Here is a 57,671-nt window from a genome sequence, read left to right as displayed (position 1 = left end):
GCCGCCCTCGGCACGCACGCGCTGGCCCGCCGGGACGCCGAGGCCGTCACCGTGATCGGCGCCGGCGCCCAGTCCGAGCTCGTCATGCGCGGCCTGTCGGAGCTGCGCGGGCTGCGCTCGCTCACCGTGACCGACCTGGACGCCGGCCGCGCGGGCGACTTCGCTCGGCGGCACGGCGAACGGCTCGACGTCCCCGCGTCGGTGGCGCCCGACCTGCGCACCGCCGTGCACGGCGCGGAGATCGTGGTGGTGGCGACCTGGTCGCGGCGGCCGCTGCTGCACGCCGCCGACATCGCGCCCGGCACCCAGGTCACCTCGCTGGGCGCCGACGAGCACGGCAAGACCGAGCTGTCGCCGGACCTGCTGGAGAGCGCCCGGGTCGTCGTCGACGACATCCCGCTGGCCGTGGAGATGGGCGCGCTCGCCGACGCCGGGCTCGGCGTCCGGCACGCCGCCGGGACGCTGCGCGACCTGCTGTGCGGCGAGGTCCCGGGACGGGTGAAGGACAGCGAGATCACCGTGTACGCGCCGGTCGGCCTGCCCTGGCAGGACCTCTCGCTCGCCTGGACGGCCTACCGCGCCGCGGTCGAGGCGGGCGCCGGGCGGCCCTACGACTTCCTCGCCTAGCGGAATTATTGAAACACGTTCTAGATTCTGGTTAGGCTGGCCGCCGGAGGTGAACGCCGGTGATCATGGACCGCTTCCGGCTGGACGGCCGCGCCGCGATCGTGACCGGCGCGGGCCGCGGGATCGGCGCCGCCTGCGCCGTCGCGCTCGCCGAGGCGGGCGCCGACGTGCTCGTCTCCGCCCGCACCGAGGACCAGCTGCGCAAGGTCGCCCAGCAGATCGAGGCGGCCGGCGCGCGGGCCCTGGTCGTCCCCGCCGACCTCGCCGACCCCGACGCCGCCGCGGAACTGGCCGCGCGCGCCGCCGACGCCTTCGGGCGCCTCGACATCGTGGTGAACAACATGGGCGGCGCCCTGCCGCGCGCGTTCATGGACACCGAGCCGCGGCACCTCGATAACGCGTTCCAGTTCAATGTGAGCACCGCGCACGCGCTCACCCGCGCCGCCGTCCCGCACCTGCCCGGCCACGGCGGCTCCGTCGTCAACATCTCCTCGGTCATGGGACGCGTCGCCGGCCGCGGCTACCTCGCCTACGGCAGCGCCAAGGCCGCCCTCGCCCACTACACCCGGCTGGCCGCCCTCGACCTGGCCCCCAGGATCCGCGTCAACGCCATCGCCGTCGGCTCGGTCGCCACCTCCGCCCTCGACATCGTCATGAACGACGACGCGATGCGCGCCCAGATGGAGTCCGGCACGCCCCTCCGCCGCATCGGCGACCCCGACGACGTCGCCGCCGCCGTCCTCTACCTGGCCTCCCCGGCCGCCGCGTACGTCACCGGCAGCGTCCTGCGCGTGGACGGCGGCATCGACACGCCCAACCTCGACCTCGGCCTGCCCGACCTCTAGGAGACCCCGATGACCTACCGCGTCGTCCAATGGAGCACGGGCAACGTTGGCCGCAACGCGCTGGTCGGCATCGACGCCCACCCCGATCTCGAACTCGCGGGCGTGTGGGTCTCCAACCCCGCCAAGGCCGGCCGCGACGCCGGCGACCTCGCCGGGCTCGACCGCCCCCTCAACGTGGCCGCCACCACCGACGCCGAGGCCGTCCTGGCACTGCGCCCCGACTGCGTCGTCTACACGGCCATGGCCGACGTCCGCATCATGGAGGCGATCGACGACCTGTGCCGCATCCTGCGGTCCGGCGCCAACGTCGTCTCCAGCAGCCCCGTCTTCCTCCAGTTCCCGGACGGCGTCGTACCGCCGGAGATGTCCGAGCCCGTCCGCCGGGCCGCCGCCGAGGGGAACGCCTCCATCTTCGTCAACGGCATCGACCCCGGCTTCGCCAACGACGTCCTCCCCCTCGCCCTGACCGGCATCAGCGAACGCATCGACGAGATCCGCTGCATCGAGATCCTGAACTACGCCACCTACGACCAGAAGACCGTCCTCTTCGACATCATGGGCTTCGGCCGCCCCCTGGACGAGGTGCCCATGCTGCTCCAGCCGGGCGTGCTCACCATGGCGTGGGGCAGCGTCGTACGCCAGATCGCCGCCGCACTGGCCGTCGAACTCGACGAGGTCGGCGAATGGCACCACCGCTACCCCGCCCCGGAGACCTTCGAGGTCACCTCCGGCACCATCGAGAAGGGCACCACCGCCGCCCTCCGCTTCGAGGTCCGCGGCCTGCGCGCGGGCAAGCCCGTCATCGTCCTGGAGCACGTCACCCGCCTCCGCGACGACCTCGCCCCCGCCTGGCCCCAGCCCGCGGGCGCGGGCTGCTACCGCGTCGAGGTGCGAGGCGAACCCAACTACACCCTCGACCTCCAGCTATTGGGCTCCGACGGCGACCACAACACCGCAGGCTTGAAGGCCACCGCGATGCGCCTCGTCAACGCCATCCCCGCCGTCGTCGAGGCGCCGCCCGGCCTGCTCACCGCAAAGGATCTTCCGCTGATTCCGGGGCGCGGCCTCCTGTAGTTTCGGTCGATGGCCATCCCCGAACGCCTCCGCTGGGCTGTGGAGACCCTGGACGTCCGCCCGGACGACCGCGTCCTCGAACTGGGCTGCGGAACCGGTGTCGCCGCCGAACTCGTCTGCGACGCCCTCACCACCGGCACGATCACCGCCGTAGACCGCTCCGCCAAGGCGATCGCGCAAGCCGAACGCCGCAACGCCGCGAACATCACCGCAGGCAGAGCCACCTTCCAGGTGCAGTCCCTGGAAGACCTGCCCCCCGGCGGCGAGCCCTACGACAAGATCTTCGCCGTCAACGTCAACCTTTTCTGGACCAAGGACCCAGCCGCCGAACTAACCCTACTCAAAACCCTCCTGGCCCCCACCGGAACGCTCCACCTTTTCTACGAACCCCCCAGCCAAGAAAAGGCTGAATCCCTCTCCCGCACCGTGACCGAAAACCTGAAACACAACGCCTTCACGGTCGAGCTCACGACCGCCCGAACCCCCAAATCCACCCTCCTCTCCCTGAAAGCCACCGTTTAAGCGACTTCGTGTCCCTAACCTTGGGGCATGCGGCGTGACCCTGCCCTGACATACCAAGGTGCCCTGCAAATCCTCGGCCACCATGACCGGCCTCGGCTGGAGAAGCTCAACAAGCTGCTGGGCGGGATCATCCTCGGCAGCGGCGCGGTCGCCGGAGCGGCCGCGCTCACCGGCGCCACCGCCCTGGCACCAGTGGCGGGGATCGCGGCGCTCTGGGGCTGGGTAGACCAGAAGAACGAGGCCGTCTCCCTGGTCCGCAAGCTCCTGGACGGCGCCTCCGACCGACTGCTCAAGACCGGCGGCCACGAACGCCACCGCCTCGTCGCCGCCGCCCACACCACGATCGTCGTCGCAGCCTTCTTCGAGACGCTCAACGAGCAGCTCGGCGCCGACGCGGGACTTGGGGAAGCTCGGCGCAGGGCGTTGGCGTCGGGGGAAGAGGGGAGCGGCCGATTTGAGGACGCCATCACCGCGTTGTACCGGGCGCCGGTCCCCGTTCCGTCGGCCATCAGGGGGTTCGAGGAGAATACGCGGCATCTCCGCCAGTGGTTCGTCGAGCTGACCGGGCCCACCCGGGAGTATTTCGACCAGATCGGCGAGCCCCTTTCCGATCGGCGCTTGCCAGACATATCGACCGTTGACGCAGCGGAGGAGCGATACCGGTCGCACTACCTGCGGCTGGCGGCGACCGTTCCAGAGTTCATGGTCTGGGCGATGCTGGGCGAGCACGCCGCAACGAGGGCGCAGGTCGACGACGTGCGCGGCGACGTCATGACCGCGCTGGATGGGCAGTCCAGGGCGCTGGCACGGGTGGAGGCACTGCTGGGCTTGATCGCGGGGGAGGGGCTGCGCCCGGACCGTGACCTGCGCGCCGTCGTGTACCGCGCCAACCGCGGAGGCTTGGACCGGCCCGTCATCTCGGCGGATACCATGCGGGTCGGTGAGGAGTTGCTGCTGCCCACGGTGGGCGCGGCCTTCATCAACCCCAGGTACCGGGCCGACGTGGTGAACGCGGTGTCCCGTCCGGCGGACGAGACGTGGTGGGACGAGTGCGAGGTCGGCGACGACTTCGATCTCTTCTTGGCCGCGCATGTCACGGCGCCCGACGCGGTGTGCGCTCCGCTGCTGCTGCTCGGGCATCCCGGCGCGGGCAAGAGTCTGCTGACCAAGGTGCTGGCCGCGCGGTTGCCGCCGTCGGCGTACACGGTTGTGCGAGTGCCTCTTAGGAGCGTGGATGCGGACGCTCCCGTGTACGACCAGGTGCAGCAGGCCCTCAACGACGCCACGCACCGCCGGGTCGACTGGTGGGAACTCGCAGACCAGAGCACCTCCACGATCCGCGTCGTCCTGCTGGACGGCCTGGACGAACTGCTCCAGGCAGCCGGTGATCGCAGCGCCTACCTGCAGGAGGTAGTCGACTTCCAGCGCCGGGAAGCCGAGCAGGACCGTCCCGTGGTGGTCGTCGTGACCTCCCGCACGGTCGTCGCCGACCGCGTCCGGATCCCGCCGGGGACGGCCCTGGTCAAGCTGGAGGACTTCGACGAGAACCAGATCGCCGCCTGGCTCGACATCTGGAACAGCACGAACGCGACCGGGATCCAGGCGGGAAGCGTCAGGCCGCTGCCGCTGGAGTCCGCACTGGCCCAGCGCGAACTGGCGCAGCAGCCGCTCCTGCTGCTCATGCTCGCCCTCTACTCGGCCGATCCCACCCTGCCCGAGTTGGAGGCCGATGCTTCCAAGGCCAGTCTGTACCAGCGACTGCTGGAGAACTTCACTCGCCGCGAGGTCGACAAGACCGAACAGAAGAAGGATGTGGACGAGGCAGTCCGGGAGGAGTTGTGGCAACTCGGTGTGGCCGCCTTCGCTATGTTCAATCGCGGCCGCCAGGATGTCTCGGACGTTGAGCTGGGTGCAGACCTGGCAGCGCTGGCGGGCGACGGCCCGGGTACCGCGGTGCGTGTCGCCGATCTGGGGCAGCAGGTCATCGGACGCTTCTTCTTCGTGCACGCGTCCGAGGCGCAAACTCACGGCGTTGAGGGCGCCCGGCAGAACTACGAGTTCTTGCACGCGACCTTCGGCGAGTACCTTCTGGCGTCCCAGGTCGTGGAGCTGCTGGCCGAGACCGCGGAGGCCGCGTTCGGGGGGCGGCGCGGACCGCGCGAGCCCGACGATGACCTGCTGTTCGCGCTGCTCTCGCATCAGCCGCTCTCGACCCGTCGCCCCACGCTCGAGTTCGCCGCAGAGCTTTCCGCCGAATTTGGCACCGCAGAGCGGAACCGGATCCTGCGGCTACTGGAGACCCTCGTCGAGGGGCACCGTAGGAGACATGGCTCGAATCGCTACGCGGGCTACCGCCCCATGAGCGTTGACCGCGTCAGGGGGGCGGCGGCGTACTCTGCGAACCTCGTCCTGCTGCGCGTCCTCCTGGACTCTGCCACGCCTGTATCGCTCGACCGCCTATGGCCGGACGAGCCCGACCCGTCGACCGTGTGGCGATCCACTGTCGACCTCTGGAAGGCAGGTCTCGACACCGACTGTTGGCATTCGCTCCTCTCCACCCTGACGTGGAGGGAAGAGAAGGTCAGGTCTGAGAGGCAGCGGATGAGACGTGAGCTGGTGGACGTCTTCCACGCCCGGCTGGTCGGTGACTCCGACCGCGAGGCTCGCCTGCGGCTCGGCCTGGCCATTCATGATCGCCACGTTTATGAGATAATCGGCAGCCGTTGGCATGACGTAATGCTGAGCTGGCTCATTCCCCTACTCGCGGCCACCGAAGGTGACATCCCAGAAATATACTTGTGGTTTCCCAGGGACGTGCCGGAAGAGGAACTCAGAGATGTGGCCTCGAAATTGGCCATGCTGCTAAAGACCAAGGCCCACATGTTTGATCACGTCCTGCTCGCCGAGCTTGTGGGGTTCTCGCTCGATCTTCCGCCCCGCAACTGGGACAGCGATGCGTTGGCGGCGGCGATTGCGAGTCATCCTGGTTTGCTTGACCAGTTCACTGGCCGCCTCTGGGATCCCGCGCTCTACGACAACGCGCCCGGTGCCGCGCTCATCCTACGTGCGGCTTCACCGGAAGATCCCAAGGACAGGGAGGCCCTAGAACTGCTGTGTTCGCGGATCGAGGAACGCCAGGGGACGCGGTGGTCCGACACCTTCGACGAGAAGTCGGACGAGGCGATCCGCGCCTTGATCTGTGCGCACCGGTGGTGATCGGCGGGTCAGCCGGTGAGAAGGCCGTCGGCGTGACCTTTGGCGGCTGCCTGGGTTCGGCTGGTGACGTCTAGTTTGGCGAGGATGTTGGAGACGTGGACGCTGGCTGGTTTCGGGCTGATGAAGAGGGCCGCGGCTATCTGCTTGTTGTTGCGGCCTTCGGCTACGAGTTTGAAGGCTTCGCGTTCGCGGGCGGTCAGACGGTCAGGACCCGGACGAGAGGGGTCGCGCCCAGGGACTCGGCCTCCTCCACGGCTGGTCCTGGAACCTCTGACCATGCTGCCCGTGACCGCGGTTCCGGTGCTCGGCTCGGACGGGGATCTCGCCGCTCCGGCGTGTGCGGTGGCCCGCGAGATCCCCGCCGTCAATCGGTTCGCCGACTGCGTGCGGCGTCAGGCATAGGCCGATTTGCTGTCCGAACTCGCCAGTCGCTTGTCGCCTTCGTACAGGGCGGCGAAGAAGTAGATCCGATGCCTTTCGGGCCAGCTGAAGTTACATTCCCTCACCGTGCCCGCGCCTTTCGTGTTCTTGCACTCGTATGTGGCGGGAGTGCCTTCGACACTCTCGGACCAGGCGAATCCGCGGACATGGTGCCCGTCGGCCTCGTTGTCCTCGACGTACAGGATCTCACCGTCCGGCTGGAAGCACACCCGGCCCCAGGTGTGCGGGTCGGTGCAATACCGAATGGACGCCTGCGCCGGCGGCGCCAGGATGACGGGAAGGGCGGCGACCGGCACGGCCAGCATCGCCAGGACGTGTTGACGGATTTTGCTAGGCATAGGCTGACTTCCAGCGTGACTCGTCCAGGCGGAAATCACCTTCGTGCAGGCGGGCCTGGAAGTGGATGAGGTGACCTTCGGGGAAACTGAAGTTGCATTCTTGGACCGTGCCTGCCCCCTTGGTGTTCGCGCAGGTGTACAGGGGTGTGTTGTCGGGCACGCTCCCGTCGAATGCCACGCCGCGGACGTGGTGGCCATCGGCGTCGTCGTCATAGACGTACATGATCTCGCCGGCCGGCTGGAAGCACGCGCGGCCCCAGGTGTGCGGATCCGTGCAATACCGCACGTACGCATGTGCCGGCGGCGTCAGGGTGAGCGGAAGTGCGAAGGCCGACGCCGCGAGCACGGCCAGGATTCCCTTGCGACGGCTCGCTGGATTTTGTCGCATTGGCGCCTCTCGTGATCGGAGCCGTGCCGGCCGCCACGGCGAAGGCGACGCTCGCCGTGCCCGCCTCGACCACACGGCGACCGGGTCTGCTCATCGTTGACGCCACCTTCGCAAGGGCTGTGAGCCGGCCTCCCGCTCCGCGGCGCGGGCGGGACTACTCGGAGGCAATCGCAGCGGCCCGCGACCACGCCATAGGAGGACGCCTGATTTGAAGCTTTTCTAACATCTCGCTCTCGCCCGCGACCGGCTCATCACGGAGAGCGTCCACGGCCGCCCGCCTTGAAGCGATGTCAAGAAAAGCCGGTAACTGGATCTTCCTGAGAAACCACTCGATGGGGTTACCGCCAGACCGCCGAGCGGAAGCCAGAAATTGCGCGCCCAGGCCGGAGGGCGTGAGGCGCGGTTGAGTTCCGCCGCGAACGCCGTCATCACGGATACTGCGGCCACCTACCGGGGCGCGGTGGTCCCGGAGGGCGGCGGGAAATGGCGCCTGCGAGTGCACGTCGGCCGACGAGCTGCCCAAGAAGGTGGACGCCGCATGAAACGGGCTGGGCTCGGCTACGCGAGTGTGGACGCCTCTGCGCGACAAGCGGTGGTAGGCCGACGAGACGCCGTTGCCGGCCGAGATCGCGACTGCCACCGCCGACGCGTGCTGCCGCGTCCGCGTCGACCACGCGGGCGCCGATGACCTCCCCGTCCCGGCCTACGGCTCGGCGATGATGAGCGGGCGCGGCGCCAGAGCCGGATCACGGCCGCGACGGCCGGCCGGTTGCCGGTCAGCGCGTCGTCAGCGCAGGCGTATCCAGGTCGCCGCTCCGGTTCGAGGAGATCGTTCTGTGGCCGTCCACCCCGGCGGCGCATCACCGGCTCCGTCCGCGTCTCACCGGTTCTCCGCCGTGGCGTCGACGGCGCCCGGCCCGCTGCCCGGAGGGGACGGCGCGCCGGTCGCCCGCAACCGGTAGCCGACCGCGTGGACGGACTCCAGCACGGCGGCGGGACGTATCTTCGTGCGCAGCGTCGAGATGTGCACGTCGAGGGTGCGGGACTTGCCCTCCCAAGAGGTCTGCCAGACCTCGCGGTGCAGCCGCTCGCGGGGCACGACCGTTCCGTGCTCGCGGGCGAGCGCGGCGAGCAGGGTGAACTCCTTCGGAGTCAGCCGGATCGCGACGTCGTTCACGTAGGCGATGCGCCCGTCCAGATCCACCCGGAGCCCGCCGATCGTTCGCGCCCCGGCGGCCCGGGGCCGGATCCGGCGCAGCACCGCGTCCAGCCTGGCCTGCAACTCGGCGATGCCGAACGGTCTGACCAGGTAGTCGTCGGCGCCCTCGCGCAGCCCCGTCACGCGGTCGCGCTCGGTGCCGCGCTCGGACAGGATGATGATCGCGACCTCGCTGCGGGCGCGCAACCGCCGGCACGCCTCCAGCCCGTCGCCGGCGGGCAGCGGCAGCCCCAGCAGGACGGCCTCGCCCGGCGAGGCGTCCAGGGCGGCCGCGGCCGTGCGGACGTGCTCCACCTCGTACCCGCACCGGTGGAGCGCCCTCGTCAGCGCCGCGGCGAAACGAGGATCGTCCTCCACGAGCAGAACCCTCATCCGTTCTCGCCGTTCCCCTCTTTCCTCGTCCGCCGCGATGGAGAGCCTTTGCTGACGACCGTTCGGACACCGCTCCAGAGGCAACGTTTCGCCGGTCACGAATCGATCACTGATTCGCGCGCTGCCACCATCACGGCGACGGGGCAGGTGGGCGGTCTCAGCCGGTGAGGAGGCCGTCGGCGTGAGCCTTGGCGGCGGCTTGGGTTCGGCTGGTGACGTCTAGCTTCGCGAGGATGTTGGAGACGTGGACGCTGGCCGTCTTGGGGCTGATGAAGAGGGCTGCGGCTATCTCCTTGTTGTTGCGGCCTTCGGCTACGAGCTTGAGGACTTCGCGTTCGCGGGCGGTCAGACCACCGGCTGCGGGCTCGGGCTGCTGCGCGGTGAGGCGGGCGCGGGCGCCTAGGTCGGTCAGGGCCCGGACGAGAGGGGCGGCGCCCAGGGACTCGGCCTCCTGCGCGGCCGTGCGCCATTCGTTCAGGGCCTCCTCGCGGGAGCCCTGGGCGGCCAGGGATTCGGCCAGGCGCCAGCGGGTGCGGGCCAACTCGTAGGTGAAGCCGTAGGAGAAGGCTTCGAGGGTCTTGCGCCACAGGGCGGGGTCGTTGGCGCCGTGCGCGCGGGCGTGTTCGGCTTCGGCGCGGGCCAGCCAGGCGTGGCCTTCCAGGCCGAGCCAGGCGCGGGTGCGGCCGTCGGGGGTGGTGGCCACGGTGGCGCGGGCGCGTTCGAGAAGGTTGTCGGCGGCCTCGACGGCCGACGCGGCGGTGCCGTTGTCGCCGGAGGCGCGGGCCTGGACGGCGCGGTCGGCGTGCGCCCACAGGGCGGTGGCGATGACCCGGACGGCCGCGACGTCCTGCGCGGGCAGGACGGCCTGGGCGGCCGTGGCGTGGTCGAGGGCCGCCGCGGTGTCGCCCTGCCAGAGGGCGTGCTCGGCGGCCAGGCCGCGGGCGACGTAGGCGATGAAGTCGTCCTCAGGCCAGACCGGTTCGAGCCAGCGGAAGCGTTCGGTGATGTCCTCGCCGCGGGCGACCTCTAGGAAGAGGGCGTAGGAGGAGACCTGCGCCTCGGCGGGGCGGACGACCTGCATCGGGAAGTCGGCGGCGAGCCGTCCGGCTTCCTCCCAGTCGCCGGAGGTGTAGTGGATGAGGAACTGCAGGCAGCGCAGGGTGCTGCCGTAGGGGCTCCAGCCGAGGCCGTTGGCGAGGGAGAAGGCCACACCGTCGTCGGCGGCGCGGACGGCGGCGGGCAGGTCGCCGCGGTCGAAGATGGAGCGGGCGAGGTGGAACGCGGCGCGCTGCCCGACCTGGTAGTTGCCCGCGCCGACGGCGAGGTCGCGGGCGCGGGCGAACAGCGCGCCGACCTCGGGGTCGGGTTCCCGGGTCTCCCGGTAGATGCCGAGGCTGACCAGGGCGCTGGCCTCGGCGTCGGCCGCTCCGGCGGCGCGGGCGGCGGCGACGGCCTCCTCGGCGACGGCGCGCAGGCTCGGGTCCACCTCCTCGAACAGCATGGTGCGGACGTAGGTGGCGAGGGCGGAGGCGCGCTCGGCCGTGGGCGGGTCGGCGGGGAGCATGGCGATGGCCTCGCGGGACACCGCCATCGACTCGTCGTGCTGCTTGACGTCGTCGAGGTAGTAGGCCAGGTGCTCGCGCAGCAGCACCCCCATCCGGACGTCGGCGGGGTCGGCCTCCTCCAGCAGGCGGCGCAGGCGGGAGATGGCGCGGCGCGGCTCGCCGGAGCGGCCGGAGGAGCGGACCGCGGCCAGTTCCAGTTGGACGCGGCCGGTCCCGGCGGCCTCCTCCGGGCCGGGCACGGCGTCCCAGAGGGACAGGGCGCGGTCGTAGTGCTCGTGGGCCTCGTCGGGGGCGCCCATCCGCTCGGCCTCGCGGCCGGCCTGGACGGACGCGGCGAACGCGGCGGGCAGGTCGTGGGCGGCCAGGCTGTGGTGGGCGAGTTCGGCGGCGACCCGGCCGGGGACGGCGGGCGCCCGCTTCAGGAGGTCGGCGTACGCGGCGTGCAGCCGGGTCCGCTCGCCCGGGAGCAGGTCGGCGTACACCGCCTCGCGGAGCAGCGCGTGCCGGAAGGTGTACCCCTGGGCGCCGTCGGGGATCAGCAGCCGGTGCGAGACGATCTCGCGCAGCGCCTCGCCGGCGGCGGCCTCGTCCAGCCCGCAGACCTGGCGGACCGGTTCGTCGTCGACCCGGTGCCCGGCGACCGACGCGGCCCGCACCACGCGGGCGGCGTTCTCGGAGAGGCGTTCGACGCGGGCGAGGAGGAGGTCGGCGAGCCCGGCGGGCAGCTCCTCGTCGGTGCGGGCGGCGGTGTAGAGCTCGGCCGCGTAGAACGGGTTGCCCTCCGAGCGGCGGTGCACCCGGTTGATCTCCTCGGCGGTGGGCGGGGCGCCGTCGCCGCCGAGGGAGGCCAGGTACTCGGCGGTCTCGCCGTGCCCGAACGGGCCCAGCTCGACCGCGCCGACCTCGGGGAGCCGCAGCAGCTCGGCGACGACCGGGCGGAGCGGGTGCCGCCGGTGCAGGTCGTCGGAGCGGTAGGTGCCGACCAGGCAGACCCGTTCGCGCTGCAGGACGCGGCTGAGGAAGGTCAGCAGGTGGCGGGTGGAGCGGTCGGCCCAGTGCAGGTCCTCCAGCACCAGCAGCACGGGGCGGTCGCGGCCCAGCTCGCCGAGCAGTCCCAGGACGGCGCCGAACAGCCGCTGCTGGCCGAGGTCCCCGGCCGGGACGCCGTCGCCGCCGCCGTCGGGCAGCAGCCGCCGCAGCACCGGCCGGTCGTCGAGGGCGGCGCGCAGCGCGGGGTCGGCGGAGCCGGTCCACAGGGCGTCGGCCAGCGGCAGGTACGGCATGCTCTCGCCGAGTTCGGCGCACTGGCCGGCCAGGACGGTGCAGCCGCGGTCGCGGGCGATCCGGGTGAGCGCGCCGACCAGGTGCGACTTGCCGACCCCGGCGTCGCCGCTGACCAGCACGACCCCGGCGGCGCCCGCGGCGGCCCGGTCCAGGGCGCCGGTGAGGGCGGCCAGCTCGGCGGCCCGGCCGATCAGCGTCCCGGAACGATCGCCTCCTCCCATGACGCCGAGTATGGCACCCGCGGGGGGATGCGCCTGCCCGTCCCCGGACACGCACGGACCCCCGGACCGAGGGATGGGGTCGGGAGGTCCGGGGGCCCGTACGCCGCTCTGGTCAGCCGACCAGGACGGGCTCTTCGACGCCCGCGCCGGTCTCGGCCGCGGCGGCCGCCTCGGGCTCGGGCTCGGGGGGCAGCACCTTGGTGTAGGCGCGCAGCGTCTCGGCGGCGATGCGGTCCCAGGAGAAGCGGGAGTGGGCCCGGTCGGCGGCGGCGATGGCGTACCCGTTGAGGGTGGTGTCCTCGGTCAGCAGGCGGCGGACGGCGCGGCCGATCTGCACGGGACGGCCGGCCGGGACGTGGATCCCGGTGATGCCGTCCAGCACGGTGTCGGCGTTCCCGCCTGCCCGGGTGGCGACCACGGGGACGCCGCAGGCCATGGCCTCCAGCGGCACCAGCGGGGACGGCTGGACGGGGGCCAGGCACAGCGCCAGCTTGGCGGTGCGCAGCAGCCGGGGGAGCGACTTGCGCGGCACCCGGCCCAGGAAGATCACCCGGTCCTCGACGTGCAGCTCCTTGGCCAGCAGCCGCAGCCGGTGCACGGCGGCGTCGTTCTCCAGCTCCTCGCGGGGCGGGCCGCCGGCGACGGCCAGCTCGGCGCCGGGCACGTGGACCAGGGCGCGGATGGCGGTGGCGACCCCGCCGCCCTCCAGGTCGTGGGCGACGGTGACGAGGCGGTCCCGGGCGCCGTGCGGCATGGCCGGGCCGATCTGGCTGAACTGGTCGCCGTCCACCCCGTAGGGCACCATCGTGATCGTGCGGCGGGGGACGCCCATCCGGACCAGCGTGGCGGCCTCGTCGGCGCAGGCGGTGACGACCGCGGCGGCCTCCCGGCCGATCGCCTTCTCCAGCCGTGCCCGGGCCGGGTGGACGCGGCGCCCGGCCTGGCGCTCGGCGGCGCCGAGGCCGTGCGGGCTCACCACGAACGGGATGCCGAGCTCGCGGGCCACCGCGCAGGCGGCCAGTCCGCCGATCCAGCCGTGCGCGTGGACGAGGTCGGGGCGCCCGGTGCCGCGCCAGCGGTCGCGCAGCCCCTCCGCGAAGTCGCGGACGTGCTGGAGCAGCTGGTCGTCGTCCAGCGGCCGGGCCGGGCCCGCGTCGATCTGCTGCACGGACGCGCCGGGCCCCAGCCTGACGCGCGCACGCGCCGCGGCGTCGTGGCGGCGCGTGTACAGCGTGACCTGGTGACCCGTGGAGTCGTCGGACGCCGGTCGGGCGAGGGCGCGGGCGAGCTCCCGGGTGTGGATCGCCTGGACGTGTTCGCCGTCGAGGTCGGAGGCGGACACCAGGGCGATGTTCAAAGGACGCTGCATGACGAGAACCTCCGGGTTTAGCACAGGAGAAACCTGGAGGTATCTGCGTCGTAGACACCCGCTCGATCTTTGTGTTTCCGGTCGAGCGCCGCTGAAACGTACGTCTCTCGAAAAAAGGACCGGACAAGGGGGAACGTGACCGGCGCCATACCGTCGGCCGCTGATCGGCGCTGTTCGTACACTGGGGCGCGATGAGCGGGGAAGCGGCGGTCTGGTACGTGGCCTATGGGTCCAACCTCTATCAGGAGCGTTTTTCCTGCTACCTGGCCGGAGGGCGGCCCGCGGGCGGAGCCCGGACCTACACCGGCTGCCGCGACACCAGGCCCGCCCGGGCCTCCCGGGCGGTCGAGCTGCCCGGCGGCATCTACTTCGCGCTGACCTCGCTGACGTGGGGCGGCGGCATGGCCTTCTACGACCGGGGGCTGCCCGGCCGTGCCGCGGCGCGCGCCTACCTCCTCACCCGGCAGCAGTTCTGCGACGTGGTGGCGCAGGAGATGCGCCGGGAGGTGGGCGAGGACCCCGACCTGTCGGAGGTGCTGCGGACCGGGCGGCAGACGCTCGGCCCGGGCCGGTACGAGACCCTCATCCGGGTCGGCGAGCGCGACGGGCACCCGATGCTCACCTTCACCTCGCCCGACGGCGCGGCCCGCGCCGAGCTGAACGCGCCGACCGCCCCGTACCTCACCATGCTCGGCAACGGGCTGCGGGAGGCGCACGGCTGGACGGCCGGGCGCGCCGCCGCCTATCTCTGCGCCCGTCCGGGCGCCGCGCGGGCGTGGACGGTGGCGGACATCACGGCGCTGTTGGGCTGAGGGCCCCCTGCCGCCGGGCGTGTCGCTGTTGTACGTTCAGTCCATGAACGTGGGCGACGTGGTCGACGACTTCGAACTGCCGGACGAGACGGGCCGCACCCGTACGCTCGGCGGCCTGCTGGAGGACGGCCCGGTCGTCCTCTTCTTCTATCCCGCCGCGATGACGCCGGGGTGCACCTCCGAGGCGTGCCACTTCCGCGACCTCAAGGGCGAGCTGGCCGAGGTCGGCGCGCACCCGGTGGGGATCAGCGGCGACGACGTGGCCAAGCAGAAGGAGTTCGCCGACAAGCACGACTTCGGCTACCCGCTGCTGGCCGACGCCGACGGCACGGTGCGCGCGCTCTTCGGGGTGAAGCGGGGGGTGGCGCTGGCGCCGACCAAGCGGCAGACGTTCGTCATTGACACCGACCGCCGCGTCCTGGAGATCGTGAAGAGCGAGATCCGGATGAACGTGCACGCCGACAAGGCCCTGGCCGCCCTGCGCGCCCGCTCCGCCAAGGGCTAGCCGGCCGGCATCTCGGGGAGCACGATCGCCGACGGCCTGCCCGGCTCGTGGAAGATCTCCTGGTCGGCGGTGAGCATCGTGGACGCGGTGCCGATCGGCTCGCCGGTGCCCGGATTGCGCGCCACCCGCGGGTAGGCGCCGCTGCACACCTGCACGCGGACGCGGTGCCCGGCCGGGAACCGGTGGCCGACGGGCCACAGCTCCACCGCGACGCGGCGCACGCCCTCCTCGTCGGCCTCCGGGGTGCCGGGGACGAGCCGTCGCATGCCCTCGCACAGGTTCAGCGACTTGCCGTCGGGGTCCACGTCGCACAGCCGCACCACGAAGTCGGTGTGCTCCCGGTCGGACCGGACGAACAGCTCGGCCGTGACCGGGCCGATGATCTCCAGGTCCTCTTCGAGCTCCTCCGAGGTGTAGGTGAGCACGTCGCGGCGGCGCTCCAGGCGGCGCTGGTCGGTGACCGGGTGGTTGTCGCCCAGCAGGGTGGGGCCGCCCAGGAACGGCGTGGGGTGGTCGGGGTCGTACCGGTAGCGGTCGGGTTCGGACTCGGGCGCGCGGTCGTGGCCGAGGCCGCCGTCGGGGAGCAGGTGCCAGCGCCGCTCCCGCATGCCCGGGACGGGCCAGTCCGGGAACTCGCGCCACTCCTCGGCTCCCGTGACGAACAGCCGGACGGGTTTCTCGCGCAGGCCGGCGGGGTCGTCCAGGAGGTGGGCGCGGAACCAGCTCAGCGACTCGCCGATCGAGCCGCGCATCATCCGCTGGTCGGCGTGGAACCAGGGGCCGATGGTGAGGTAGGGCCGGTGCCCGCCCGCGCGCAGCGCCGCGTAGTCCTTGAGCTGCCAGGGCAGGAAGATGTCGTACCAGCCGCCGGTCATGTTCACCGGCGCCTTGACCTCGGACACGGTCGGGCTGAAGTCGCGCCGGTCCCAGAAGGGCGTGTCGGGGCCGCTGACCAGCAGGTCCTGGAAGAAGCGGCGCTGCTCGCCGGTCGCCAGCACGTCGAGTTCGGCCAGTGGGCGGCCCGAGAGCGCGGCGCGGCGGGCCCGGCGCGGTGACATGAGGCCGGTGGTGATGCCCGACAGCGGGTGCTTCATCCGGGAGGTGAGGTCGACCCAGATCAGCGTGGACTCCAGCGCGAAGGTGCCGCCGACGTTGATGGCGTCGCGGAACTGCGACGCCGTCACCTGCATCGACAGGGCCTTGAGCTCGGGACCGGCCTCGGCCGCCACCGCCCACTGCACATATCCGAGGTAGCTGGGGCCGTGCATGGCGAACGTGCCGCCGAACCACGGCTGCTCCTTCAGCCACGCGATCGTGGCCAGGCCGTCCTCGCTCTCGTCCAGCGGCTCGAAGACCCCGCCGGAGCCGAAGCCGCCGCGCACGCTCTGCACCACGGCCTGGAAGCCGTGCGAGGCGAACGCCTGGCCGCACATGAGGCCGAACGGGCCGCGCCTGCCGTAGGGCGAGCGGACCAGCACGGTCGGCGGCCGGTCGACGTCCACCGGCGCGTAGTGATCGGCCAGCAGCGTGATCCCGTCGGCGGCCGGGACCTCAAGGTCGCGGCGCACCGACACCCGGTGGGGACCGTTCGGAAGCCCGAGCGCCGTGGTCCCCAGACGGCGCATGAGACCCAGACCTACCACTCGATCAACCCTAATCGGCGACCTCCGCCGTTCCGCCGCGGGGGAAGGGAGGTCCGCGCCACATTTTTCACGGCGCGTGCCCGTGACGTTTCACTTACTGCTCGTGACCTGCGTTTGCGTCACTTACCGTGTGGCCTTACCGACAGTGGGCAGGGTCTTCCGAGATCGTCCCCGGCGCCGAACATTTTCACTACGATCGGGCCAAATCGGGATCAGTACAGCAGAGCGAATTTATGCCGCGTACTGCCAGAAAACGGTGCGTGCGGCCGGAGCAGGCCGCCGCCCGGAGGGAGAGATTCACGTCATGCCTGAGTCGCTGGACTGGGGCCGGATCATCGCCGCCGCCGTGGTGTTCGCGGTGGCGCTGGCCGTCGCGGTCGTCCTGCGCATCCTGTCGGGACGGCTGAACAAGCGGGCGGTCGACAGCCGCTGGGCCTGGGACGACCTGGCCGCCAAGCTGCTGCACGACCTCGCGGTCCCGCTGGCCCTGCTCGGCGGCGCCTGGATCGCGGCGAACGTGCTGGACCTCAAGCCCGGCTCGCTCTCGGTCACCGCCCGGGTGCTCACCGCGCTGACGATCGTCATCGTCTCGCTGGCCTGCGCCCGGCTGATCGCCGGCATCGTCACCTCGATCGCGCTGGCCCGGCAGGGCGTGGCCGCCAACGTGACGATCTTCGCCAACATCACCCGGGTGGTCGTGCTCGGCATCGGCATGCTGGTGATGCTGCAGAGCCTCGGGGTCTCCATCACCCCGCTGCTGGGCGCCCTGGGCGTCGGCGGCCTGGCGGTCGCGCTGGCCCTCCAGGACACCCTGGCCAACCTGTTCGCGGGCGTGCACGTGCTGGCGTCCAAGACCATCGAGCCCGGCGACTACATCAGGCTCAGCAGCGGCCAGGAGGGGTACGTCGTCGACATCAACTGGCGCAACACCTCCATCCGGACCCTGTCCGACAACGTCGAGGTGATCCCCAACCAGCGGTTCTCCGACACGATCCTCACCAACTACCACCGCCCGGCGCAGGACATGTCCCTGCTGATCCAGGCGAAGGTGGCCTACGGCAGCGACCTGGAGCACGTGGAGAAGGTCGTCGTCGAGATCGGCACCGAGGTGATGAACGAGATCGAGGGCGCGGTGAAGGAGCACGAGACCCTGGTCCGCTTCCACACCTTCGCCGACTCGGCGATCAACTTCACCGTCATCCTGCGGATCACCGAGTTCGGCGAGCAGTTCCGCCTCAAGCACGAGTTCGTCAAGCGGCTGCACCGCCGCTTCCAGATCGAGGGCATCGAGATCCCGCTCCCGGCCCGCCGCGTCCTGCTCGCCGAGGGGTCGAACGGCCACACCCTGGACCTGGCCCCGGCCGACCACTGAACGGTCAGCAGGTCCGGCGGTAGGGGACCTCGGGGACGTACCGCCGCCACTCCGCCTCCGTCAGGCCGCCGCGGCCGCCGCACAGCGCGGCCGCGGCCCGCGCCGGGTCGAGGACGTGCTCCTTCATCCAAGAACCTCCGAGGAAACCCCGGCCTTCAGGCCGGGGAGGAATCGGACCCCTGCGGAGCAGGGCAGGGGAAGGAGATTCGCCCCCAGGGCGAATGTCCGCCGACCAGGCACCATCCTGCACGTTCTCGTCCCTGTGTTCGAGCGTGCACGCTACGCTCACACTTGTGTCGCGTTACCGTCTGGACCCCACGCCCGAGCAGGAGTACGTCCTGCTCTCGCATTGCGCGCACGCCCGGTTCGTATGGAACCTGGCTCTGGAGCAGCACGCCTTCTGGTCCCGGCACCGGGGCGGCGCACCCGGCTACCACGAGCAGTTTCGGCAGCTCACCGAGGCCCGCGCCGAGTTCGGGTGGCTACGGGCCGGGCCGCAGACCGTCCAGCAGCAGGCCTTGCGCGACTTCGCGCAGGCGATGGCCAACTTCTTCGCCGGTACCCACCGCCGCCCCACCTGGCGCAAGCAGGGCGTGCACGAGGGGTTCCGGCAGATCGGCGTCAAACCCCACCAGGTCAGGCGCCTGTCGCGCAAGTGGGGTGCGGTGCTGGTGCCCAAGTGCGGATGGGTGTGGTTCCGGCTGTCGCGGCCGGTACCGGCGGGTGTGAAGTCCTACCGGGTCACCCGTGACCGGGCCGGGCGCTGGCATGTGGCCTTCGCGCACGTCCCGCCCCCGGTCCCCGGGCCCGGTGACGGGAGCGTGGTCGGGGTGGACCGGGGCGTCACCGTCAGCGCCGCCCTCTCGACCGGGGACCTGCTGCACGTGCCCGGCCTCACCCCCGGAGAACAGCGGCGCCTGGAGCGGCTGGCCCGCAGGCTGGGACGCGCCCGGCGCGGCTCCCGCCGCCGCGCCGCTCTCAAGGCCGCGCTCGCCCGCCTCAACACCCGCGAAAGCGACCGGCGCAAGAACTGGGTGGAGCAGACCTCCACCGCCCTGGCCCGCCGGTTCGAGGTGATCGGCGTCGAGGACCTCAACGTCTCGGGCATGACCCGCTCGGCCAGAGGCACCCTCCAGCGGCCGGGACGCAACGTCGCCGCCAAGGCGGGACTGAACCGGGGCATCCTCGCCAACGGCTGGGCCAAGCTGGTGGAGCGGCTGGAGGACAAGGCCCCCGGCCGCGTGTACAAGATCAACCCCGCGTTCACCTCGCAGCGCTGCTCGGCGTGCAGGACCATCGACCCGCAGGCGCGTGAGAGCCAAGCGCGTTTCCGGTGTCGGTCCTGTGGTTTCGCCTGCAACGCCGATGTGAACGCGGCACGCAACATCGCCTACGAGGCGAGCCTCGTGTGCACGCTCGTGGGCACGGCGGCCGGACCGGCCGTTGCTGCGCGGGGACGCTCCGGGGTGCCGGGGCGGATGAACCGCGAACCTCAACCTGTTCTCTCCTGAGGGCACGGGTTGGAATCCCCCTCGTTCACGAGGGGGAGGAGGTCAAGACGCCGCTTCCGTCCACGGCCAGCAGGCTCCGGCCTTCCGGCGCGAACGCCAGCGCCAGCACGCTGGAGGAGTGGCCGGTGAACGCCCCGCCGATCGGCGCCCCGCTCGCGGCGTCCCACAGCCGTACCGCCCCGGCGTCGTCTCCGGTGGCGACGGTCCGCCCGTCCGGGGAGAACGCCACGGAGACGATCGCGGTGCGCTCCTGGCCGGTCCCGCCGAGCAGCCGCAGCGCCGTGCGGCGCTGCGTGCGGGCGTCCCAGAAGGCGACGTCCCGGCCCGAGTCGACGGCGGCGAGGGTCCGGCCGTCGGGGGCGGCGGCCCGGACGGGGCCCATGCCGGGGCCGGGCGGTGCGCTCCGCGCGCCGGACGGGAACGCGAAGGTGCCCGCGCCCCGGCCCACGGTCACCGACCGCCCGTCCGGCGCGAAGACCAGGCCGAGCCCCTCGAACGTCGTCGCCGCCTGCTCGGGGCCCGACGGTGACGGCAAGGGCTGCGAACGGATCAGCCCGGCGGGGGAGACCCGCCAGTACTCCAGGACGTTCTGCGAGCCCTCCTCGCCGATGGTGTCGAGGCTCCCTCCGTCCGGGGCGAACTCCAGCTCACGCACCCGCAGGCCCGGCCGTCCCGGCGCGGTGAGCGAGCCGGTCTTCCTCCGGGCGGGCACCTCCCAGACGTCGATGCCGGCGCCGTCCGCGGCGACCACGGCGAGCCTGCGGCCGTCGGCGCTCCAGGCGAAGCGCTCGTCCGCGGACCCGGGGACGGCCTCCGCCGCGGTCGGCATCTCCGTCACCGGGCGGCGCCCGCGCACGTCCCAGACCCGTACCCGGTCGCCCTCCAGCGTGGCCAGCATGCGGCCGTCACGGCTGAACGCGGCCTCGGCGGGCGTGGGCGCGCCGGGGAGGACGGGCGCGCGCGTGTAGGCGCTCACGTCGGTGGAGACGACCGCCCGCCCTTCACGGACGCAGCGCAGGGTGCGGGCCCCGGCCCCGAACCGCGAGGGCCCGCACTGTGCCTCCATGTCCCGGTTGCGCATCAGCAGGCCGCTCACCGCGGCTCCGGCGGCGGGGCGCCACAGCCGCCCCCCATCGGCCAGGAACGCGCCGTCGGGGCTGAACACGGGGACCAGGGGCTGCTCGTTCGCCGTGAACAGCCAGGCGGCGCGGCGCCCGGTCGCCAGTTCGGTGACGGTGATCCCGGTGTCCTCGGTACGGGCGAACAGCCGCCCGTCGGGGCTGAAGGCCACGTTGCCGGGCCGGTCCGCGGGCGCCAGCGGCGTCCCGTCGACCGGCAGCCGCCGGTGCGCGGCGATGTCCCACCACTCGAACTCCTCGGTCACCGCGAGGATGATCGTCCGGTCGTCGGGGCTGAAGGCGTGGGTCTTGGGCGGACCGTCCCGGCGGAGCGCGAGCCGCGGCGCCGCGCCGCCCGACCACAGCTGGAGGCGCTCACTGGTCGAGATGAGCACGTGGCCGCCGCGCGGGGAGAACTCGACCTGGACGGGGGAGGTGTTGCGCGGGTCGGGCTCGCCGAACTCCGTCCCGAGCGCGCGGCCGGTGCGCACGTCCCACAGCCGCGCCCGGCCGTCGCCGTACCCGACCGCGACGGTGGAGCCGTCGGGACTCAGCGCGACGCCCTCGGCGGCCGGGACCGAGATCGGGACGGAACGGGTCTGCCGGTGGGTGTCCAGGTCCCACAGCCGCGCGGTGCCCGCGTCGGCCGTGACCAGGGTGCGGCCGTCGGGCGCCAGCGCCATCGCGCCGCCCTCGGGCGAGTGCCCCGGCGGGGTGAAGACGTCCTCCTCCACCTGGCCGAGCGCGGCCAGCACCGCCGACCGCGTCTCGGGGACGGCGGCGAGGCGGGCGGCGGCGACCGCCAGGCGCCGCGCCGTGCGCGGATCGCTCCGGCGCAGCTCCGCCGCCTGCCCGGCCAGCCGCCGGGCGACCGCCTCGTCGCGCTGCCGGGTCACGGTGCGCTGCTGCGCGACGACGGTCACGGTCGTGACCGCCAGCAGCGCCAGCAGCGCCGACAGCACCCCGACGAGCAGCCGCCGCAGCCGCGCCCGGCGCCGCCCCAGCGCGGCGCAGGCGTCCAGGAAGGCGTTCTCGACCAGGTTGAGCGCGGCGTGGCGGCGGCCGGTGGCGGCCCAGCGCATCGCCCGCTCCAGCGGCGTCCCCTGGTACAGGTCGCTGCTCTTGCGCCCGTTGCGGTCCCAGAGCAGCGCGGCGTCGGCGAGGTCGTGGTGGACGGGCAGCCCGTCGCGCTCGGCGGCGACCCAGCCGCGCAGCCGGGGCCAGGCGCGCAGCAGCGCCGCGGACGCGATCGCCACGGTGCCGTCCTCGCGGACGAGCAGGCCCGCGGCGCCGAACTTCCCGAGGATCCGCTCCACCGCCGGCGGCTCGGCGAGGCCGTCGTCGAACTCGCTCTCGTCGGCCCTCCGCAATGGGCGGACACGCCCTAAGGGACGAAGCGGACGTCCGGATGGCGGGGCCAGGGCCGGTCAGGTGATCATGCCCGAACGGGCCCTTCCACCCCCGACCTTCGTCAGGAGGACGGGGCGGCCCGCTCGTCGAACCAGACCACGAACTCGGCCTGGCCGAACATCTGCGCGGTGTCGTACGCGGAGGGCGTCCCGGCCCTGGGGTCGGCGCCGGCGTCCAGCAGGGCCCGCACCACCGCCGGCTCCTTCTTGAAGACGGCGCCGGACAGCGGGCGCTGGCCGCGGTCGTTCTCCCGGTCCGGGTCGGCGCCGCGGGCCGCGAGGGCGCGCACGGTGTCGGCGTGGCCGTGGTAGGCGGCCAGCATGAGCAGCGTGTCGCCCTTGTCGTTGCAGAGGTTGGCGGGGACGCCCGCCTCGACGTAGGCGACCAGCTGCTCGGTCTGACCCTGCCTGGCCAGGTCGAACAGCCTCGTCGCGAACTCCTGGAGCTCGGGATCGGCCTCGTTCATGAGACGCACCCTACTTCCGGGCGGGGGCGTGTGGCCGTTCGCCCAGGCCGAGTCGGCCAGCCGCCGGCCCAGCGTGTCGCCGCCGTAGTGCAGCTTCTTCTCCAGCGACACCAGCGCGCCGTGCTCGGGGTAGGAGTGCAGCCGCACCTCGTCGGCCAGCGTCTCCATGATCAGCATGCCGCGGCCGTGCTCGGCGGTGGGGTCGGGGGCGACCGGGTGACCCGGCGCCAGCCGCGCCGGGTCGAAGCCGCGGCCGTGGTCGATCACCTTGATGACGCAGCGCTCGTCCACGATGAGGACCCGGACCGTGTAGGCGTCGCCCGCCCGGGCGTGCTGCACGACGTTGGCGCACGCCTCGGTCAGCATCAGCCCGATGTCACCGCGAATCGGCTCCTCGACCCCGAGCACGTCCAGCGAGGCGTCCAGCAGCCGGCGGATCGCCGGGACGCTCGCCGCGTCCCTGGGGAACCGAAGATCGAAGTTGATCTCCACGTCTTCTCCGTAGAACGCTGCTCCTCTTACGTGCTGTCTGCCCTGACGATGCCCGGCAAACCCCGTGGCGCGGGTCGAAACGGACAAGGCCGGACCGGGCCACCTGAGTTGTGCACAACTAAGTTGTGCTATCTTCAATTGTGAGCAGGTGGGATCGGCCCACCGGGCACGAGGGAGACGACATGCCGGACGGCGCGACGACGAGCAGCACGGCGCACTACACCGCCGCGGCCACGGCCAGCGGAAGGGACGGCCGCGCGGTCAGCTCCGACGGAAGGCTCGACCTGCCCCTCGCCCTGCCCCGCGAGATGGGCGGCAGCGGCGAGGGCACCAACCCCGAGCAGCTCTTCGCCGCCGGGTACGCGGCCTGCTTCGCCAGCGCGCTGAGCGCCGTCGCCAGGGCGGAGCGGCACGACGTCAGGGACGTCTCGGTCACCGCCGAGGTCGGCATCGGCGGCGACGTCGAGAGCGGGTTCGGGCTCAGCGTCGTGCTGCGGGTCGAGCTGCCCGACGAACTGGCCGGGGACACCGGCCGCGCGCTGGTCGAGCAGGCCCACCAGGTCTGCCCCTACTCCAACGCGACCCGCGGCAACATCCCGGTCGAGCTCGTCGTCGAGTAGGCGGGTCCAGGGTCAGTCGATGGGGCGGCCGTCCAACAGTGCCTGGAGCCGCCCGCGCACGGACTCGTCGGGCTCCCGGGCCAGGGCGGCGGCCACCGCGTCACCGGCCCCCTCGGGCCAGGCGTCCCGGCCCCAGCCGTCCAGCGCCCGGACCGCCATGTTCCGGTTGCGCACGACCGGGCTCGCCAGGCCCGCGATCACCAGCGGCACGCCGCGGCCGGGCCGGCCGCCGAGATCCTGCAGCAGCGTGTCGAGGCAGCGGTGCGGGGCGAAGCGCTCGCCCACGCCCATCTCGTCGGCCGGGCCGGTGGCGATCTCGTCCAGGGGCAGCAGCTCGACCGCCAGCGCGAGGACCTCGTCGATCGAGTCCGGCCCGGCCTGCCCGACGGCGCCGAACCAGTCGGCGGAGTCGAAGGGATCGCGCGTGCGCAGCCGGTCCAGATGCGCCCGCAGCGTCGGGACGCCCAGCGTCCGGCAGACGTGCGCGGCCCGGCGGAACTCCGCCGGGTCCTCGGAGGCGAGCCCCCGCCGCGCCAGGTCGGCCCACAGCGGGCGGTCCATGATCTCCGTGCAGCGCGCCGCCAGCTCCGGCCACTCGCGCTCGGCGTAGCCGCGCACGTCCTGCACGGCCAGGAAATGCCGCAGGTCGGCCGCCCGCGCCGACATATGGTCGAGGAAAAGGGACGCCGCGCGCTTTCCGTCGGCGTAGCCGGGCATTCCCTGGACCGGCCCGCCGTCGTCGGACAGCGCGGTGAGAATGTCGCCCGCCGCGTAGAGGAGTTCGTCGTCGGGGTCCCCGGAAAGGGCGTCGGCCAGCCCGCCGGTCTCGGCCGCGATTCCGGCGAGGTAGGCGTCCATCACCTCGTTGCGGAATCCGTCCCGCAGAATCCATTCCCGGATCCGCGGATCGGCGGTGTCGGAAAGGCGTTCGACGAGGTGGACGCGCCCCCAGCCCCGCACCTGGCGGGCCAGCTCCCACAGCTCGGCCTCGGCGCCGTCGTCGTCGCGGTTGCCCAGGGCGACCGCGGCGAAGAGGGTGAACTCGTCGTGCCGCCCCAGGATCATGAGCTCGTCGCGGTGGTGCCCCGCGTCGAACAGGCCGAGCAGCGCGATGCCGAGCTTGACGGGCTCGCGGTGCCCTCCCTCGGTCGCCAGGCGGTGGGCCAGCCGGTAGCAGTCCTCGGGGTCGACGCCGGACGAGCGCACCCCGGTCAGGACGCCGTCGACGACCGGGACGATCGTGATCCCCCTGGCGGTCTCGTACAGCGCCTCGTAGGCGGCCCGCGCCTCGCGCTTGGACGCGGAGACGGCGTCGGTGAGGGCGGTCGAGAGCCGTCGCACTTCCTCGGGATCGCCTGAACCGCCCCAATGGTGGGTGAGCACGCCGTCATGAGCCCCCGGGGCCCACATGAACTTCTCGTCGCCGTCGCCCTCGTCGGGCAGCGTTTCACCGCCCGGGGAAAGCCCCGGGCCCTCCTCGGGAATGTGCGCCCGGATGTGTTCGAAAATCGAGGGGGGAGAAGCGTTCTGCCGCTGCCTTCCGATCATTCGGACAGCCTAGGGCGCGCCTTTCTCGGCCGCACACGATTTTCCCCGCGGGGCCTTCTCCTCGGGGCCGTTGCCGGCCTTGCCTCCGTCCCGGACGCGGACCAGCCGGTTGGACAGGGAGGCGAAGGTGCAGATCAGGGAGGCCACCAGCAGCAGCGTGAACGCCCGCTGGTATCCGGCGACCAGATCGCCGATGGAGTCGCGCGACAGCCCCGCCGCCGCGCCCTGGTACAGCAGGTGCCGGTCGTCGCGGGCGAGCGCGGAGGCGGCCAGGGCCAGGCACAGCGCGGCGCTCAGCACGTTCCCGACGTTCACCAGCGACATCCGCAGCCCGTTGACGATGCCGAGCCGCTCGGTCGGGACGGTCGCCAGGATCGCGGCGGTGTTGCCGGTGGTGAACACCCCGCTGCCGATCGACACCAGCGCCAGGCACAGCGCGACCAGCCAGTACGGGGTGTGCCCGGACAGCAGCGGCAGCATCATCGCCAGCCCCGCGGAGGTGATCAGCGAACCGGCGACGGCGAGGGTGCGCGGGGCGACGCGCCGTCCCAGGAAGCCGCCCACCGGCGCGGCCACCATGCCCGCCAGCGGCCCGGGCAGCACGGCCAGCCCGGCCTGCGCGGGCGTCATGCCGCTGATCGCCTGCAGGAACAGCGCCAGCAGCAGCAGCGTCCCGAACCGGGCCAGGGTGTTGAACAGCGCGGCCAGCGAGCCCACCGTGAACCCGCGGTCGCCGAACAGCGCCAGGTCGACCAGCGGATGCCGGATCCGGCGCTGCCGGATCACGAACAGCGGGAACAGCAGCGCGCAGACCACGGCGCCCGCGATGGTCGCCGGACCGTTCCAGCCCCGGGACCCCGCCTCCGACAGCGCGATCACCAGCGCCCCCAGCCACCCGGTCAGCAGCACCGCGCCCAGCACGTCGATCGGTTCCCGCGCCCCGCGCGGCATCCGGGGCAGCGACAGGAACGCCCAGCCCAGCGCCAGCGCGCCGAGCGGGACGTTGAACCAGAACACCCACTGCCAGCCCGCCGACCCGGCGAGGTAGCCGCCGATCGAGGGCCCCAGCAGCGGGGCCGCGCCCAGCACGCCGAGGTAGACGCCCAGGCCCTGGCTGAGCCGGGCCGGCCCGAACGCCCAGGCGATGACGGCGGTCCCGTTGGCCAGCAGCACCGCCCCGCCGACGCCCTGCAGCACCCGCAGCGCGATCAGGGTCTCCACGTTCGGCGCGAACCCGGCCAGCAGGCTGGCCACGGTGAACGCGGCCAGGCCGCAGAGGTAGGTGCCGCGGCGGCCGAACACGTCGGCCATGCGGCCGAACACCACCAGCAGCGAGGTCTGGGTGAGCATGAAGGCCAGCAGCAGCCAGCCGGCCGCGGACGCGCTCGCGTCGAAGTGGCGGACCACCACCGGGAGCGCGATGTTGAGCGTGCTGATGTTGACGACGAGGAGGACCGTGCCGAGGCTGACCGCCGACAGCACCCGCCAGGGATTGCGGACCGGTGCTCCAGGTGTCCCGGATGTCTCGGGTTTTCCGGGTGTCCCGGCGCCGTCGCCCGTGCCCGAGGGGGGCGCCTCCGTTCCGCCGCCGCGCCGCTTGGCTCGCCGCACCGTCGCCCCTTCGTACGGGATATCCGGCAATGTCTATATATCGCGAACTTGCCGTCAATCCGGCATTATCCCCCAAACCCTTCGGGCGTCCCCGGGGCTCCCCGGCCCGAAGGCCCGGGCGGCGCGGCGAGTGCGGGGCCCGGGCACGGGGTTCGAGGCGGGGGAGGGCGGTCAGCCGCCGGAGGCGGCCGCCGCGTGGTAGGCCTGGATCACCTTGCGCACCGCGGGGGCGGCCGGGCCGGAACGCGCGGTCAGCTCCGCGATCCGGCGCTTGTGCCGCCGCCGGTCGGCCCCCGGCAGCACGGTCTTGAGCTCGCCCGCCGCCGCCAGCGCCACCGCCGCGGCGTCGTAGCTGTTGACGTGCGCGACCGGACGGCCGCGCAGCGCCGAGGACGCCCCGCCCCACAGCGTCTTGACCACCCGCGGATCCTTCACCGTGACCTCGTCGCAGGGGAAGAGGCCGAGCACCCGGCGGTGCCGCACCCGGATCCAGCCGCCGCCCGCCAGCTCATCCCGCACGGTCCGGACCATCGCCCGGCTGTCCTTGCGCACCCAGTACTGCCAGGAGCGCGGCCGGGACGAGGCGATCTGCGCGACCAGCCCGTACGGGTCGTCGCCGGGGGTGTCGGGCTTGGGCTTGCGCCGCTCCTCGGTGAGCCTCCCGTCCAGGTACAGCTCGGTGAGGGCGGCGGCGCGCAGCACGTAGCCGAGGCGGCTGCCCGACACCGCCAGGCGCTTCTTCTCCAGGTCGTAGGCCAGCAGGAACATCCTGGCCGGCAGGGATTCGGGGATCTCGACCATGACCTAATCCTCGTCCTCGTCCTCGCTCGTGCGCTCCCCCTCGTCGGGGGAGGCGGAAGTCCGGTCCCCGGAGGGCCGGTCCGCGGAGATCTCGTCTCCGGTGGGGCTCTCCGCGGAGGCGCCCTCGTCGGGGCCGTTCTCCGTCGCGGGTTCGTCCCCGGCGCCGGACCGGGGCTTGGACGGCCGGCCCGGCCGCCGCATCCGTCCGGCGGACCGGGGCATCCGCCCGGCGTCGCTCAGTGCCTGGCGCAGCAGGAACTCGATCTGCGCGTTGGTGCTGCGCAGCTCGTCCCCCGCCCAACGGGCCAGCGCGTCGTGCACGGCGGGGTCGAGCCGCAGCAGGATCTTCTTACGTTCGGAAGCCACAGGTCACTGGTAGAGCGAACCGGCGTTGACCACCGGCTGGGCGTCGCGGTCGGCGCACAGCACCACCAGCAGGTTGCTGACCATGGCGGCCTTGCGCTCCTCGTCCAGCTCGACCACGTTCTCCTCGTCGAGCCGCTCCAGGGCCAGCTGGACCATGCCGACCGCGCCCTCGACGATCCGCTGCCGGGCCGCCACCACCGCGCCGGCCTGCTGGCGGCGGAGCATGGCCTGGGCGATCTCCGGGGCGTAGGCCAGCCGGGTGATCCGCGACTCGATGATGGACACGCCCGCGGAGGCGACCCGCAGCGCCAGCTCCTCCGACAGCTTGCCGGTGATCTCGTCGGCGTTGTCGCGCAGCGAGAGCCGCTCGTGGGAGTCGTAGGGGAAGCTGCCGGCGATGTGCCGGACCGCGGCCTCGGTCTGGAAGGCCACGAACTCCACGAAGTCGTCGACCGCGAACTCGGCCAGGGCGGTGTCCTCGACCTGCCAGACGACCACCGCGGAGATCTCGATCGGGTTGCCGTCCAGGTCGTTGACCTTGGCCAGCCCGGTCTCGTGGTTGCGGATCCTGGTGGAGATCCGCTTGCGCTCGGTGATCGGGTTGACCCAGCGCAGCCCGTCGGTGCGGACCGTGCCGGTGTAGCGGCCGAGCAGCTGCAGCACCCGGGCCTCGCCGGGTGCGACCGGGGTCAGCCCGACGGCGACCACCACCGCGGCCACCGCCAGCAGCGAGCCGACGATGAGCCCGGCGGCGATGGCGGCGACGCCGCCGGCGGCGATCCCGATCAGGATCGCCGCCGCGCCCAGGGCGAGCAGCAGCAGGGCCAGGCCGAGCATGGGCCAGCCGCCCCGGTCGCGGGCGGGGCGCTCCGCGATGTCGGGACGGGGCAGCTCGGGCGGTGCCTCGGGGGTGAGTGCCATGGCGGCGGGATCATTCATCGCATCCTCCTTGCGCATGGCATCAATCTAGCAAAGTGATATCACTTTTTACAAGGCCCGCCCGGTCGGGACCTCCTCCCCGTCCGCCGCGCCCGGCTCCACGTGCTCGGGGATCACCTTGGGGACGCCGCGCAGCGCGACCAGCGCGAACACCGCGACCGCGGCCGCCAGCGCGGCACTGGTCAGCAGCGCCGCCTGCATGCCGTCCACGAACGCCCGCCCGGCCGCCCCGACGACGGCCTCCGCCAGCCGTCCCGGCAACCCGGCCGCGGCCTGCGCCGCCCCCGCCAGGGAGTCGCGCGCCGCGTCCTCGGCCCCCGGCGGCAGCCCGCCCGGCAGCTCCACGTTGTGGCGGTAGACGGCGTTCAGCACGCTGCCCAGCACCGCCATGCCCAGCGAACCGCCCAGCTCCATCCCCGTCTCGGAGATCGCCGACGCCGCGCCCGACCGGTCCCGCGGCACCGTGGCCAGCACGGTGTCGGCGGTGACCGTCATGACCATCCCGATGCCCAGGCCCGTCAGGAGCATCGGCCCCACCACCGCAGGGAAGTAGTCGACCTCCGTCCCGACCTGGGACAGCAGCGCGAACGCCGTCGCGCTCAGCGCCAGCCCCAGCCCCACCACGCGCGCCCGGCCCAGCGCCCCGATCAGCGGCGGGGCCAGCGCCGCGCCGCCGACCATCGCGCCCAGCGCGCCGGGCAGCCCGGCCAGCCCCGACTGCAGCGGCGACCAGCCCAGCACCAGCTGGAAGTACAGCGAGAAGATCAGCGACTGGGCGACCAGCGCGAACATCGCGAACATGTTGGTGACCACCGAGCCGGAGAACGCGACCCGCCGGAACAGCCGCACGTCGATCAGCGGGTCGTCCAGCCGCGTCTGCCGCACCGCGAACGCCGCCAGCGCCGCCGCCCCGCCCAGCGCGGCGCCGCCGACCTCCGCGCCCAGGCCGTGCGCCGCGGCCTCCTTGACCGCGTACACCACGCCGATCACCCCGGCGATCGACAGCGGGACGCTCAGCAGGTCCAGCCGCCCCGGGACCGGGCTGCGCGTCTCGGGCAGCACCGCCGACCCGGCGACCAGCACCACCGCCATGATCGGCACGTTGATGAGGAACACCGAGCCCCACCAGAAGTGGTCCAGCAGCGCGCCGCCGACCACCGGGCCCAGCCCGACCGCCAGCCCGCCGATCCCGCTGAACATCCCGATCGCCATCGTGCGCTCCTTGGGATCGGTGAAGACCCGGCGGATCAGCGACAGCGCCGAGGGCATCAGCGTCGCCCCCGCCACGCCCAGCAGGAACCGGGCGGCGATCAGCTGCTCGGCGCTGCCCGCGTACGCGGTGAGGGCGGAGGTGGCGCCGAACAGCGCGGTGCCGATGAGCAGCAGCCGCCGGTGCCCGATCCGGTCGCCGATCCCGCCCATCGTGATCAGCAGCCCGGCCAGGGCGAAGCCGTAGGCGTCGGCGATCCACAGGATCTGGGTGGCCGAGGGGCGCAGGTCGGCGGTCAGGTGGGGGATGGCCTGGTTCAGCGCGGTCAGGTCGAGCGTCGGCACCAGGACCAGCAGCAGGCAGATCCCGAACGTGGCCCACTTGCGGGACGCGGAGTAGCCCGCCGCCGGTGGGGGCGCGGGGGAGGTCGTCGTGTTCATGCCGGTCAGCGTCGTCGGCGGCGCTGACCGTCCGCGCACCGTTCACGCACCGCCGCTGACGGTGCCCGACGGTCAGGAGCCGAGGGCGGTCCGCACCGCCTCCTCGGCGGTCAGCGCGGCGCCGCGGGACCGGGCGGCCTCGTACGCGGCGTCCCCCAGCGCCTCCCGCGCCCCGGCCTCGATCCGCGCCAGGTCCGGATCGCCGTGCAGGGACGCCCCGCGCACCGCCGCGGCCGCCCCGACCAGCAGCCCGGCCCGCGGCGCGTCGCCCTCCAGCAGCACGACGGCCGCCATGCCCACGATCGCCTGCGCCTGGTGCGTGAACACCGGATGGTCGAACGTCAGCTCCAGCGCCTGCCGCATCCACGCCCGCGCCCCGGCCGCGTGCCCGTCGGCCAGCGCGATCCAGCCCAGCCCCGTGAGGACCGCCGCCCGCGTCGCCACCGTGATGAACCGCTCGGCGTGCACCCCGGCCAGCGCCTCGTCGTACAGCCGCCGCGCCTCGTCCACGTCGCCGCGCAGACGGGCGAGCTCGGCCAGGCCGTGGTGTGCCGTCGCCACCTTGTCGGGCGCACCCGCGCGGCGGGCCAGCTCACCGGCGCGCTCGTAGTCGGTGCGCGCGGTGCCCGGGTCGCCGCCGTTGACCAGCAGCGCGGCGCGGCGGCACAGCAGGTCGGCCTGGTCCTCCAGGGCGCCGATCTCGCCGGCCAGCTCCAGTGCCTCGTCCAGCAGCTCCACCGCCCGCGCCCGGTCGCCGCGCTGGTCGGCGATCTGGGCCAGCGGATCGAGGGAGTTGGCCATGCCCCACCGGTCGCCCAGCGCCCGGAACCCCTCCAGCGCCCGCAGGCTGAACATCTCGGCGTCGTCGATGTCGCCGCGGTACTGCGCCAGGAAGCTCTCGCTCATGTCGAGCAGCGCCCTGGACCAGGCGCCCCAGCCCTTCCGCAGCACGCGGGTGTCGACATCGGTGCGCTGGGGACCGGCGGTGAGCGCCCACATCACCAGGGTCGGCGGATAGGCGACCTGCCAGCGCAGCGCCGCCATCTTCTCCGTCGCCAGATCCAGCGCCGCCGTCGCCGCCGGGCCCGACACCCCGGCCGATATGGCGTTGGTCACGCACAGGATGTACTCCTCGTCGAAGCCCTCGGGCGGCTCCACGCCCACCGCCTCCAGGAGCTCGATCGACAGCGGCCCGCCCTCGATCCGCCCGCGCAGCCACCAGTACCACGACAGCGCCGCCACCAGCCGCAGCGCCGTCCCCCGGTCGGAGCGCACCGCCCGGCGCAGCGCGGCGTGCAGGTTCCCGTGGTCGGCCGCCAGCAGCGCCAGCCACTCCAGCTGCCCGGCCCCCCGCAGCCTGGGGTCGGCGTGCCGCGCGAAGTCGAGGAAGTACGCGGTGTGCGCGCGGCCGAACCGCTCCTCCTCGCCCGCCTCGGCGAGCCACTCGGCGCAGAACGCGTGCACCGTGCTGAGCATGCGGTAACGGGTCCCGTCGGTCTGGAGCAGGGACTTCTCCACCAGCCCGGCCAGCAGGTCGTCCACGTCGGCGTCCATCGCGCAGACCCGCTCGGCCGCCTCCAGCGTCGCGCCGCCCGCGAACACCGTCAGCCGCCGCGCCAGAGTCCGCTCGGCGTCGTCCAGCAGGTCCCAGCTCCACTCCACCACCGCGCGCAGCGTCTGGTGCCGCGGCGCCGCCGAGCGGTCGCCGCGCGACAGCAGCCGGAACCGGTCGTCCAGGCGCCGCGCGACCTCCTCCACCGGCAGCGACCGCAGCCGCGCCGCCGCCAGTTCGATCGCCAGCGGCAGGCCGTCCAGCGCCGCGCAGATGTGCGCGACGGCGCCCGCGTTGCCGGGCGTCACCGCGAAACCGGGCCGCACGGCGGCCGCCCGGTCGGCGAACAGCCGGACCGCCGGATACGTGGCCGCCTCGGCCGCCGCGGCACCGCCGGGCGGCAGCTCCAGCGGCGGCAGCGGCCGCAGCGCCTCCCCGGTGACGCCCAGCGCCTCCCGGCTGGTCGCCAGCACCCGCAGCGCGGGCAGCGCCCCCAGCAGCCGGTGCGCCAGCCGCGCCGCCGCGTCGATCACATGCTCGCAGTTGTCCAGGACGATCAGCATCCGCCGCCCGCCCAGCGCCGCGACCAGCCGCTCCAGCTCCTCCGTGTGCCGCCCGCCCGGCCGGATCGCGCCCTCCCGCAGCCCGAGCGCCCCCAGCACCGCCTTCGGCACCTCCGCGCCGTCGCCCACCGGGGACAGGTCGACGAAGCAGACCTCGCCCTCCTCGCGTCCCGCCGCCTCCAGCGCCAGCCGCGTCTTGCCCGCCCCGCCCGGACCCAGCAGCGTCACCAGCCGCCACTCGGCCAGCATCTTCCCGACCCGCCTCAGCTCCGCCTCGCGCCCGACGAAGCTGGTCAGCTGCGCGGGCAGCGCCGTCGCCGCCCTGGCGCCACCGCCTTCTCCGCGCAGGATCGCCAGATGGATCTCCGCCAGCTCGCCTGACGGGTCGGCGCCCAGCTCGGCGGCCAGCAGCCTGCGCGTCTCCTCGTAGAACTCCAGCGCCTCGGCCTGCCGCCCGCTCGCGTGCAGCGCCCGCATCAGCAGCCCCCGCGCCCGCTCCCGCAGCGGATGCGCCGCGATGAGCTCCGGCAGATCCCGCAGCGGGCCCGCGAAATCACCCGCGGCGATCTCCGCCTCCGCGCACGCCTCGACCGCCCCCGCCCGCGACTCCTCCAGCCGCGCCGCCTGCGCCGCCGCGAACGGCGCCGCGAGCCCGGCCAGCGCGGGACCGCGCCACAACCCCAGCGCCTCCCGCAGCACCGCCGCGTCGCCCCGCGCCTCCGCGACCAGCCGCTCGAACCGGTGGACGTCCACGTCCTCCCGCCGCACCGCCAGCCGGTACCCCGCCGGATGCCCCTCCACCAGGTCCGCGTCGCCCAGCCCCCGGCGCAGCCGCGACACCTGCGACTGCAGCGCGTTGGCGGCACCCGCCGGGGGCTCCTCCCCGTACAGCCCGTCGATCAGCCGCTCCGTGCCGACGACGTTGCCCGCGTCCAGCAGCAGCATCGCCAGCAGCGCCCGCACCCGCGGACCCCCCACCGCGACGGCCCGCCCGTCGCGGCACACCTCCACCGGACCCAGAACGCCGAACCGCATACCCCCGATTCTCCCGTATGGCGCGTTAGCGTTGAGCACCCCACAACCACCGGAGGAGCTCATGTCCACCGAGATCGTGACCGACTTCCTCTCGGCCCTCGAGGATCTCGACATCGACCGCGCCCTCGCCCTCGCCGACCCCGGCATCGTCTACCAGAACGTCCCGCTACCCCCGGCCCGCGGCATCAAGGCGTTCGAACGGCAGCTGCGCCTGCTGGAGCGCTACTGCACGGGGTTCGAGGCCCGCGTCCACAACATCGCCGCCAACGGCCCGGTCGTCCTCACCGAGCGCACCGACGTCATCGTCGTCGGCGCCTGGCGGACCGAGTTCTGGGTGTGCGGGCGCTACGAGGTCCGCGACGGCAAGATCACCGTCTGGAAGGACTACTTCGACTGGACGACGTTCATCGCCTCAGGCGTCAAGGGCCTCGTCCTGGCCGGCCTGAAGAGCCTCCAGAGCCGGCCTCACCAGTCGTCCCACGTGAAGTCCTGAGCGAGCTCGTCCCAGGGCAGCTCGTACATGCGGGCCGCCGCGTCCGGGTGGACCACCCGCTCGCCCGCGTCCTGGAACCACACCACCGCGAGCGAACTGGTCCACCAGTCGTCCTCGGCACGCGGCGTCGGCGGCCCGTCGAAGAACCCCATGCACTCCATCGCCGGCAGCAACTCGACGGGCTCACCGCGGAACCCGGTGGTCGGCCCCTCCTGGACCTCCCGCTCCGGCGGCACCACGTACACCGGCCGCATGAACCGCTCGCTCGCCCGCTCCGCCGCCCTCTTGATCGCACGGTCGTTGAACGTGGCCGTGGGCACGCCCTCGATCAGCCCGCCGTAGGTCATCCGCATCTCGACCACTTTCAGGCGGATCGTCCCGCGCCGGATCTCGACCGAGCAGATCTCATGAGCCTTCTCCATTCGCGGCATTATGGCCCCCGCCAGATGACCATGGAAACGTCCTCCAGCATCCGCACCCCGTCCCCGCCGGAGGCCTGCTCATCGCGGACGGCGTCCCAGGCGTACCGGCTCGTGGCGATGGCCAGGACCGCCGATCAGCTCACCGCGGCCGCCGAGGGCCTGCGGGAGCCGCCGTGCTGAGCCAGCAAGCCGTGCAGGAAGTCCGGCACCGCCGACCAGTCCGTTGGTCGAGCGGGCTGAGATAGCGGCGGCGTTCGTCGCAGATCACTGTGAGGCGGGGGCCGCTGCGTCGAAGGATCTCAGAGCGGCCTCGACGATGCGGAGCGCCTCGCTGCTGTCGATGCCAACGCTGGCCACGACGGCGGCATAGTCGGCGGCGGCTTGGAGGGCTCGTTCGCGGGCCTGCTCTCCGGCCGCTGACACGAACGAGCCGGCTCGCCCCCGGGTCTCGATCAGCCCGGCTTCCTCAAGCTCCCGGTAGGCCCGGCCGACCGTGTTGACGGCCAGGCCGAGGTCGGCCGCGAGCCGGCGGATGGTCGGCAGCCGGGAGCCCGCGGCCAGCGTGCGGTCCTGGATCTGACGGGCCAGCTGGGCCCGTAGCTGCTCGAACGGCGGTACCGGCGAGTCCGCGTCGATGACGATCACCGGGTGCCCACCACATCTCGCGCCATGGCCGCGGCACCCGGCGTCCTGAACCGGACAGTGATCAAGGCGAGCATGCCCAGCACCACGAAGCCGACGGAGGCGGCGTTCCACCAGCCGGGTGCGGAGCCGAACAGCAACACCACCGGCAGCGACCACAGCACGGTGGGCGTGGTGCTCTCGCGCGCGTCCTCGATGCGCATGATGACGTCGGCCGTCAGCGAGACCTCGTCCTCGGCCACGACCGGCCGGGCCAGCAACTCGCGCAGCTGCAGGGCCTCGCCGATGCCGACGCCGACCACGGCGACCAGCACCACGACGGCTGCGTACCGCGCGGTGCCCTCGCCGACGGCCAGTGAGCTCGCCCCCAGCGCGAACGCGCCGGCGAAGCTGCCGGCCACCAAGACGGCGTGCGGCCGTCCGAGCAGGGCCCGCCAGTCGGGCTGCACCAGATGTGCGGCTCGCCGCGCCAGTGCCGCCCCGGCCTGCCGGTCAACACGCCGTATCCAGGCGTCGAGCAACGCCCGGGCCAGCACCAGGGCGACGACCAACGCGCTCAGGGCCAGCACCAGCGTCGGCCGGTGCGATCTGGAACCGCCGAACGCCAACGCCAGCGCCGCCCCGGGGATCAGCACCGCCTGCAGGACACTGCCGAAGAGCCGCACCCGCTGCCGCACCGCCAGTCGCGCGGTCAGCAACGGCGTCGGCGGGCCGTCCCCGAGGCGGTGCATCAGCAGCCAGGTCTCCGCGTATCGGACGTCCACCGGCCGCGGCCCAGCGCCCGGCATGGGGTTCTTCGCCATGCCTCCTCCTTTGTCCCAAGCTTTGTATCAACATGCTGCGTCATAACTTGCGACAAAGTCAACCGGTCGACGGCGCGATGTAGCCCGAGCACCACAAGGGAGTTGGGCGCCCAGCGGCCGTGCCGGTCGACCGAGCGCAGCAGCCGCCCGGTGGTGATGCCGCGTTCGGCCAGGCACGCCGCCCACGCGGCCACGGGGGCGGTCAGCGGGTGGCCGCCGCGCGGGATGGCCACCACCTCGCCCTGGGCGTCCTGGACGGTCTTGGACATGCGGATGGTCACCCCAGCCCTTCGGCGGCCTCGGCGACGTCAGCTCCCGCACCCGGCCGCGGTGGTCAGGCCGCAGACCTCGACCATGGCGCGCAGCGCGTCGATGGTGACCGGCGACGCCGGTGCCCCCACCGCGATGGCCTGGCTCACCGAGTCCGGGGACCAGCCCCGGCCGCACGGCGCGGCCACGTACTCGGCCAGCATGGCGTCCGTCGCCGACAGCGGCGGTGCGGCCCGCCTCGGCGCACCCGGCTGGCCGCCTTCGAGACCGTCCTGCGCGTGGGCAGCTTCTGGCGCTCGGCTTGGACGGCCTCGGCGACAACACCCTGCGCCCAGCGCGCTGACCTGCGCTGACAGGCCGCTGATAGGGCTTGGACAGCGCGTGCGGGCTATCCATGGACGCGACCGACCGTCCGCGATCAGCCCGCAGGAGAGCACTCCATGGCGTACGACCACCCGCCCGCAAGCCACCGGCCCGCCGGGCCCGCCCCGAAACGGCCGGTCAGCGTCGTCATCGGCGGGTCGTTCTGCGTGCTCACCTGCGCGGCGTGGACCGTGCTCGTCGTCACCTGCCTGGTGCGCGCCGCGACCGACGCCGGGTACGGGCTGCTCTTCGCCGTCGGAGTCCTCGCGCTGCCCGTCGCCGTCATGGCCCTTCCCGCCGACCGCACGCTGCCGCGCTTCCTCGGGGCGCTGGGCCGGGCGTCCGAAGGAGGACGGCGCCTGGCGATCCTGATCCTCATCGCGCCGATGGCCGTGCTCGCCTTCGTCTTCGGCATCGATCCGGGCCGGTTGTTCGCGGGCGTCCTCTGGCTGGTCGCCGCCCTCCCGTGCCTGGTGTTCGCCTTCCTTGCGGGCCGGGCCGCCACCGCCCGCGGACGCGCCGACCTCGGCAGCGGCCGCATGGTCGCAGGGCCGGGAATCTTCGCGGGCGTCATCTCGACGTTCTTCGTGCTCGGTGTCGTGTTCGGGGACGACCCCTGGACCAACTGGATGCCGGTCGGGTTCGTCCTGGCCGCGCTCGGAATCGTGGCCGACGCGTTCTGGTCCTTTCCAGCCGCCGGCGCATACCTCCAAGCGCGGACCCCGGCACGCAGCGAATGACGCTCACAGGGTCTCTGTACGACGGTGGGGGTAGGGGACGAGTCGCCCTTGGGGGGGACGCGGGGGGTCTGACTGTGCGGCGATCGTGGCGGCGGTCGGCAGGTACAGGACGAAGGGAGTCCCCCCATGGAACAGCGGAACAAGATGCGGATCGTCGCCCCCGTCATCGGGGCGGTGGTGTTGCTGTCGGGCGGTGTCGGGTTGGCCGCGCAGGCGGTGGCGGCCGAGGGTGGCGTGGCCGCTGCTCAGGCGCGGGGCGTTCAGGACTCGCGGGCGGTCACGGCCTGGGTGGAGCGGAACGCCGACCGGCTCCGTACCGTCGACCCGGCCGCGCCCCTGGACGACATGGAGTTCCTGCGCGGTTCGGTCGGGGACGCGGCGATCGTCGGGCTCGGGGAGCCGGCGCATCGGATCAGCGAGGTGACCGCCCTCAAGCACCGGTCCGTGCGGTACCTGGTGGAGCGGATGGGGTTCCGGTCCGTCGCCTGGGAGGGCGACTGGACGGTGGGCCTTGAGGTGGACGCCTACGTCCGGACCGGCAAGGGGGACGTGACCGCGCTCCTGAACCGCATGAGCCCTGCCTGGCAAACGCGGGAGACCGCCGACCTCCTCAACTGGATGCGCGACTACAACGAGGGGCGCAGGCCCGCGGACCAGGTGGGGTTCTTCGGGACGGAGTACTACACGACCTGGCTGCCCGCCTACGAGATGGTCGATCGCTACGTTGCCCGGGTCGCGCCCGGACGGCTGCCCGAACTGCGCAAGTACATGAAGGACATCCGCCCGAAGAAGCCCGACGCCTTCGCCCACGCCACGTGGTACAGGACCGAGGTCAAGGACAAGAAGCCCTACATCGCCGACGCTCGGCGGGTGTACGAGCTGGTGGACGGCCTGCACCACGGGGGCCAATCGCTGGCGTTGCACAGCGCGCGGCAGATCCTCTGGTTCTACGAGCACTACGACCTGCCCTGGGACCAGGCATACATCTCCCGGGACGCCCGTGCGGCCGAGAACCTGCGCTGGTGGCGCTCCTACAGCCGGGACAAGGTCGTCTACTGGGCGGCGAGCGCGCACAGTGCCGTCGCCCCCGATCTGAAGGTCACCGTCCCGCCCGGCCCGGACGTGGCGTGGCCCTCGGTCGGTTCGTACCTGCACCGCTGGTACGGGTCCGGCTACCGGTCGATCGGCTTCACCTTCGACCACGGGACGGTCGGCACCGACGCCGACGGGACGGTCACGGCGCCCCCGCCCGCCGCCGACTGGTTCGAGCGGCCGATTGGCCAGGCCAAGGGCTTCCGGCAATTCGCGATCGACCTGCGGAACCCCGCCCCGGCGCCGGTGCGCGAGTGGCTGCGTGCGCCCGTCAAGACCCGCGGCGTCACCGACGCCGAGAGCCCGCACGACTCGTTCATGAGCGGCGGCACGCTGGGGCAGTGGTTCGACGTGATCGTCCACCGGCATGAGGTCACGGCGGCGCGGCCGCTGTGAGGGTCAGAGCCGCTGGTTGAGGGCGGCGCGGTCCTCGTCGGGGAGCCAGGTCCCGTCCGGCGGCGCGTCCGGGTGGGGGAGCGCCCGGAGGAGCCGCGCCAGGCGGGGATCGCGGTTCTCGCGGTGCCAGACGATCGACCACACGTGCAGCGGCGTCGGCTCGACGATCGGGATCTGCCGCAGCCGCGGGTCGTGCGGCAGGTCGATGTCCTTCTCGCCCACGGCCACCGCGTGCCGCTCCCGCTGCAGCTGCCGCGCCGAGTCCCGGACGCCCACCGCGACGTCTCCGTACCGCACGGGCACGCCGAGGTCCTCGCTCAGCCGGGCGAGGTAGGCGCGCCACTCGTCGGCGCCGCCGGGGTCGGGCATCGCGATACCGGCCTCCCGGAGGTCGGCGACGCGCAGCGCGGGCCGGTCGGCGAGGGCGTGGCCCTCGAACGCGAACGCGTACATCGCCACCACCGTCACCGGCCGGTGCGCCAGCTCGGCGGGCCACGGCCGCGCGGCGTCGTGGACGCGGCCGAACGCGGCGTCGAGCTCCCGGTTCCGGACGGCGGGCAGCGCGTTGGCCAGGCCCTGCCGCATGCTGGGCTCGACGCCGAGGTCGGGTTCGCGCTCGGCGATCGCGCGCAGCAGCGCCAGCGGCGTGAAGCGCTCAGCGAACACGTCGACCCGCAGCGGCGCCAATGTCGCGGGCGCCGGGGGACGCACGGCGGCGACGGCGGCGTCGAACGCGGCGACCGCCTCCCGGGCCGGCGGCAGCAGGCGGTGCCCCGCGGCGGTCAACTCGACCCTGCGGGTCGTCCGCGCGAACAGGGGCGTGGCCAGGGCGTTCTCCAGTCGGCGAACACGCTTGGACAGCGCCTGCTGCGTCAGGAGCAGCCGGGCCGCGGCGCGTCCGAAGTGCAGCTCCTCGGCCGCGGCGACGAACGCGCGCAGCCCCTGGAGATCGGGTTCCATCCTCCCAGACTCGATTGACAACCTCTGGTTGTCAATCGGCCGTGAGCGGTTGTTGGACGCGTTTCCGGGGGCGCGGGTTATCTGGCGGCATGACGCTCCAGATGCTCCACTCGCCCGGCGAACCGTCGTCCCGCACCACCGAAGCCCCCAATCCGCCGCTGCTCGGCGAAGAGGTGTTCCAGCGGCTGCTGCGGCACCGCGTGATCGTCCTGGGCCGGCAGGTCGACGACGACATCGCCAACCGGATCTGCGCCGAGATGCTCCTGCTCTCCGCTGAGGACCGGCAGCGCGACATCCACCTCTACATCAACTCGCCCGGCGGCTCGGTCACGGCGGGCCTGGCCATTTACGACATCATGCAGTTCATCCCCAACGATGTCGCGACCCTCTCCATGGGCTTCACCGCGTCGATGGGCCAGTTCCTGCTGTGCGCGGGGACGCCGGGCAAGCGGTACGCGCTGCCGCACGCCAGCATCCTCATGCACCAGCCGTCGGGCGGGATCGCCGGAACGGCCTCCGACATCCGCATCCAGGCCGAGCACATGCGGTCGGTCAAGCACCTCGTCCAGGAACGCATCGCCCACCACACCGGCCAGCCGATCGAACGCATCGAGGCCGACTCCGACCGCGACCGCTACTACACGGCCGACGAGGCCCGCGCGTACGGCTTCGTCGACCACGTCGTCCAATCCGCCGACCACATCCTCGCCGCCCGCTGACAACGCCCGCCCGGCCGCCCCCGAAGGCGGCCGGGCCCCGCTCTTCCGGGCATTGCCCTTTCGTGAGGGGAGCCTTACCGGAATGCCGTGACGCGGCATTCGGCCACGGCGGAAGCGGGGATCTCGTTAGCATTTGTCCGTGCCCGCCTCGGAGAAGACACGGCGCAGCCTGTTCGAAGCCGGCGGAGGTACGTGCTCGATCTGCCGCAGATCACTGGTGATCGAAGAGCTCGATCCGCGGGGCAGGCCGTCCCATATCGCGGAGGCCGCCCATATCGTCGCCGAGAAGGTCGACGGACCGCGCGGAGAAGGGAGCAGGCCGGACGCCGTCAACGGGCTGCCGAATCTCATCCTGCTCTGCCCGTCCGATCACCGGCTCATCGACAAGCGCCCGGATCTCTGGCCGCTCGACAAGCTGCGGGCACTGAAACGGGAACACGAGTCATGGACGCTCGTCGCGTCGCGGCGTCCCCCGACCAGCCCGTCCGTTGTTCCGTACGAGCCGCCGCGCGCCCCCGGGATCAGGCCGGACGAGGTCGTCCGCGTCGACCGGGAGCCGTATCGGGTCGCGGGCCCCGGCGCCGAGGAGCGGATGGACGACGGGGCGACGGTCTGGTCCGAGGCGCCCCTCTTCGGCGAAGGCAGGCACCAGGGCCATTTCTGGCTGCGGCGGCTGGAAAGCACGCGGGAGACCCCGGCGGCCGGGGCCCTGCGCACGGCCGTCGCGGACGAGGTGGCCCTGCTCGACGACCTGGCGGGCACGGGCATACCGGGCATTCCGGTACTGCGCGCGGTGGAGATGACCGTGCACGTGGCCGCGATCGTCACCGGCCTTCCCGTGCGGACGTCGATCCGGGACGTCTTCAAGGACGGCCGCCCGCTCACCCGCGAGGAGATCGTGCTGTGCTGTGACGGGCTGCCCGCGTTGTGCGGGGCGCTCGGCGAGCTGCACGAGCGCGGCCTCGCCCATCGCCGCCTGGCCCCCGAGTCCGTCCTGATGAGCCGCGACGGCGCGCTGTCGTTGCGCGACGTCGGCGCGGCGACCGTCCCACCGCGCCCGGGGGAGCGTTCCGACCCGTTCCACGCGCCCGAACAGGGGAGTGGCGGCGGGCCACCGGGCCCTGCGACGGACGTGCATCGCCTGGCCAGGGTGATGTACGAGGTGCTGACCGGCAGGCGTCCGGGCCGCCGCGACCGCCACCCGTCCCCGTCCGCGCTGAATCCCGCCCTGCCGCCGGAGGCCGACCTCGTGCTCCTGCGCGCACTGGCGGCGGACCCGGCGGCCCGCGGAGAGATTCGGACCTTCGGGACGCGGCTGAAGGCGGCGGCCCGGGGCTCCCGCCCCCGCGGATGACCATTGCCACGAGAAGGGATGCCGTGTGACCAACCGGCCCGTCGAGCTGGACGGCCCGATAGGGATCGTGCCCTCGCTCAAGTTCAACGCGACCCTCCTGCGGCAGCGCGAGCGCTACCCGTTCCTGCCCGACGTCTCCGGGATCATCGGCGACCTGCGCGCCCTGGCGGCGCACGGGCCGGTCCCCGCCCGGGTCGCGCGCGGACGTAACGGAAGGGGCGACTACCTGAAGCTGTACGTCGACGGTCGGTACGTGCTGGACCTCAACGAGACCAAGCACCGCAACGGCTACTCGGTCACCGGGATATGGCCGATGGGCTTCACCGACCACGACCAGCTCGTCCGGGGCTCGCTCCAGCTGCTGACCACCGGCTGGATCTACCACCACCAGATCCGCGACCTCCCCTACGCGGGCCGGTCGGGCTGGGAGGACATCCAGGAGGAGTGGCGGTCGCTCCACCGGGAGGCGGCCCCGGGCGGCGCGGACCTCCTGGCCTCCCACGAGCGGTACCTCGACCGGCTCGAGGAGATCGTCACGACCGGCCGCCGTCTCGAACAGGAGGCCGCCGGGTCCGCGGCGGCCGTCCCGTACCGGCGGGTGGACGCCGCAGCCGCGCGCCGCCGCACCGCGCGCGCCGTCTACGACTTCCAGCTCGTCGGCGACCGGCTCCTGGCCGTCGGCACCCGCGTCCACGTGAGAGAGCACTCCGACCTGCAAGGACGGGTCGTCGACGCGCGCGGCACCGTGATCACCGTGCGCTTCGAGCGGCCGGTCGACTGGGCCAGGATCCCCGCCATGGGCGGCTTCGTGGAGTCGCCGGCGGTGACCGGGTTCGACAAGCAGTTGGAGGCCCTCGAGATCCTGCGCGAGCGGCGCGCGGCCAACCCCCACCTCCTGGACGTCCTCGCCGACGGCACCTTCACGCCGTTCCAGCCAGGGGCGGCGGCCGACGTCATGCCCGCGACGCGACTCGACGACAGCCAGCTCAGCGCGTTCCGCAAAGCCCTGGAGGCCCCCGACCTCGCGCTGATCCTCGGCCCGCCCGGAACGGGCAAGACCCGTACCATCGTCGAGGTCGCGCGGGCCGTGGCTGCGACGGGCAGGCGCGTGCTCATCACCTCCTACACCAACCGGGCGGTCGACAACGCGCTCAAGGAGCTGCCGGAGGACTCCCTGGTCCTGCTGCGCGCGGGACGTGAGGAGGGCGTCACCGCGGAGTGCGAGCACCTGACGATGGAGGCGCGGGCCGAGACCGTCCAAACGGAGATCCTCCAGCGGACCGAGGCGACCGCCCGGCATTACGACACCGCCGAAGGCGACGACTGGCTGCGCCAGCTCGACGCGGACCTCGCCGCGCTCACCGCCGCCGAGGCCACGGCACGGCAGGCCGCCGCGGCGTGGCAGGCCGAAGCCGACCGGTTCACCGCGCCGCTGCGGGCCCGCGCGGAAGCGCTCGCGGCGGACGAGGAACGGACCGGACACGCCCTCGCCGAAATCCGCGAGCGGGGCGAACGGCTCGTCCGCGCACGCGAGCGCGCGGACCGCAGGGCCGGCCTGACCCTGGTCGGATTCCTCTTCCGGGGAGGCGCGCGACGCGCCGCCGACCGCCTCGCCGAAGCCACCGCCGAACACGACCGGCTGACCGGCGTCCTGCACGGGGCCCGGGACGCCCGGCAGAGGGCGGAGGCCGAACTACGCCACGTCCGCGAGAACGCCCCCGAACTGGCCTCCCTCAGGCGAAGCGCGAACCAGGCCGAAGACGAGCGCCGTAAGCGAATGACCGCGACCCGCGACACCGCCGAAGCACTCCGCTCCACGATCGGCGGCGTCCCCGTGCCGCCCTCACCCGCCGCCGACCTCGGCGCCCTCGGAATCTTCCGCGACCACGCGGCCGGCGCGCTGGAACTGATGCGCCGCCGCGCCGCACTGCTCGCCGACTGGCGCGCCCAGCTCCTCCAGAACACCGAGCAGCTCTACCCCGAACTCGCCCGCTACGCCGACGTGATCGGCGCGACCTGCATCGGCACGGCGACCGCCGGAGCGCTCACCGGCCTCGACTTCGACCTCGCGATCGTCGACGAGGCCGGCCAGATCAGCACGCCCAACATGCTCGTCCCGCTGGTCCGGGCACGGCGCGCGCTCCTGGTCGGCGACCACCACCAGCTCGGGCCGTTCACCGACGACCGGATGCGCGCCTGGGCCGACCGCGAACGTCCCGAGGCCGCCGACCTCGTCGGCAGGAGCGGCTTCGAACTGCTCTTCCCCCGCACGCCTCCCGCGAACCGCGAGGTGCTGCGCTACCAGCGCAGGATGCCGCGGGTCGTGGCCCGGTTCATCTCGGACCAGTTCTACAACGGCTTCCTGGAGACCGACGTCGAACGCCCCCACCGCGACACCCTCTTCGCCAGCCCGCTCGCCTTCGTCGACACCTCCGGAGAACCGCAGCGGCGCCGCCACGACCGCCCGCCCCGGCCCGACGAACCCTGGGCCGAGCACGGCTGGGCCAACGACCTGGAGGCCCGCATCATCACCGAGATCGTGTCCTACTACCACCGCCACGACCCGGACTGGGCCGTGATCCTGCCGTTCCGCGCCCAGGTCGGCCTGGTCACCCAGCACCTGACGCGGCGGCTGGGCGCCCCCGACGCGGTGGCGGCCCGCGTCGGCACCGTCGACTCCTTCCAGGGCGGCGAACGGCGCCTCATCGTCTTCGGGTTCACCCGCAGCAACGCCTCCGGCAGGGTCGGCTTCCTGAACGACCTGCGCCGCTCCAACGTCGCGTTCTCCCGCCCCCGCAACCTCCTCGTCCTGGTCGGCGACACCTCCACGCTGCGCCGGGCCGACGACCCGGGCTTCCGCGCGGTGGCCGGGTCCCTGCTCGACCACGTCCGGACGAGCGGCGACCTGCGCCCGTGGCGCGAGATCGACCGGCTGCTGTCGGGGGAGGCCCGGTGAACGACGTCCTCTACCCGCCGAGCCGCGCCCTCGAACACGCCGCCGACCTGCCCGGCGTCCGCCCCCTCCGCATCCACCGGATCGGCGTCCCGCTGTTCGAGGTCGAGATCGACGCCCTCGTCCACGACGCCCAGCCCTACGACCTCCTCGACCGGTTCGTGGGCCGCGCGCTGGCCGACGCCGAACTGCGCTCGCCCGCCGAGATCGCCGACTTCCTCGGCCTCGCCCTGCCCATGGTGGACCGCGTCCTGCGCTTCCTCGGCAACGTCGGGCACCTGACCACCGCGCCGGACGGCACCCTCGTGCTCACCGACCTCGGGCGCCGCTCCGTCCAGGACGACAGGCGGTACGTCCCCAAGCGCGACCGTCAGAAGCTGTACTTCGACGGGGTGCGGGGCGAGGCGCTGCCCGCCGTCCACTACTCCCGGAGCGTCACCGTTCTCCGCCGGGACGAGGCAACCGACCAGAAGCTATTCCGGCTCCCCAAAGCCTGCGCCTTCCGCAACGACGCCGTCCACGCTCTCGCGGCCCGCCCCGACCGGACCGCCTACAACCTGCTGAGCGACTTCCTCGAAGTCACCCCGGTCGCCGTCGACGACGCCCACCTCCCCTGCTACCTGGTCCGCACCCAGACGCCGCGCGGCCTCGACCTCCTCGCCTACTCGGGCATCCCCGGCCTGCGCGACGAGCACCTCGAACGCCTCCTCCGCGGATGGCCCCTGATCGGCCAGCAGCTCGCCGTCGACGACGCCAACCACCAGGGCGACCCCCGCGACGAGTTCGGCGACTGGCTGCGCGAGCAGGGACTCGACCCCGACCTCCTGCGCTGGGTCGACCAGCCGCCGCGGCTGCGCCTAACCCTGCCCGCCTCCCGCTTCCACGACGTCCGCCCCAACACCCCGCGCCGAGGAACCTTCGGACTCACCCAGGTCGGCTCCTTCACGGCCCCCCGAGGCCAGGTCCTCCAGCTGTGGTGCGACGACGAACGCCTGCGCCGCGACGCCGCGTACGCCCGCGGCCTCCTCTACGCCACCTCGTCCCGCACACGCCAGGCCGACGAGGTCACCGAACTCCTCGACCGGATCTGCCGGCAACTAGAGATCGCCCCGCTCACCCTCGCCGACCTCCGCCGCCACGCCCGCACCGCCGGCCACCCCGACCTCCCCTTCTGAGACCGGTCACGTGACGGATGACGGCGCGGGCCCGCCCTCCTAGCGTCGGTCGTATGAGGGAGCTTCGGGCAGCGGTGACCGACTGGATCGAGAAAACGGCCCTTCCCTTGATCACAGTGGACGCCTCAGCACCACTCGACGACCTGCGTCCGCTGCTCGGGATGCTGGACCGCGCCTCGGTGGTGGGGTACGGCGGCGGGACGCGAGGGGCCCACGAGTTCTTCGCCATGCAACTGCGCATCGCCAGGCTCCTGGTCGGCGAAGCCGGTTTCCGCGCCATCGCGTTCGACCAGGACTGGACGCTCGGCGTCAGGCTCGACACTTTCGTCCGCACCGGCGCAGGCGACCCAAGAGCGCTCTTGAAGGAAGCCGACGCGTTCACCAACACGGCAGAGGTTCTCGCCCTCATCGAATGGATGCGGACTTTCAACGAGTCCCATCCGGACGACCCGGTGAGGTTCGTTGGAGTGAGCCCCGCCAGGCTCCAGAGGACGGCCTACGACGCGGTCACCGACTACGTCCACGCCACGGCTCCCCAGTACTCGGAATGGGTGGAGGAACAGCTCGCAGCCCTGCGCCCCGGCAAAGACCTCTATACACACATCGGACGCTTCCTCACACTCGCCGACAGGAAGGCCTGGATCGACAGCGCGCGCGCCGTCCACGACCAGGTGGCCGACCTTCCGGGCAACGCCTGGGCACTGCGGAACGCACGCCTGATCGTCCAGTTCTACGAGCTGCACGACCACGACCACAGGCCCGAGGACCCGTTCAACATGGCCTACATGGAGCGGGCTTTCGCCGAGAACATCGCCTGGTGGAACGGCCACTTCAAGCAGAAGGTGCTGTTCTGGTCGTCCAGCTCGCACTCCTCCAACGGTCCCGGCCGGGCCATAAGCTTCCCGCCGAAACCGATCCGGGCCTGCCCCAATGCGGGCAGCCACCTGAGGGAACGCCTCGGCACGGGATACGCCTCACTCGGCCTCACCTTCCACGACGGCGAGCTGGCCACCTACGCGGACACGACGACCTACAAAGTGCCGGGCGCCGCCCCCGAACTCGCGGAGTCGGTACTGAACGTCGAAGCCCTGGACGCTTACCTGCTGGACCTCACGCGCGCACGCCCCCGCCCAGTCGACGAGTGGCTTTCCCGCACCGCGAAGTTCCGCGCCATAGGACCGGTCTACGACCCGTCCAACGACGGTGCCCACCACATGACGGGCGGCTCACCCGCCGAATGGTTCGACGCCATCGTCCACATCCCCCGTGTCACACCCGCTCGCGTCGTGCCCTGAGACCTCCGGCCAGAGAGACGCACGCTCAGGCATATTCGCGCCGGAGCCTTTCCAATTCCTCGGTGATGCGCACCGCACGCCCTCGGGGTGGCCGGTCGTAGCTGCAGACGGCGACGAGCCTGACCTGGGTACGCCATCGGAAGCGCCGGTAGTGCAGCTTGGCGACGGGAAGGTAGGTGACCAGCAGAGGCGAGACTTCCTCCGCCAGAGTGATCTCCGAGATCTCCGACCAGGGCGTGAAACGAGTCATGAACATCGAGTGCTGGGTGAGACCTTCGGAGGTGACCGTCACCCGCTGAACCGCGCTCCGGACCACCGGGATCTGCCCGAGCGCCATGCTGCCCAGGACGGCGATCGCCTGCGCGGTCTCCATCAGCGGCAGCGTCGCGATACCGCCGGCCGCCATGAAGACCAGCATTTCGAGGATCACCACCGCGACCACACAGAAGAGCGGGCTGCGAAAAGTCCGCCGCATGCCCGGACCGTAACCCGTCCCGCTACCACCGACCAGAGGAGACGACGTTAAATACGTTGCCGGACGAGGCGGGACGTTGCGACCCTTGCCGGAAACTCACCGAAGGGACGGTCATGTCGACGCTGCGCGTGACGGCCGAGCGGCTGACGATTCACCCGCACGATAACGCCGACGCACTGGAACTCGCCCAGGTCGGGCTCTACCGGGCCGTGGTCGCCAAGGGGCAGTTCCGTACCGGCGACTGGGCCCTCTACATTCCCGAGGGCTCCCTCCTGCCGGACGAGTTGATCGCCGAACTGGGGCTGACCGGGAAGCTGGCCGGATCCTCCAAGAACCGCGTCAAGGCGGTGCGGCTGCGCGGCGAACTGTCCCAGGGCATCGTGTGCCTGCCCCAGGCCGTGAACGGCGTGGACCTCGCGAACGCGCAGGACCGCGACTTCGCCGGAGAACTGGGCGTCACCAAGTGGGTCCCGCCGATCCCCGTGCACATGGCCGGTGACGTGATACCCGCCGCCGACCTGATCCGCTGGGTCGAGATCGAGGACATCAAGCGCTACCCGTCCATCTTCGAGGCGGGCGAACCCGTGGTCGCCACGGAGAAGATCCACGGCTCCGCGTGCCTGTTCACGCTGGTCGGGGGAGAGGCGTTCGTGTCGTCCAAAGGGTTCGGCTCCAAGAGCCTGGCCCTGGCGCACAACCCGAAGAACCTCTACTGGCGCGCGATCGAGTCGTACGGCGTGGCGGACGCGGCCAGGCGCATCGCCGAGATCCTCAACGCCGACCGGGTCGGAGTGTTCGGCGAGGTGTTCGGCCGCGGCGTCCAGGACCTCGCCTACGGCGCGAACGCGACCGGCGAACGCGTCGGCTACGCGGTCTTCGACGTGGCGGTCGTGTCCCCCGAGGGCGTCAAGCGCTGGATCGACCAGGCCGACCTGCCCGATCTCCTCTCCAAGGTCGACCTCCCCGCCGTCCCGCGCCTCTACGAGGGGCCGTACGACGAGGCGGCCCTGATGGACCTGGCCAGCGGCCGCGAAACGGTGTCCGGCTCGTCGGCGCACCTGCGCGAGGGCCTGGTGGTACGCCCGGCCGCCGAACGCCGCAGCCCGGTGACCGGCGGCCGCGCGATCGCCAAGTTCGTCTCGCCCGCCTACCTCACCCGCAAGGGCGGCACCGAATACGAATGACACGCCCTCACTCCGCCCCGTACCGCAGTGCCGGTGCGGGGCGGAATTGTGGAACGGCGCCCGATAAGTCGCGGGCCTTGTATGGTTGGCACGCGCAGATGATCGTGGTCGAGCGAAATTCGCGCATTCCGTACGAGCAGCATGACCGATAATGAATTCCCGGTGAAGGGTTGGCGAAGCCCCGCCGCATCATTCGGTCACCGGACCCGGAGGCGCTGATGCGTGTCGGCCCCCTGCGCGAAGAGCAGGCGATTCAGCAGGTCATCGATCGGATCACGGCGGACTACGCCGACTCCCGGCCCGCCGCCGACGTCGCGGACCTCGTCGCGTCCGCCCAGTCGAGATTCGACGGCCACCGCATCCGGGATTTCGTTCCCATCTTCGTCGAGAACATCGTCCGGCGGGAACTCGCCGAACCCGCCGAAGAAACCCAGGTGAACACCGAGGAAATTCCAGAAAAAGAGCCCACCGAACCGGACTCCCACCGTCGGCGGATCCCGATACCGCTCCCGCTGGCCAAGCCGCTCATCGCCGTGCTCGCCGCGATCGGCGTGGCCGTCGCCGCGGTGGTGGTCTACGTCTCCACCCAGGACGAAGAGCCCGACAAGCTCACCATCGTCCGAGGCGTCGTCGGCTCGGAGAAGCAAGCCTTCTTCAACGACCCCCAGGTAAAACAGGCACTGGCACGCCAAGGCATCGAAGTCAAAGTCGAACCGGCCGGCTCCCGGCAGATCGCCACGTCCATCGACCTCGGCAAGTACGACTTCGCCTTCCCCTCCAGCGCCCCGGCGGCCGACCGCATCCAGCGCCAGCGCGGCGTCAACGCCGAGTACACCCCGTTCTCCTCACCCATGGCGATCGCCACCTTCCAGCCGATCGCCGACCTCCTCGCCAAGGAGGGCATCGTCAAACGGGGCGCCACCTGGACCTTCAACGTAGGCCGCTACCTCGACCTCGTCTCAAGTGGCACCCAGTGGAAGGACCTGGAGGGCAACCGCGCCTACCCCGTCCGCCGCAACATCCTGGTCTCCACCACGGACCCGCGCACCTCCAACTCCGCGGCCATGTACCTGGCCATCACCGGCTACGTCGCCAACGGCAACTCCGTGGTCCAAGGCCCCGAGGCCGAACGCCGCGTCCTGCCGACCCTCTCCCCGCTCTTCCTGGGCCAGGGCTACACCGACAACTCCACCGAAGGCCCCTTCGAGGACTACCTGTCGATCGGCATGGGCAAGGCCCCACTGGTCTGCATCTACGAGGCCCAGTACGTAGGCGCCGCCATCCGCGGCCAGACCAAGCCCGGCATGGTCATGATGTACCCGTCGCCCACCGTCCTGTCCAAGCACACCCTCGTCCCGCTCAACCCTTCCGGCGACCGCGTAGGCCGCCTCCTCTCCACCGACCCCGCCCTCCAGAACCTCGCCGCCCGCCACGGCTTCCGCACCCGCGACCCCCAACAGTTCGCCCAGGTGGCCACCGAAAGCAAGGTCAGGGTCGCGTCCAACCTCATCGACGTCGTAGACACCCCCAGCTACGAAACCCTGGAAAACCTCCTGAACGGCATAGCCAACCAATACGGCCGCGCCTGACCTCGACCGGTCGGCACCAGGTTCGGCCAGGTATGACCGGGCCTGCTCGTCCGCCCCGCCTCCGGGCTCGATACGACCTTTGTCTTGAGCGTCGGATCCCGGCCGGCGGGGAGTCGGGTCCGGCGGCCCTCCCGGGGATCGCTCCTGGGCTACAGGACTCGGGGGTTCTGTTGCCTCGCCACCGCGATAATTTCCTGCCCGTGAAGATAGACGGGTGTGGCCACTCCGGACACCTGTGAAAAGACCGGAGTCGCAAGGTGGGCAATGGGTTCGGCGCAGGCACCGCTAACACGCTTGAGCCGACCTTTTGTGGCCATGGTCGCCCTTTGCTGCACAGGGCAGATCACACATCACATCTGGATGTTTCCGTCATTTGGATTCATCGTGAGGTGGTCCCGTCTCTGTAGGCAGCGCAATGGGGGGTCCATGGTCGCGAGGAGCACCCTTCCCGCATCGACGCTCACCGAGATCACCGAGGCCGTCGGCCGGTTCGGTGCCGAGGTCGGACCGAAGCTCCGCAACGGGTCGGGAGGAGCGGAAGATCAATTGCGGGGGCCCTTCGAACGGCTACTTGACGACCTTGGCCGCATCCTCGGCATCGATGTGCTGACCGTGGGGGAAGTGTCGTTGGCCGCGCTGGGCATCAGGCCCGATTACAGCGTCGACGTCGCGGGCGCCCACATCGGGTACGTCGAGCTCAAGGCTCCCGGGAAGGGTGTACCGACCACCTGGACGCCCACTTCCCGGGAACAGAAGCAATGGGACAAGCTGCGTCTGCTACCCAATGTCCTGTACTCGGATGGGCAACAGTACGCGGTGTACCGCTCGGGGGAACTCGTAGGCCGGGTCGCGCGCCTGGAGGGCGATATCCGACACGCCGACGGCAGGCTCGCGCCCGCCGGAGAAGAGTTCGCACGCGTCATAGCCGCCTTTCTCCTCTGGGAACCGGAAACGCCGCGCACCATCCCCCAACTCGTGCGTGCCGTGGCGAACCTCTGCCGCCTGCTGCGCGGTGAGGTAGCCGACGCGTTGCGCCGCGAGCGAGCGGGCGCTGAGCGGCAACCGGTCTTCGTCGGTCTGGTGGACGACTGGAGGGTCCTCCTCTTCCCCGAACTGAGCGACGAGCAGTTCGCGGATGCCTTCGCGCAGACCATCACCTTCAGCCTGTTGCTGGCGCGTGTGGACGGGATCGACTTCGCCGGCAAGCCACTGTCGGAGATCGCCCGTGAGCTCGGGAAGAAGCACTCGCTGATGGGAAAGGCGCTGAACGTCCTGACGGAGGGGACGGTCGAGGGCCACAGCATCGTGGTGACCACCATGCTGAGGGTCATCGGGGTCGTGGACTGGGATGCGCTGACCGATGGTTCGCGGGACGACTACCTCTATCTCTACGAGCGGTTCTTGGAGCACTACGACCGGGATCTGAGGCGGCAGAGCGGCTCGTTCTACACGCCTGACGAGGTTTCCGGGTTCATGGTGCGGTTCGCGGACGAGGTCCTGCGCACCCGGCTGGGCAGGGCGTACGGGCTGGCCAGCGACGATGTCACGATCATCGATCCCGCGATGGGCACCGGGACCTTCCTGCTGAAGATCGTTGATCAGGTGGCGGAGACCGTGTCACGGGAGGAGGGGAGCGAGGCCGTACCCTCGCAACTGCTCGCCCTCTTCGGACGCCTCATCGGCTTCGAGTTGCAGACCTGCCCCTTCGCCGTCGCCGAACTGCGCATGCACCAGGCGTTGAAGATCAGACACGGGACCGAGATCCCCGAACGGGAGGTCAGGTTCTTCGTCGCCGACGCTCTCGACAACCCCTACGCCGAACAGACCCAGATCGCCTCCACCTTGGAACCGATCGCCCGCTCGCGTCGCGAGGCCAATCGGGTCAAGCGCGAGACCGCAGTACGGGTCGTCATCGGCAACCCGCCCTACCGGGAACGCGCCAAAGGGCTCGGCGGGTGGGTCGAGCAAGGCGATCCGAACTCCGGGGAGGACGCCCCGCTCCAGCGTTTTCGCGCACCCGGCCAGGGCCGGTACGAGTACGTGCTGTCCAACCTCTACGTCTATTTCTGGCGGTGGGCGACCTGGAAGGTCTTCGACGCCCATCCGGAAGACTCCAGCGGGATCGTCGCCTTCATCACGCCGTCGTCGTTCACCACCGGTCCGGGTTACGCAGGAATGCGGGAGTATCTGCGGCGGACCGCCGACGAAGGCTGGATCATCGATCTGTCACCGGAGGGGCATCAGGCGCCGGTCAACACCCGTGTCTTCCCGGGAGTGCAACATCCGCTCTGCATCGCCGTCTTCGTGCGGCGAGGGACCGGGGATCCGGCGAGGCCAGCCAAGATCCGTCACATGTCGGTCGCCGGGCGCCGTACCGCCAAGTTCGCGCAGTTGAACGATGTGAGCCTGGCCGACTCGCGATGGCGGGAGTGTGGCGACGGATGGCAGGACAGGCTGGAGCCGGCGATCGATGACGCATGGGGACGTCATCCGCTGCTCGGCGACCTCATGCCGTGGCAGGCGCCGGGAGTGAAACCCAATCGGACGTGGGTGTACGCCCCGCTCCCCGAAACGCTCGCCGCCCGCTGGAAGCGCCTGACCGCGGCCCCGCCCGAGGATAAGCCCACCCTCTTCAAGGAGAGCGACTCGCGCAGAGTCGACAGTGTGGTGAGCAGTGCGCCGGGGTTCATCGATCACAATGGCTCGCTCCTGGCTGAGACCGGCCCTTGCCCGGGACCTGTCCGGATCGCCTACCGCTCGTTCGACCGGCAATGGACGGTACCGGATATTCGGCTGTTCGATCGGCCGCGCCCCGATCTGTGGCGTGTTCAGGGCGATAATCAATTGTTCGTAGTCGAGCAGCACAGACATAGGACTGGGCGCGGCCCGGGAGTGGTCTTCACCGCCCTGCTGCCGGACATGGACCACTTCATGGGGCACCACGGAGGACGTGTTCTGCCTCTCTACAGGGATTCGGCCGGCCTTGCCGCCAATCTTCCACCCAAGCTGTGCACCGTCCTCGCAGAGCGGCTCGGCATGCGCGTCACCGCTGAGGATGTGCTGGCCTACGTTGCCGCAGTAGTTGCGCATCCCGGCTATACCGAGCGCTTCACGAAGGAGCTGGCCACGCCCGGCATCCGGGTACCGATGGCCGCGGACGCCGAAGTCTGGCTTGAAGCCGTGGCCATTGGTCGTGAAGTGCTATGGCTTCACACGTACGGTGAACGGTTCCACGATCACAATGCCGGACGTCCACTGGGCTCACCGAGATTGCCGGACGAAGAGCGCCCCCGCGTTGTCGTCAGGATTCCCGGCGAACCGGCGGGGATGCCCGAGAAGATCGACTACGACCCGGACAGGCGCACGCTGAATGTGGGAGACGGACGGATCTCTCCGGTCGCCCCTCGGGTGTGGGAGTACGAGGTGTCCGGGATGAGGATCGTCAAGAAGTGGTTCGACTACCGCCGGCGGGAGCCTGCCGGACGCCGTTCCTCTCCGCTGGACGACATCAATCCGGAGCGCTGGCCGGCGAAGTTCACCACGGAACTGCTCGAACTGCTCAACGTGCTCGGTCGCTGTGCAGCCCTGGAGCCCGCCCAGGCGCAACTGATGGATCGGATCGTCTCGTCCCCTCTGATCACGACCGATCACTTGGCGGCGGAAGGCGTTCTACCCGTTTCGGCCAAAGAACGGAAGCCCGTACGCTCCACACGATCGGACGCGCAGACCATGTTCTGAGCGGAGCACTCTTGACCCTGCGCATGTTCGATGGCGGTGACCCCTACGCTCTCTTCGGCGGCCTCAGGGCCGAGTGTCCTCCAGTCGATGAAGCGAGCCTCCGTTGAGCGATGACGTACTTTCGGTGATCCCGACCGACCCGCACTGGCAACCGGATCGGCCCGCGGCGGACCGGGCGGTAGCGCTGGTGACCCAGATGGCTCCAGGTTTGCCGGACGGAACGGACGTCGAGATCGACGTCATCTGGCACGACGCCGTCACCGTCGTCGATGCCGGCGAGAATCTGGAGAAGATCGTTTGCTCGCTGTGCGGTGCGTCGATCGATCTCGGATGGTGGGCCGACCTCCTCGAAGCCCATTGCGAAAGCGGCTTCGCGACGCTTGCCGTGGAGGTTCCCTGCTGCGGTGGTGAGACGTCGCTGGAGTTGCTGGGATACGAGTGGCCGTGTGGTTTCGCGCGCTTCGAGATCGCCATTTGGAACCCCGAGCGCAGCTGGTTCGACGCAGGGGAACTGGCCGTCCTCGCAAGCGTGATCGGGCATCCCCTACGCCAGGTCAGAGCCCATATCTGACGCAATGCCGACGGCGACGTCGCAGGGAGGCACCCGGTTTACCGCGGCGGGTCGGATGACCACGGTGGGCCAGTGATCCACGGCCATGACCGAGTGGGTCAGGGATTCGTGATAGGACCTCCTGACACGGGGTGTGGTCCGGGTGGCACGATGGCGTGACGGGCCGCAGCGGTACAGGGGAGGAGACCGGGGATGGACGTCTTCGGGGTGCACGAACGGTTGATCGACGACTACTCCGCGTTCACCTCGTCTCTCGTCCAGGTCCGTGACCCGGAGATCGCCGCGCATCTGCGCCAGGAGAAGGCGGAGAAGGTCCGCTGGCCTGACCCGTGGCTGTCGCTCAACCCGAACTTCGAGCCCGGCGGCACCGTCACCGACCTGGTACGGCAGGAAGTACTGCATCCTTTCTGCGATCGGTTCTTCCGTGCCAAGGACGGCCCGGACGACCCCGGCTCCCGGACGCTCACGCTGCATCGGCATCAGCGCGAGGCCATCGACGCGGCTCGGAGCGGGGAGAGCTACGTGCTCACCACCGGCACAGGGTCGGGCAAGAGCCTCACCTACATCGTCCCGATCGTTGATTCCGTGCTGCGTGACCCCGAGCCGGGCCGGATCAAGGCGATCGTCGTCTACCCCATGAACGCGCTCGCCAACAGCCAGAAGCACGAGCTGGAGAAGTACCTCAACTGGGGACTGGCGACCACCGACCGCCCCGTGTCGTTCGCCCGGTACACCGGCCAGGAGGACGAGGAGGAGCGCGACAGGATCCTGCGCCGCAAGCCCGACATCCTGCTGACCAACTACGTGATGCTGGAGTACCTGCTCACCAGGCCGGCCGAGCGCCAGCAGCTCATCGGCGCCGCCCAGGGCCTCCGCTTCCTGGTTCTGGACGAGCTGCACACCTACCGGGGCAGGCAGGGCTCCGATGTGGCGATGCTCGTGCGCAGGCTTCGCGACGCGTGCGAGACGCCGAACCTGCAGTGCGTCGGGACGTCGGCCACGATGGCCACCAGTGCGACGTTCGGCGAGGCTCAGGTCAAGGTCGCGAGTGTGGCGAGCCGGCTGTTCGGTACGTCCGTGAAGCGTGAACGGGTCATCGGGGAGACGCTGCGCCGGGCGACGAGCCGGTCGGAGTCGGCCAGGGCCGAACTGCGCGCCGGCATGGAGACGGCGCTGGCGGGCGGTACCAGAGGCCATGCCGAGCTTGCGGATGACCCCCTTGCGGGCTGGATTGAGACGACCTTCGGTCTCGCCTACGAGCAGGAGAGCCGCCGACTGATCCGGCAGCGTCCTCGTACCCTGCCGGATGCGGCGGAGGAGTTGGCGAAGTCCACCGAAGAGCCGGTCGAACGCTGCCTGAAAGCGATCGAGGCGACGCTGCAGGAGGGCGCACGTGCCCGGCACCCGGAGACGGGCTGGCCTCTCTTCGCCTTCCGCCTGCATCAGTTCCTGTCCAAAGGCGACACGGTCTATGTCAGCCTGGAGACCGAGAACGAGCGGCATATCACCAGCCAGTACCAGATCAGCGTGCCCGGCCACCGTGACAAGATCTTGTTGCCGCTCGCGTTCTGTAGAGAGTGCGGCCAGGAATATCTCGTTGTCGCGCGCGAGAAGCGCTCCGACGGTGTGTTCTACTCACCACGGCAGGAGCAGGACGCTGCCGGAGGGGATACGGCGAACGGCTATCTCTATTTGTCCTCCGATCACCCGTGGCCCGTCCAGGACCCGATCGGCGCCGGCAGGCTTCCCGATTCCTGGTACGACACCGGGGATGACGGTGAGCCCTACGTTCTGCCGCGGTTGCGCGACCATTTGCCGCAAGAGGTGTGGCTGGGAATGGACGGCGGTGAATGCCCACCCGGTGACGGACTGCGGGCCGCCTATTTCTCCACCCCGTTCCGTTTCTGCTTGCGCTGCCGGGTCTCCTACACCCAGACGCGCGGCAAGGACTTCGCCAAACTGGCCTCCTACGCCGCGGAGGGGCGCAGTTCGGCCGTCTCGGTGATCAGTTCCAGCATCGTGCGCAGTCTGCGGACGCAGGAGCGGCTCAGTGACGAGGCCAAGAAGCTGCTCACCTTCGTCGACAACCGGCAGGACGCCAGCCTCCAGGCGGGTTTCTTCAACGACTTCGTCCAGGTCACGCAGGTTCGTGGAGCGCTGTACCAGGCCGCGCTCGCCGCGGGGGAGCAGGGGCTGACACACGAAACGGTCGCGCAGGCCGTCGAGAACGCGCTCGGGCTGGAGATGGAGGCGTTCGCCCAGAACCCGGGCGTGAAGTTCAGCCAGAAGGAGAACGTCAAGCGGGCCCTGCGGCAGGTGCTCTCCTACCGTCTCTACGCCGATCTCGAACGGGGCTGGCGGGTCACGATGCCCAACCTCGAGCAGACCGGCCTCATCCGCTTCGACTATGTCGACCTCGCGGAGATCGCCGCGGACGAGGAGTGCTGGGAGGGCACCCACCAGGTGCTCCGCGACGACGAGCCCGCCCATCGCGAGGCGCTGGCGAACATCCTGCTGGACGAGATGCGGCGTGCGTTGGCGGTGGACATCGAGTTCCTCACGCAGGAGGGATTCGAGCGCGTCCAGCAACTGTCCGATCAGCTGCTCCTCGGTCCGTGGGCGCTTCCGCACGGTGAGCCGAGGATCCCGGCCCGCACCGTCTACGCGTGCCCGTCCGGCGCGGGTGGGAGCCGTGACAGCGTCCACTTCACAGGACGCAGCGCCATCGGACGCTTCCTCCGCAAGCCGCAGGAGTTCGCCGGTCTCCGGACCGCACTGACCGTGGCCGACGCCCAGGAGATCATCACCGACCTGCTGAAGGTCCTGGAGAAGTTCGGGCTCCTGTCGATCGTGATGGAGAACCGCGAAGGACTGCCCGGCTACCGCCTGAAGGCGTCCTCCCTCATCTGGAGGAGCGGCGACGGGAAGAGCGGCGCGCCCGA

At 71.7% G+C, this 57,671-nt stretch carries 46 protein-coding genes and 1 pseudogene (2 of these 47 running past the window's edge); 24 read left to right on the top strand and 23 right to left on the bottom strand.

The genetic code is table 11. The annotated features are described in order from the left end of the window. The 5 genes from ACZ466_RS04110 to ACZ466_RS04090 form a co-directional block, all read left to right on the top strand. A protein-coding gene (locus ACZ466_RS04110) for an ornithine cyclodeaminase family protein (RefSeq protein WP_378283665.1) crosses the window boundary here: on the top strand, positions 1 to 627 show its 3' portion. The gene continues 327 nt to the left of window position 1, outside the view; the window shows 627 of its 954 coding nt (coding positions 328-954); the start codon falls outside the window, past its left edge; its stop codon occupies positions 625 to 627. Between the two features lie 65 nt (positions 628 to 692). Beyond that, positions 693 to 1,472: an SDR family oxidoreductase gene (locus tag ACZ466_RS04105; protein ID WP_378283677.1), complete on the top strand. Its 780-nt coding sequence runs from the start codon at positions 693 to 695 to the stop codon at positions 1,470 to 1,472. Between the two features lie 9 nt (positions 1,473 to 1,481). Further along, entirely contained in the window at positions 1,482 to 2,546 is a 1,065-nt protein-coding gene (locus ACZ466_RS04100; RefSeq protein WP_378283664.1) for an NAD(P)H-dependent amine dehydrogenase family protein, read from the top strand. A gap of 9 nt (positions 2,547 to 2,555) precedes the next feature. Then, positions 2,556 to 3,068: a class I SAM-dependent methyltransferase gene (locus ACZ466_RS04095; RefSeq protein ID WP_378283663.1), complete on the top strand. Its 513-nt coding sequence runs from the start codon at positions 2,556 to 2,558 to the stop codon at positions 3,066 to 3,068. A gap of 27 nt (positions 3,069 to 3,095) precedes the next feature. Continuing rightward, complete coding sequence (locus ACZ466_RS04090) at positions 3,096 to 6,284, top strand: NACHT domain-containing protein (protein WP_378283662.1); 3,189 nt, start codon at positions 3,096 to 3,098, stop codon at positions 6,282 to 6,284. 8 nt (positions 6,285 to 6,292) lie between these two features. On the opposite strand, the gene ACZ466_RS04085 is transcribed toward ACZ466_RS04090, so the two are convergent. From ACZ466_RS04085 to ACZ466_RS04060, 6 genes are all read right to left on the bottom strand, one after another. Next, on the bottom strand, positions 6,293 to 6,562 hold the full coding sequence (locus ACZ466_RS04085) for a helix-turn-helix domain-containing protein (RefSeq protein WP_378283661.1): 270 nt from the start codon (positions 6,560 to 6,562) through the stop codon (positions 6,293 to 6,295). 114 nt (positions 6,563 to 6,676) lie between these two features. Next, a complete protein-coding gene (locus tag ACZ466_RS04080) occupies positions 6,677 to 7,063 on the bottom strand; it encodes a hypothetical protein (protein ID WP_378283660.1) in 387 nt (128 codons plus the stop codon). After that, complete coding sequence (locus ACZ466_RS04075) at positions 7,056 to 7,409, bottom strand: hypothetical protein (RefSeq protein ID WP_378283658.1); 354 nt, start codon at positions 7,407 to 7,409, stop codon at positions 7,056 to 7,058. Before ACZ466_RS04075 ends, ACZ466_RS04080 begins: the two co-directional genes overlap by 8 nt. A gap of 922 nt (positions 7,410 to 8,331) precedes the next feature. Beyond that, positions 8,332 to 9,042, bottom strand: coding sequence for a response regulator transcription factor (locus ACZ466_RS04070; RefSeq protein WP_378283657.1), 711 nt, complete (start codon positions 9,040 to 9,042; stop codon positions 8,332 to 8,334). Between the two features lie 157 nt (positions 9,043 to 9,199). Beyond that, positions 9,200 to 12,112, bottom strand: a complete 2,913-nt coding sequence (locus ACZ466_RS04065; protein WP_378283656.1) for a helix-turn-helix transcriptional regulator — start codon at positions 12,110 to 12,112, stop codon at positions 9,200 to 9,202. A 112-nt stretch (positions 12,113 to 12,224) separates the two neighbouring features. Then, on the bottom strand, positions 12,225 to 13,481 hold the full coding sequence (locus ACZ466_RS04060) for a glycosyltransferase (RefSeq protein ID WP_378283655.1): 1,257 nt from the start codon (positions 13,479 to 13,481) through the stop codon (positions 12,225 to 12,227). A gap of 191 nt (positions 13,482 to 13,672) precedes the next feature. Between ACZ466_RS04060 and ACZ466_RS04055 the strand changes: the two genes are divergently transcribed. Together ACZ466_RS04055 and ACZ466_RS04050 are read left to right on the top strand one after the other, a co-directional pair. Continuing rightward, entirely contained in the window at positions 13,673 to 14,293 is a 621-nt protein-coding gene (locus ACZ466_RS04055) for a histone deacetylase (RefSeq protein ID WP_378283654.1), read from the top strand. Between the two features lie 43 nt (positions 14,294 to 14,336). After that, the gene (locus tag ACZ466_RS04050; protein ID WP_378283653.1) at positions 14,337 to 14,798 is read left to right on the top strand and encodes a peroxiredoxin; all 462 of its coding nucleotides are present in this window, start codon (positions 14,337 to 14,339) and stop codon (positions 14,796 to 14,798) included. On the opposite strand, the gene ACZ466_RS04045 is transcribed toward ACZ466_RS04050, so the two are convergent. Continuing rightward, complete coding sequence (locus ACZ466_RS04045; protein ID WP_378283651.1) at positions 14,795 to 16,423, bottom strand: CocE/NonD family hydrolase; 1,629 nt, start codon at positions 16,421 to 16,423, stop codon at positions 14,795 to 14,797. The two genes, ACZ466_RS04050 and ACZ466_RS04045, sit on opposite strands and share 4 nt — an antisense overlap. A 322-nt stretch (positions 16,424 to 16,745) precedes the next feature. Between ACZ466_RS04045 and ACZ466_RS04040 the strand changes: the two genes are divergently transcribed. Continuing rightward, positions 16,746 to 17,813, top strand: coding sequence for a mechanosensitive ion channel family protein (locus ACZ466_RS04040; protein ID WP_378283650.1), 1,068 nt, complete (start codon positions 16,746 to 16,748; stop codon positions 17,811 to 17,813). Between the two features lie 4 nt (positions 17,814 to 17,817). Here ACZ466_RS04040 and ACZ466_RS04035 read toward each other — a convergent pair whose 3' ends face one another. Next, complete coding sequence (locus ACZ466_RS04035; RefSeq protein ID WP_378283649.1) at positions 17,818 to 17,940, bottom strand: hypothetical protein; 123 nt, start codon at positions 17,938 to 17,940, stop codon at positions 17,818 to 17,820. 166 nt (positions 17,941 to 18,106) lie between these two features. Here ACZ466_RS04035 and ACZ466_RS04030 point away from each other — a divergent pair, with 166 nt between their 5' ends. After that, positions 18,107 to 19,324 (top strand): RNA-guided endonuclease InsQ/TnpB family protein, encoded by a 1,218-nt coding sequence (locus ACZ466_RS04030; protein ID WP_378283648.1) that lies wholly within the window; start codon positions 18,107 to 18,109, stop codon positions 19,322 to 19,324. A 25-nt stretch (positions 19,325 to 19,349) separates the two neighbouring features. On the opposite strand, the gene ACZ466_RS04025 is transcribed toward ACZ466_RS04030, so the two are convergent. Then, entirely contained in the window at positions 19,350 to 21,812 is a 2,463-nt protein-coding gene (locus tag ACZ466_RS04025) for a WD40 repeat domain-containing protein (protein WP_464042844.1), read from the bottom strand. A gap of 101 nt (positions 21,813 to 21,913) precedes the next feature. Beyond that, positions 21,914 to 22,810, bottom strand: a complete 897-nt coding sequence (locus tag ACZ466_RS04020; RefSeq protein WP_378283646.1) for an ATP-binding protein — start codon at positions 22,808 to 22,810, stop codon at positions 21,914 to 21,916. A 182-nt stretch (positions 22,811 to 22,992) separates the two neighbouring features. Here ACZ466_RS04020 and ACZ466_RS04015 point away from each other — a divergent pair, with 182 nt between their 5' ends. Continuing rightward, positions 22,993 to 23,430, top strand: a complete 438-nt coding sequence (locus tag ACZ466_RS04015) for an organic hydroperoxide resistance protein (RefSeq protein WP_378283645.1) — start codon at positions 22,993 to 22,995, stop codon at positions 23,428 to 23,430. A gap of 12 nt (positions 23,431 to 23,442) precedes the next feature. Here the strand turns inward: ACZ466_RS04015 and ACZ466_RS04010 are convergent, their stop codons facing one another. The 7 genes and pseudogenes from ACZ466_RS04010 to ACZ466_RS03980 form a co-directional block, all read right to left on the bottom strand. Beyond that, entirely contained in the window at positions 23,443 to 24,978 is a 1,536-nt protein-coding gene (locus tag ACZ466_RS04010; RefSeq protein WP_378283644.1) for a hypothetical protein, read from the bottom strand. Between the two features lie 9 nt (positions 24,979 to 24,987). Continuing rightward, complete coding sequence (locus ACZ466_RS04005) at positions 24,988 to 26,589, bottom strand: DHA2 family efflux MFS transporter permease subunit (protein WP_378283643.1); 1,602 nt, start codon at positions 26,587 to 26,589, stop codon at positions 24,988 to 24,990. 171 nt (positions 26,590 to 26,760) lie between these two features. Continuing rightward, entirely contained in the window at positions 26,761 to 27,390 is a 630-nt protein-coding gene (locus ACZ466_RS04000) for a GOLPH3/VPS74 family protein (protein ID WP_378283642.1), read from the bottom strand. Between the two features lie 129 nt (positions 27,391 to 27,519). After that, positions 27,520 to 27,756, bottom strand: a pseudogene (locus tag ACZ466_RS03995) (type II toxin-antitoxin system antitoxin); the annotation flags it as partial. A gap of 3 nt (positions 27,757 to 27,759) precedes the next feature. Next, positions 27,760 to 28,677, bottom strand: a complete 918-nt coding sequence (locus ACZ466_RS03990) for an SPFH domain-containing protein (protein WP_464044003.1) — start codon at positions 28,675 to 28,677, stop codon at positions 27,760 to 27,762. A 66-nt stretch (positions 28,678 to 28,743) separates the two neighbouring features. Further along, positions 28,744 to 30,345 carry an MFS transporter gene (locus tag ACZ466_RS03985; RefSeq protein WP_378283640.1) on the bottom strand — a complete coding sequence of 534 codons (1,602 nt, stop codon included), beginning with the start codon at positions 30,343 to 30,345 and terminating at the stop codon, positions 28,744 to 28,746. A gap of 72 nt (positions 30,346 to 30,417) precedes the next feature. Then, entirely contained in the window at positions 30,418 to 33,495 is a 3,078-nt protein-coding gene (locus ACZ466_RS03980; protein WP_378283639.1) for an AfsR/SARP family transcriptional regulator, read from the bottom strand. A 61-nt stretch (positions 33,496 to 33,556) separates the two neighbouring features. Between ACZ466_RS03980 and ACZ466_RS03975 the strand changes: the two genes are divergently transcribed. After that, entirely contained in the window at positions 33,557 to 33,988 is a 432-nt protein-coding gene (locus ACZ466_RS03975; RefSeq protein ID WP_378283638.1) for a limonene-1,2-epoxide hydrolase family protein, read from the top strand. On the opposite strand, the gene ACZ466_RS03970 is transcribed toward ACZ466_RS03975, so the two are convergent. Further along, a complete protein-coding gene (locus tag ACZ466_RS03970) occupies positions 33,961 to 34,410 on the bottom strand; it encodes a hypothetical protein (protein ID WP_378283637.1) in 450 nt (149 codons plus the stop codon). The two genes, ACZ466_RS03975 and ACZ466_RS03970, sit on opposite strands and share 28 nt — an antisense overlap. A 24-nt stretch (positions 34,411 to 34,434) precedes the next feature. Between ACZ466_RS03970 and ACZ466_RS03965 the strand changes: the two genes are divergently transcribed. After that, positions 34,435 to 34,590 carry a hypothetical protein gene (locus ACZ466_RS03965; protein WP_378283635.1) on the top strand — a complete coding sequence of 52 codons (156 nt, stop codon included), beginning with the start codon at positions 34,435 to 34,437 and terminating at the stop codon, positions 34,588 to 34,590. An 84-nt stretch (positions 34,591 to 34,674) separates the two neighbouring features. Here the strand turns inward: ACZ466_RS03965 and ACZ466_RS03960 are convergent, their stop codons facing one another. From ACZ466_RS03960 to ACZ466_RS03950, 3 genes are all read right to left on the bottom strand, one after another. Next, positions 34,675 to 35,055, bottom strand: coding sequence for a GntR family transcriptional regulator (locus ACZ466_RS03960; protein WP_378283634.1), 381 nt, complete (start codon positions 35,053 to 35,055; stop codon positions 34,675 to 34,677). Next, entirely contained in the window at positions 35,052 to 35,855 is an 804-nt protein-coding gene (locus ACZ466_RS03955; protein ID WP_378283633.1) for a hypothetical protein, read from the bottom strand. Before ACZ466_RS03955 ends, ACZ466_RS03960 begins: the two co-directional genes overlap by 4 nt. Before the next feature lie 308 nt (positions 35,856 to 36,163). Beyond that, positions 36,164 to 36,328, bottom strand: coding sequence for a hypothetical protein (locus tag ACZ466_RS03950; RefSeq protein WP_378283631.1), 165 nt, complete (start codon positions 36,326 to 36,328; stop codon positions 36,164 to 36,166). Between the two features lie 237 nt (positions 36,329 to 36,565). On the opposite strand from ACZ466_RS03950, the gene ACZ466_RS03945 reads away from it, so the two are divergent. Both ACZ466_RS03945 and ACZ466_RS03940 read left to right on the top strand, forming a co-directional pair. Continuing rightward, positions 36,566 to 37,228, top strand: a complete 663-nt coding sequence (locus tag ACZ466_RS03945) for a hypothetical protein (RefSeq protein ID WP_378283630.1) — start codon at positions 36,566 to 36,568, stop codon at positions 37,226 to 37,228. Between the two features lie 126 nt (positions 37,229 to 37,354). Further along, positions 37,355 to 38,716 (top strand): erythromycin esterase family protein, encoded by a 1,362-nt coding sequence (locus ACZ466_RS03940; protein ID WP_378283629.1) that lies wholly within the window; start codon positions 37,355 to 37,357, stop codon positions 38,714 to 38,716. 3 nt (positions 38,717 to 38,719) lie between these two features. Here the strand turns inward: ACZ466_RS03940 and ACZ466_RS03935 are convergent, their stop codons facing one another. Further along, on the bottom strand, positions 38,720 to 39,676 hold the full coding sequence (locus ACZ466_RS03935) for a LysR family transcriptional regulator (RefSeq protein WP_378283628.1): 957 nt from the start codon (positions 39,674 to 39,676) through the stop codon (positions 38,720 to 38,722). 89 nt (positions 39,677 to 39,765) lie between these two features. Here ACZ466_RS03935 and ACZ466_RS03930 point away from each other — a divergent pair, with 89 nt between their 5' ends. From ACZ466_RS03930 to ACZ466_RS03910, 5 genes are all read left to right on the top strand, one after another. After that, positions 39,766 to 40,395: an ATP-dependent Clp protease proteolytic subunit gene (locus ACZ466_RS03930; RefSeq protein ID WP_378283627.1), complete on the top strand. Its 630-nt coding sequence runs from the start codon at positions 39,766 to 39,768 to the stop codon at positions 40,393 to 40,395. A gap of 139 nt (positions 40,396 to 40,534) precedes the next feature. Further along, a complete protein-coding gene (locus ACZ466_RS03925) occupies positions 40,535 to 41,749 on the top strand; it encodes a hypothetical protein (RefSeq protein ID WP_378283626.1) in 1,215 nt (404 codons plus the stop codon). A 25-nt stretch (positions 41,750 to 41,774) separates the two neighbouring features. Beyond that, the gene (locus ACZ466_RS03920) at positions 41,775 to 44,705 is read left to right on the top strand and encodes a DEAD/DEAH box helicase (protein ID WP_378283624.1); all 2,931 of its coding nucleotides are present in this window, start codon (positions 41,775 to 41,777) and stop codon (positions 44,703 to 44,705) included. After that, complete coding sequence (locus ACZ466_RS03915) at positions 44,702 to 45,877, top strand: hypothetical protein (RefSeq protein ID WP_378283623.1); 1,176 nt, start codon at positions 44,702 to 44,704, stop codon at positions 45,875 to 45,877. Before ACZ466_RS03920 ends, ACZ466_RS03915 begins: the two co-directional genes overlap by 4 nt. Positions 45,878 to 45,930: 53 nt before the next feature. Continuing rightward, entirely contained in the window at positions 45,931 to 47,172 is a 1,242-nt protein-coding gene (locus ACZ466_RS03910) for an erythromycin esterase family protein (RefSeq protein WP_378283622.1), read from the top strand. A gap of 25 nt (positions 47,173 to 47,197) precedes the next feature. Here ACZ466_RS03910 and ACZ466_RS03905 read toward each other — a convergent pair whose 3' ends face one another. Further along, a complete protein-coding gene (locus ACZ466_RS03905) occupies positions 47,198 to 47,647 on the bottom strand; it encodes a hypothetical protein (protein ID WP_378283621.1) in 450 nt (149 codons plus the stop codon). Between the two features lie 113 nt (positions 47,648 to 47,760). On the opposite strand from ACZ466_RS03905, the gene ACZ466_RS03900 reads away from it, so the two are divergent. From ACZ466_RS03900 to ACZ466_RS03880, 5 genes are all read left to right on the top strand, one after another. Beyond that, complete coding sequence (locus ACZ466_RS03900) at positions 47,761 to 48,831, top strand: RNA ligase (ATP) (protein WP_378283620.1); 1,071 nt, start codon at positions 47,761 to 47,763, stop codon at positions 48,829 to 48,831. Between the two features lie 218 nt (positions 48,832 to 49,049). Then, complete coding sequence (locus tag ACZ466_RS03895) at positions 49,050 to 50,420, top strand: three-helix bundle dimerization domain-containing protein (RefSeq protein ID WP_378283619.1); 1,371 nt, start codon at positions 49,050 to 49,052, stop codon at positions 50,418 to 50,420. Positions 50,421 to 50,846: 426 nt separating this feature from the next. Beyond that, the gene (locus tag ACZ466_RS03890; protein ID WP_378283618.1) at positions 50,847 to 54,158 is read left to right on the top strand and encodes a type ISP restriction/modification enzyme; all 3,312 of its coding nucleotides are present in this window, start codon (positions 50,847 to 50,849) and stop codon (positions 54,156 to 54,158) included. 103 nt (positions 54,159 to 54,261) lie between these two features. Then, positions 54,262 to 54,729 carry a hypothetical protein gene (locus tag ACZ466_RS03885; RefSeq protein WP_378283617.1) on the top strand — a complete coding sequence of 156 codons (468 nt, stop codon included), beginning with the start codon at positions 54,262 to 54,264 and terminating at the stop codon, positions 54,727 to 54,729. 192 nt (positions 54,730 to 54,921) lie between these two features. Next, positions 54,922 to 57,671, top strand: the 5' portion of a protein-coding gene (locus ACZ466_RS03880) for a DEAD/DEAH box helicase (RefSeq protein WP_378283615.1). It continues 2,455 nt past the right edge of the window; the window shows 2,750 of its 5,205 coding nt (coding positions 1-2,750); its start codon is at positions 54,922 to 54,924; the stop codon falls past the right edge of the window.

It is taken from the genome of Actinomadura rugatobispora, assembly GCF_055379765.1.
Note: the sequence above shows the minus strand (reverse complement) of the source record. Positions and strands in the feature narration are given on the sequence as shown.

What these genes read in the sequence shown, in the direction of transcription:
- ACZ466_RS04100 (WP_378283664.1), top strand. Translation starts at nt 1,482, where the DNA reads ATGACCTACCGCGTCGTCCAATGGAGCACGGGCAACGTTGGCCGCAAC.
- ACZ466_RS03940 (WP_378283629.1), top strand. Translation starts at nt 37,355, where the DNA reads ATGGAACAGCGGAACAAGATGCGGATCGTCGCCCCCGTCATCGGGGCG.
- ACZ466_RS04095 (WP_378283663.1), top strand. Translation starts at nt 2,556, where the DNA reads ATGGCCATCCCCGAACGCCTCCGCTGGGCTGTGGAGACCCTGGACGTC.
- ACZ466_RS03905 (WP_378283621.1), bottom strand. Translation starts at nt 47,647, where the DNA reads ATGCGGCGGACTTTTCGCAGCCCGCTCTTCTGTGTGGTCGCGGTGGTG.
- ACZ466_RS03975 (WP_378283638.1), top strand. Translation starts at nt 33,557, where the DNA reads ATGTCCACCGAGATCGTGACCGACTTCCTCTCGGCCCTCGAGGATCTC.
- ACZ466_RS03930 (WP_378283627.1), top strand. Translation starts at nt 39,766, where the DNA reads ATGACGCTCCAGATGCTCCACTCGCCCGGCGAACCGTCGTCCCGCACC.
- ACZ466_RS03965 (WP_378283635.1), top strand. Translation starts at nt 34,435, where the DNA reads ATGACCATGGAAACGTCCTCCAGCATCCGCACCCCGTCCCCGCCGGAG.
- ACZ466_RS03980 (WP_378283639.1), bottom strand. Translation starts at nt 33,495, where the DNA reads ATGCGGTTCGGCGTTCTGGGTCCGGTGGAGGTGTGCCGCGACGGGCGG.
- ACZ466_RS04055 (WP_378283654.1), top strand. Translation starts at nt 13,673, where the DNA reads ATGAGCGGGGAAGCGGCGGTCTGGTACGTGGCCTATGGGTCCAACCTC.
- ACZ466_RS03895 (WP_378283619.1), top strand. Translation starts at nt 49,050, where the DNA reads ATGCGTGTCGGCCCCCTGCGCGAAGAGCAGGCGATTCAGCAGGTCATC.
- ACZ466_RS04045 (WP_378283651.1), bottom strand. Translation starts at nt 16,423, where the DNA reads ATGCGCCGTCTGGGGACCACGGCGCTCGGGCTTCCGAACGGTCCCCAC.
- ACZ466_RS04080 (WP_378283660.1), bottom strand. Translation starts at nt 7,063, where the DNA reads ATGCCTAGCAAAATCCGTCAACACGTCCTGGCGATGCTGGCCGTGCCG.
- ACZ466_RS04070 (WP_378283657.1), bottom strand. Translation starts at nt 9,042, where the DNA reads ATGAGGGTTCTGCTCGTGGAGGACGATCCTCGTTTCGCCGCGGCGCTG.
- ACZ466_RS03970 (WP_378283637.1), bottom strand. Translation starts at nt 34,410, where the DNA reads ATGGAGAAGGCTCATGAGATCTGCTCGGTCGAGATCCGGCGCGGGACG.
- ACZ466_RS03935 (WP_378283628.1), bottom strand. Translation starts at nt 39,676, where the DNA reads ATGGAACCCGATCTCCAGGGGCTGCGCGCGTTCGTCGCCGCGGCCGAG.
- ACZ466_RS04105 (WP_378283677.1), top strand. Translation starts at nt 693, where the DNA reads ATGGACCGCTTCCGGCTGGACGGCCGCGCCGCGATCGTGACCGGCGCG.
- ACZ466_RS04035 (WP_378283649.1), bottom strand. Translation starts at nt 17,940, where the DNA reads ATGAAGGAGCACGTCCTCGACCCGGCGCGGGCCGCGGCCGCGCTGTGC.
- ACZ466_RS04015 (WP_378283645.1), top strand. Translation starts at nt 22,993, where the DNA reads ATGCCGGACGGCGCGACGACGAGCAGCACGGCGCACTACACCGCCGCG.
- ACZ466_RS03945 (WP_378283630.1), top strand. Translation starts at nt 36,566, where the DNA reads ATGGCGTACGACCACCCGCCCGCAAGCCACCGGCCCGCCGGGCCCGCC.
- ACZ466_RS03955 (WP_378283633.1), bottom strand. Translation starts at nt 35,855, where the DNA reads ATGGCGAAGAACCCCATGCCGGGCGCTGGGCCGCGGCCGGTGGACGTC.
- ACZ466_RS03900 (WP_378283620.1), top strand. Translation starts at nt 47,761, where the DNA reads ATGTCGACGCTGCGCGTGACGGCCGAGCGGCTGACGATTCACCCGCAC.
- ACZ466_RS04010 (WP_378283644.1), bottom strand. Translation starts at nt 24,978, where the DNA reads ATGATCGGAAGGCAGCGGCAGAACGCTTCTCCCCCCTCGATTTTCGAA.
- ACZ466_RS04090 (WP_378283662.1), top strand. Translation starts at nt 3,096, where the DNA reads ATGCGGCGTGACCCTGCCCTGACATACCAAGGTGCCCTGCAAATCCTC.
- ACZ466_RS03890 (WP_378283618.1), top strand. Translation starts at nt 50,847, where the DNA reads ATGGTCGCGAGGAGCACCCTTCCCGCATCGACGCTCACCGAGATCACC.
- ACZ466_RS04050 (WP_378283653.1), top strand. Translation starts at nt 14,337, where the DNA reads ATGAACGTGGGCGACGTGGTCGACGACTTCGAACTGCCGGACGAGACG.
- ACZ466_RS04060 (WP_378283655.1), bottom strand. Translation starts at nt 13,481, where the DNA reads ATGCAGCGTCCTTTGAACATCGCCCTGGTGTCCGCCTCCGACCTCGAC.
- ACZ466_RS04040 (WP_378283650.1), top strand. Translation starts at nt 16,746, where the DNA reads ATGCCTGAGTCGCTGGACTGGGGCCGGATCATCGCCGCCGCCGTGGTG.
- ACZ466_RS04065 (WP_378283656.1), bottom strand. Translation starts at nt 12,112, where the DNA reads ATGGGAGGAGGCGATCGTTCCGGGACGCTGATCGGCCGGGCCGCCGAG.
- ACZ466_RS04085 (WP_378283661.1), bottom strand. Translation starts at nt 6,562, where the DNA reads ATGGTCAGAGGTTCCAGGACCAGCCGTGGAGGAGGCCGAGTCCCTGGG.
- ACZ466_RS03990 (WP_464044003.1), bottom strand. Translation starts at nt 28,677, where the DNA reads ATGGCACTCACCCCCGAGGCACCGCCCGAGCTGCCCCGTCCCGACATC.
- ACZ466_RS03985 (WP_378283640.1), bottom strand. Translation starts at nt 30,345, where the DNA reads ATGAACACGACGACCTCCCCCGCGCCCCCACCGGCGGCGGGCTACTCC.
- ACZ466_RS04000 (WP_378283642.1), bottom strand. Translation starts at nt 27,390, where the DNA reads ATGGTCGAGATCCCCGAATCCCTGCCGGCCAGGATGTTCCTGCTGGCC.
- ACZ466_RS03910 (WP_378283622.1), top strand. Translation starts at nt 45,931, where the DNA reads ATGAGGGAGCTTCGGGCAGCGGTGACCGACTGGATCGAGAAAACGGCC.
- ACZ466_RS03950 (WP_378283631.1), bottom strand. Translation starts at nt 36,328, where the DNA reads ATGCTGGCCGAGTACGTGGCCGCGCCGTGCGGCCGGGGCTGGTCCCCG.